The 57,238-nt window shown below is 62.8% G+C and carries 49 protein-coding genes and 1 pseudogene; 15 read left to right on the top strand and 35 right to left on the bottom strand.

The features are described 5' to 3' along the window. Positions 1-15 precede the first annotated feature (15 nt). From ompR to GNZ13_RS27000, 4 genes and pseudogenes are all read left to right on the top strand, one after another. Positions 16-750 (top strand): osmolarity response regulator transcription factor OmpR, encoded by a 735-nt coding sequence (gene ompR / locus GNZ13_RS27015; RefSeq protein ID WP_006048917.1) that lies wholly within the window; start codon positions 16-18, stop codon positions 748-750. Positions 751-794: 44 nt separating this feature from the next. Beyond that, positions 795-2,144 (top strand): ATP-binding protein, encoded by a 1,350-nt coding sequence (locus tag GNZ13_RS27010; protein WP_054039512.1) that lies wholly within the window; start codon positions 795-797, stop codon positions 2,142-2,144. Between the two features lie 186 nt (positions 2,145-2,330). Further along, on the top strand, positions 2,331-2,879 hold the full coding sequence (locus tag GNZ13_RS27005) for a peroxiredoxin (RefSeq protein ID WP_172170278.1): 549 nt from the start codon (positions 2,331-2,333) through the stop codon (positions 2,877-2,879). An 83-nt stretch (positions 2,880-2,962) separates the two neighbouring features. Then, positions 2,963-3,049: pseudogene (locus GNZ13_RS27000) on the top strand (carboxymuconolactone decarboxylase family protein); the annotation flags it as partial. A gap of 927 nt (positions 3,050-3,976) precedes the next feature. On the opposite strand, the gene ispF reads toward GNZ13_RS27000, so the two are convergent. Together ispF and ispD are read right to left on the bottom strand one after the other, a co-directional pair. After that, on the bottom strand, positions 3,977-4,456 hold the full coding sequence (ispF, locus tag GNZ13_RS26995) for a 2-C-methyl-D-erythritol 2,4-cyclodiphosphate synthase (RefSeq protein ID WP_172170276.1): 480 nt from the start codon (positions 4,454-4,456) through the stop codon (positions 3,977-3,979). A 38-nt stretch (positions 4,457-4,494) separates the two neighbouring features. Continuing rightward, the gene (gene ispD / locus GNZ13_RS26990) at positions 4,495-5,211 is read right to left on the bottom strand and encodes a 2-C-methyl-D-erythritol 4-phosphate cytidylyltransferase (protein ID WP_172170274.1); all 717 of its coding nucleotides are present in this window, start codon (positions 5,209-5,211) and stop codon (positions 4,495-4,497) included. A gap of 121 nt (positions 5,212-5,332) precedes the next feature. On the opposite strand from ispD, the gene mfd reads away from it, so the two are divergent. From mfd to mscL, 4 genes are all read left to right on the top strand, one after another. Beyond that, positions 5,333-8,815 carry a transcription-repair coupling factor gene (mfd, locus tag GNZ13_RS26985; protein WP_172170272.1) on the top strand — a complete coding sequence of 1,161 codons (3,483 nt, stop codon included), beginning with the start codon at positions 5,333-5,335 and terminating at the stop codon, positions 8,813-8,815. Between the two features lie 91 nt (positions 8,816-8,906). After that, positions 8,907-10,169: an acetylornithine deacetylase gene (gene argE / locus GNZ13_RS26980; protein WP_172170270.1), complete on the top strand. Its 1,263-nt coding sequence runs from the start codon at positions 8,907-8,909 to the stop codon at positions 10,167-10,169. Positions 10,170-10,224: 55 nt separating this feature from the next. Beyond that, positions 10,225-11,259, top strand: coding sequence for a threonine/serine dehydratase (locus GNZ13_RS26975; RefSeq protein ID WP_172170268.1), 1,035 nt, complete (start codon positions 10,225-10,227; stop codon positions 11,257-11,259). A gap of 87 nt (positions 11,260-11,346) precedes the next feature. After that, complete coding sequence (mscL, locus tag GNZ13_RS26970) at positions 11,347-11,796, top strand: large conductance mechanosensitive channel protein MscL (protein WP_172170266.1); 450 nt, start codon at positions 11,347-11,349, stop codon at positions 11,794-11,796. A gap of 172 nt (positions 11,797-11,968) precedes the next feature. On the opposite strand, the gene GNZ13_RS26965 is transcribed toward mscL, so the two are convergent. The 3 genes from GNZ13_RS26965 to GNZ13_RS26955 form a co-directional block, all read right to left on the bottom strand. Continuing rightward, complete coding sequence (locus GNZ13_RS26965) at positions 11,969-13,942, bottom strand: hybrid sensor histidine kinase/response regulator (protein ID WP_172170264.1); 1,974 nt, start codon at positions 13,940-13,942, stop codon at positions 11,969-11,971. An 85-nt stretch (positions 13,943-14,027) separates the two neighbouring features. After that, positions 14,028-14,507 carry a response regulator gene (locus GNZ13_RS26960; RefSeq protein WP_172170262.1) on the bottom strand — a complete coding sequence of 160 codons (480 nt, stop codon included), beginning with the start codon at positions 14,505-14,507 and terminating at the stop codon, positions 14,028-14,030. Positions 14,508-14,585: 78 nt separating this feature from the next. Then, on the bottom strand, positions 14,586-16,202 hold the full coding sequence (locus GNZ13_RS26955; protein ID WP_172170260.1) for a sensor histidine kinase: 1,617 nt from the start codon (positions 16,200-16,202) through the stop codon (positions 14,586-14,588). Between the two features lie 406 nt (positions 16,203-16,608). Here GNZ13_RS26955 and GNZ13_RS26950 point away from each other — a divergent pair, with 406 nt between their 5' ends. After that, complete coding sequence (locus GNZ13_RS26950) at positions 16,609-17,103, top strand: hypothetical protein (protein ID WP_172170258.1); 495 nt, start codon at positions 16,609-16,611, stop codon at positions 17,101-17,103. 9 nt (positions 17,104-17,112) lie between these two features. Here the strand turns inward: GNZ13_RS26950 and GNZ13_RS26945 are convergent, their stop codons facing one another. After that, positions 17,113-19,488, bottom strand: a complete 2,376-nt coding sequence (locus GNZ13_RS26945; RefSeq protein ID WP_236002200.1) for an AsmA family protein — start codon at positions 19,486-19,488, stop codon at positions 17,113-17,115. 184 nt (positions 19,489-19,672) lie between these two features. Here GNZ13_RS26945 and GNZ13_RS26940 point away from each other — a divergent pair, with 184 nt between their 5' ends. Together GNZ13_RS26940 and GNZ13_RS26935 are read left to right on the top strand one after the other, a co-directional pair. Then, positions 19,673-20,383, top strand: a complete 711-nt coding sequence (locus GNZ13_RS26940; RefSeq protein WP_172170256.1) for an ABC transporter ATP-binding protein — start codon at positions 19,673-19,675, stop codon at positions 20,381-20,383. Next, the gene (locus GNZ13_RS26935) at positions 20,380-21,186 is read left to right on the top strand and encodes an ABC transporter permease (RefSeq protein ID WP_172170254.1); all 807 of its coding nucleotides are present in this window, start codon (positions 20,380-20,382) and stop codon (positions 21,184-21,186) included. The genes GNZ13_RS26940 and GNZ13_RS26935 overlap by 4 nt, the downstream gene beginning before the upstream one ends. Positions 21,187-21,298: 112 nt before the next feature. Here GNZ13_RS26935 and GNZ13_RS26930 read toward each other — a convergent pair whose 3' ends face one another. Together GNZ13_RS26930 and GNZ13_RS26925 are read right to left on the bottom strand one after the other, a co-directional pair. Further along, positions 21,299-21,862 carry a DUF6013 family protein gene (locus tag GNZ13_RS26930; RefSeq protein ID WP_172170252.1) on the bottom strand — a complete coding sequence of 188 codons (564 nt, stop codon included), beginning with the start codon at positions 21,860-21,862 and terminating at the stop codon, positions 21,299-21,301. A 291-nt stretch (positions 21,863-22,153) separates the two neighbouring features. Beyond that, the gene (locus GNZ13_RS26925; protein WP_172170250.1) at positions 22,154-23,170 is read right to left on the bottom strand and encodes a zinc-binding alcohol dehydrogenase family protein; all 1,017 of its coding nucleotides are present in this window, start codon (positions 23,168-23,170) and stop codon (positions 22,154-22,156) included. Positions 23,171-23,332: 162 nt separating this feature from the next. Here GNZ13_RS26925 and GNZ13_RS26920 point away from each other — a divergent pair, with 162 nt between their 5' ends. Further along, a complete protein-coding gene (locus GNZ13_RS26920; RefSeq protein ID WP_236002199.1) occupies positions 23,333-24,322 on the top strand; it encodes a LysR family transcriptional regulator in 990 nt (329 codons plus the stop codon). Positions 24,323-24,409: 87 nt separating this feature from the next. Here GNZ13_RS26920 and GNZ13_RS26915 read toward each other — a convergent pair whose 3' ends face one another. Further along, a complete protein-coding gene (locus GNZ13_RS26915; RefSeq protein ID WP_172170248.1) occupies positions 24,410-25,657 on the bottom strand; it encodes a cytochrome P450 in 1,248 nt (415 codons plus the stop codon). 334 nt (positions 25,658-25,991) lie between these two features. Here GNZ13_RS26915 and serB point away from each other — a divergent pair, with 334 nt between their 5' ends. Beyond that, positions 25,992-26,831 (top strand): phosphoserine phosphatase SerB, encoded by an 840-nt coding sequence (gene serB / locus GNZ13_RS26910; protein ID WP_172170246.1) that lies wholly within the window; start codon positions 25,992-25,994, stop codon positions 26,829-26,831. Positions 26,832-27,062: 231 nt separating this feature from the next. On the opposite strand, the gene GNZ13_RS26905 is transcribed toward serB, so the two are convergent. From GNZ13_RS26905 to GNZ13_RS26845, 13 genes are all read right to left on the bottom strand, one after another. Next, the gene (locus GNZ13_RS26905; protein ID WP_172170244.1) at positions 27,063-27,512 is read right to left on the bottom strand and encodes a hypothetical protein; all 450 of its coding nucleotides are present in this window, start codon (positions 27,510-27,512) and stop codon (positions 27,063-27,065) included. 178 nt (positions 27,513-27,690) lie between these two features. Continuing rightward, positions 27,691-28,875 carry a cystathionine beta-lyase gene (locus GNZ13_RS26900; RefSeq protein ID WP_172170242.1) on the bottom strand — a complete coding sequence of 395 codons (1,185 nt, stop codon included), beginning with the start codon at positions 28,873-28,875 and terminating at the stop codon, positions 27,691-27,693. Between the two features lie 14 nt (positions 28,876-28,889). Continuing rightward, on the bottom strand, positions 28,890-29,558 hold the full coding sequence (locus GNZ13_RS26895) for a hypothetical protein (RefSeq protein ID WP_172170240.1): 669 nt from the start codon (positions 29,556-29,558) through the stop codon (positions 28,890-28,892). Between the two features lie 124 nt (positions 29,559-29,682). After that, on the bottom strand, positions 29,683-30,867 hold the full coding sequence (bktB, locus tag GNZ13_RS26890) for a beta-ketothiolase BktB (protein ID WP_172170238.1): 1,185 nt from the start codon (positions 30,865-30,867) through the stop codon (positions 29,683-29,685). Between the two features lie 76 nt (positions 30,868-30,943). Then, the gene (locus GNZ13_RS26885; RefSeq protein ID WP_172170236.1) at positions 30,944-31,894 is read right to left on the bottom strand and encodes a sugar kinase; all 951 of its coding nucleotides are present in this window, start codon (positions 31,892-31,894) and stop codon (positions 30,944-30,946) included. Between the two features lie 3 nt (positions 31,895-31,897). Then, on the bottom strand, positions 31,898-33,289 hold the full coding sequence (gene rimO / locus GNZ13_RS26880) for a 30S ribosomal protein S12 methylthiotransferase RimO (protein WP_172170234.1): 1,392 nt from the start codon (positions 33,287-33,289) through the stop codon (positions 31,898-31,900). 117 nt (positions 33,290-33,406) lie between these two features. Beyond that, complete coding sequence (locus GNZ13_RS26875; RefSeq protein WP_172170232.1) at positions 33,407-34,459, bottom strand: tRNA dihydrouridine synthase; 1,053 nt, start codon at positions 34,457-34,459, stop codon at positions 33,407-33,409. Between the two features lie 395 nt (positions 34,460-34,854). Next, positions 34,855-35,496, bottom strand: a complete 642-nt coding sequence (gene phaR / locus GNZ13_RS26870; RefSeq protein WP_172170230.1) for a polyhydroxyalkanoate synthesis repressor PhaR — start codon at positions 35,494-35,496, stop codon at positions 34,855-34,857. A gap of 134 nt (positions 35,497-35,630) precedes the next feature. Continuing rightward, positions 35,631-36,371 (bottom strand): 3-ketoacyl-ACP reductase, encoded by a 741-nt coding sequence (locus GNZ13_RS26865; RefSeq protein ID WP_172170228.1) that lies wholly within the window; start codon positions 36,369-36,371, stop codon positions 35,631-35,633. A gap of 211 nt (positions 36,372-36,582) precedes the next feature. Further along, positions 36,583-37,764 carry an acetyl-CoA C-acetyltransferase gene (locus GNZ13_RS26860; RefSeq protein ID WP_172170226.1) on the bottom strand — a complete coding sequence of 394 codons (1,182 nt, stop codon included), beginning with the start codon at positions 37,762-37,764 and terminating at the stop codon, positions 36,583-36,585. Positions 37,765-37,899: 135 nt separating this feature from the next. Further along, entirely contained in the window at positions 37,900-39,738 is a 1,839-nt protein-coding gene (gene phaC, locus GNZ13_RS26855; RefSeq protein ID WP_172170284.1) for a class I poly(R)-hydroxyalkanoic acid synthase, read from the bottom strand. A gap of 545 nt (positions 39,739-40,283) precedes the next feature. Continuing rightward, positions 40,284-41,141: a peptidoglycan editing factor PgeF gene (gene pgeF, locus GNZ13_RS26850; RefSeq protein WP_172170224.1), complete on the bottom strand. Its 858-nt coding sequence runs from the start codon at positions 41,139-41,141 to the stop codon at positions 40,284-40,286. Beyond that, positions 41,138-42,424 (bottom strand): RluA family pseudouridine synthase, encoded by a 1,287-nt coding sequence (locus GNZ13_RS26845; protein ID WP_172170222.1) that lies wholly within the window; start codon positions 42,422-42,424, stop codon positions 41,138-41,140. Before GNZ13_RS26845 ends, pgeF begins: the two co-directional genes overlap by 4 nt. 77 nt (positions 42,425-42,501) lie before the next feature. On the opposite strand from GNZ13_RS26845, the gene GNZ13_RS26840 reads away from it, so the two are divergent. Continuing rightward, on the top strand, positions 42,502-43,323 hold the full coding sequence (locus tag GNZ13_RS26840) for an outer membrane protein assembly factor BamD (protein ID WP_407945667.1): 822 nt from the start codon (positions 42,502-42,504) through the stop codon (positions 43,321-43,323). Between the two features lie 104 nt (positions 43,324-43,427). Here the strand turns inward: GNZ13_RS26840 and rlmD are convergent, their stop codons facing one another. The 6 genes from rlmD to surE form a co-directional block, all read right to left on the bottom strand. Beyond that, positions 43,428-44,846: a 23S rRNA (uracil(1939)-C(5))-methyltransferase RlmD gene (rlmD, locus tag GNZ13_RS26835; protein ID WP_172170217.1), complete on the bottom strand. Its 1,419-nt coding sequence runs from the start codon at positions 44,844-44,846 to the stop codon at positions 43,428-43,430. Positions 44,847-45,001: 155 nt separating this feature from the next. Next, on the bottom strand, positions 45,002-45,778 hold the full coding sequence (locus GNZ13_RS26830; RefSeq protein ID WP_172170214.1) for a 3'-5' exonuclease: 777 nt from the start codon (positions 45,776-45,778) through the stop codon (positions 45,002-45,004). A 4-nt stretch (positions 45,779-45,782) separates the two neighbouring features. Continuing rightward, positions 45,783-46,862, bottom strand: coding sequence for an RNA polymerase sigma factor RpoS (gene rpoS, locus GNZ13_RS26825; protein ID WP_172170211.1), 1,080 nt, complete (start codon positions 46,860-46,862; stop codon positions 45,783-45,785). An 11-nt stretch (positions 46,863-46,873) separates the two neighbouring features. Continuing rightward, positions 46,874-47,812, bottom strand: a complete 939-nt coding sequence (locus GNZ13_RS26820) for a peptidoglycan DD-metalloendopeptidase family protein (protein ID WP_172170208.1) — start codon at positions 47,810-47,812, stop codon at positions 46,874-46,876. 5 nt (positions 47,813-47,817) lie between these two features. Continuing rightward, positions 47,818-48,933, bottom strand: a complete 1,116-nt coding sequence (locus GNZ13_RS26815; RefSeq protein ID WP_172170205.1) for a protein-L-isoaspartate(D-aspartate) O-methyltransferase — start codon at positions 48,931-48,933, stop codon at positions 47,818-47,820. Further along, positions 48,930-49,688 carry a 5'/3'-nucleotidase SurE gene (gene surE / locus GNZ13_RS26810; protein ID WP_172170202.1) on the bottom strand — a complete coding sequence of 253 codons (759 nt, stop codon included), beginning with the start codon at positions 49,686-49,688 and terminating at the stop codon, positions 48,930-48,932. Before surE ends, GNZ13_RS26815 begins: the two co-directional genes overlap by 4 nt. Before the next feature lie 234 nt (positions 49,689-49,922). Here surE and GNZ13_RS26805 point away from each other — a divergent pair, with 234 nt between their 5' ends. Next, positions 49,923-50,897, top strand: a complete 975-nt coding sequence (locus GNZ13_RS26805) for an NADPH:quinone oxidoreductase family protein (protein ID WP_172170199.1) — start codon at positions 49,923-49,925, stop codon at positions 50,895-50,897. A gap of 105 nt (positions 50,898-51,002) precedes the next feature. Here GNZ13_RS26805 and GNZ13_RS26800 read toward each other — a convergent pair whose 3' ends face one another. The 7 genes from GNZ13_RS26800 to GNZ13_RS26770 all read right to left on the bottom strand — a co-directional run. After that, the gene (locus GNZ13_RS26800) at positions 51,003-51,827 is read right to left on the bottom strand and encodes an ABC transporter permease (protein WP_172170196.1); all 825 of its coding nucleotides are present in this window, start codon (positions 51,825-51,827) and stop codon (positions 51,003-51,005) included. A 112-nt stretch (positions 51,828-51,939) separates the two neighbouring features. Then, positions 51,940-52,752: an ABC transporter ATP-binding protein gene (locus GNZ13_RS26795; protein ID WP_172170193.1), complete on the bottom strand. Its 813-nt coding sequence runs from the start codon at positions 52,750-52,752 to the stop codon at positions 51,940-51,942. Positions 52,753-52,857: 105 nt separating this feature from the next. Continuing rightward, positions 52,858-53,895, bottom strand: coding sequence for an ABC transporter substrate-binding protein (locus GNZ13_RS26790; protein ID WP_172170190.1), 1,038 nt, complete (start codon positions 53,893-53,895; stop codon positions 52,858-52,860). A 62-nt stretch (positions 53,896-53,957) separates the two neighbouring features. Next, positions 53,958-55,184 carry a CaiB/BaiF CoA transferase family protein gene (locus tag GNZ13_RS26785; protein WP_172170187.1) on the bottom strand — a complete coding sequence of 409 codons (1,227 nt, stop codon included), beginning with the start codon at positions 55,182-55,184 and terminating at the stop codon, positions 53,958-53,960. Between the two features lie 122 nt (positions 55,185-55,306). Beyond that, positions 55,307-55,903, bottom strand: coding sequence for a recombination mediator RecR (recR, locus tag GNZ13_RS26780; RefSeq protein WP_172170184.1), 597 nt, complete (start codon positions 55,901-55,903; stop codon positions 55,307-55,309). Positions 55,904-56,172: 269 nt separating this feature from the next. After that, positions 56,173-56,499, bottom strand: a complete 327-nt coding sequence (locus tag GNZ13_RS26775; protein WP_007182071.1) for a YbaB/EbfC family nucleoid-associated protein — start codon at positions 56,497-56,499, stop codon at positions 56,173-56,175. A 62-nt stretch (positions 56,500-56,561) separates the two neighbouring features. Continuing rightward, on the bottom strand, positions 56,562-57,238 hold a 677-nt coding region (locus tag GNZ13_RS26770), incomplete at its 5' end, for a DNA polymerase III subunit gamma/tau C-terminal domain-containing protein (protein WP_328807295.1).

The following is a 57,238-nucleotide window of genomic DNA, read 5'->3' as shown; positions in this document are numbered from 1 at the left end:
TCTAATCGCGCTAAGATGCCGACCATGGAAACCAAAAACCCTTCGAAAATCCTCGTCGTCGACGACGATCCGCGCCTGCGCGATCTGCTGCGCCGCTACCTCGGTGAACAGGGCTTCAATGTCTACGTTGCCGAGAACGCGCCGTCCATGAACAAGCTCTGGGTGCGTGAGCGCTTCGACTTGCTGGTGCTCGATCTGATGCTGCCCGGCGAGGACGGCTTGTCGATCTGCCGCCGCTTGCGCGGCAGCAACGACCGCACGCCAATCATCATGCTGACGGCCAAGGGTGAAGACGTCGATCGTATCGTCGGGCTCGAAATGGGCGCCGACGACTATCTGCCCAAGCCGTTCAACCCGCGCGAGCTGGTAGCACGGATTCACGCGGTGCTGCGCCGCCAGTCGCCGTCGGAGTTGCCGGGCGCACCGTCCGAAACCACCGAAGTGTTCGAGTTCGGCGAATTCGCGCTGAATCTCGCCACCCGCACGCTCACCAAGGCCGGCCAGGAAATTCCGCTGACCACGGGTGAGTTTTCGGTGCTGAAGGTGTTTGCGCGTCACCCGCGTCAGCCGCTGTCGCGTGAAAAGCTGATGGAACTGGCGCGCGGCCGTGAATATGAAGTCTTCGACCGTAGTCTCGACGTGCAGATTTCGCGTCTGCGCAAGCTGATCGAACCTGATCCGGGCAGCCCGCGTTTCATTCAAACCGTCTGGGGTCTCGGCTACGTGTTCATTCCTGACGGTGCAGCCTGAGTTTGTTCTCACCTCCCGTTTTTGATTTCAGATAAGAAGGGCCCATGCGGATCGACCGGCGCCTCCTGACGCTCGCGTTCGGTGGCCTTTTCTGGCGGACCTTTCTGTTGATCGCGCTGTTGATCGCAGTCAGTCTCGCCGCGTGGTTCCAGAGCTTTCGGGTGATCGAACGCGAGCCGCGCGCACAGCGCGTGGCGTTGCAACTGGTTGCCATCGTCAAGCTCACGCGCACCGCACTCCTCTATTCCGATCCCGACCTGCGGCGCGCACTGCTGCAGGATCTGGAGAGCAATGAAGGGGTGCGCGTGTACCCGCGCGAAACCACCGACAAGTACAAACTCCAGCCCGACGAGTCGCTGAACCGGCTGATCGAACACGACATTCGCGGCCGCCTTGGCGACGACACGGTCATTGCGCAGAGCGTCAACGACATCCCCGGCGTCTGGATCAGCTTCAAGATCGACGACGACGATTACTGGGTGGCGCTCGACCGCGATCAATTGGACAACGCGACGGGCTTGCAGTGGGCCGGCTGGGGCGTGTTCGCGCTGGCGCTGTCACTGTTCGGCGCGGCGTTCATCACCAGTCTCGTGAACCGCCCGTTCGCCCGTCTCGCCATGGCCGCGCGCAAGGTCGGCTCCGGCCAGTCACCGGAGCCGCTGCCCGAGCGCGGCATGGGCGTGGCCGCCGAGACCAATCGCAGTTTCAACCAGATGGTGCAGGACCTCGAACAGCTCGAGGCCGACCGCGCGCTCATGCTTGCGGGTATCTCGCACGATCTGCGCACCCCGCTCGCGCGGCTGCGGCTCGAAACCGAAATGAGCCCATCCGACCAGGCCACCAAAGATGCGATGGTCGACGACATCGAGCAGATGGATATGATCATCGGCCGGTTCCTTGATTACGCTCGTCCGGTGCAGCGGGTGCCGGAACCTGTCGATCTGTCGGTGATCGCAGGCGAATTGGCCGCGCGAATGCAGAGCGAGGACAGCATGCGTCTGATCACGCGCCTCGCGCCATCGGCGGTGATCGAGGCGGATGAAACCGATATGCGTCGAGTGGTCGGTAATCTGCTGGAAAACGCGCGCAAGTACGGCTTGAGCGACGGCGACGGCATACCGCATGTGATTCTGGAAACGCGGGTGTCACACTCACGGGTCGAGTTGTCCGTGGTCGACGAAGGGCCCGGCATTCCTGAGGACCAACTGGCTCTTGTCACACGCCCGTTCTATCGTGTGAATTCAGCGCGCACTCAGGCGAACGGCACGGGCCTTGGCATGGCCATTGTGCAGCGACTGGTAGGCCGTTATCGCGGCGCGCTGCGCCTGCGCAATCGCACGCCAGGCCCGGGCCTCGAGGTGACGATCGAGTTTCCGTTGGCAAAAGGCGCTTGACCGGAAGGGGTATTGCGCTACCCGTGCGACCGTCGGCCGCGTTGAATAATAACTACCCTACGTGTTAGATGGAAACTATTGAACGGATAACTTCATAGAGCCATAGTCAAAAACGTGTAACGTGCTCGTTACGACGAACTGATAGCCTCAACATGCTATTTTCCCATCACACGAGGGAGCACTCGCATGAAAACCGTTGGCGATAAAGTCGAAGCGTTCACCGTCACTGCCGCCAAGCCGGGCTTCAATACCCACGAAGAAAACGGCGTGTCGGCGTTCGAAGAGATCACGGAGCAGTCGTTTCCGGGCAAGTGGAAGATCATCTATTTCTACCCGAAGGATTTCATGTTCGTGTGCCCGACGGAAATCGTCGAGTTCGGCAAGCTGGTCAAGGATTTCGAGGAGCGCGACGCGGTGTTGCTCGGCGGCAGCGTGGACAACGAGTTCGTCAAATTGGCATGGCGCCGTGAGCACAAGGACCTGAGCAAGCTGAACCACTATTCGTTCGGTGACGTGAAGGGCGAGTTGATCGACCAGCTCGGCGTGCGCGACAAGGAAGCCGGCGTGGCACTGCGCGCAACGTTCATCGTCGATCCGGACAATACGATTCAACACGTTTCGGTGAACAACCTGAACGTCGGACGTAATCCGGAAGAAGTGCTGCGTATTCTCGACGCTCTGCAAACGGACGAACCGTGTCCTTGCAACCGCGCGGTCGGCGGCGCAACGCTGTAAGCCGCGCTGTCAGAAGCCCGCTAGGCTTGAAAAAGCAGCGGGCTTTTTTATCGACAACTTGATAGAAGATACCAATGGAATGGATGAGTTCTACGCAATTGCGGGATGTTGGCCGCATTGCGGCGGTGGTGAGCGCTGCTGCGCAGTGTATTGCTGCTGAAGGTAAATAGGGGGTTTTGGCGCGCAGCGCAGTTAAGGTTTTTTCGCTGCGCGCTTGTGGCTTTTGTGAATGTTGTGGTTTTGCTCGTTCTGGCTTCTTGGGCTTTTCTTGATTTGTTTGCCGGCTCGGCGCTTTTTTCTGTGCGCTTACGGTGTTGGCCTTTCCTTGTTTTCTTATTGGTTTATTAGCGTTCGCCCCTGTGCGGGGCAGGCACTTACTTTCTTTGCCGCCGCAAAGAAAGTAAGCAAAGAAAGCGGCTCCAACCGCTAATTCTTAAGCGGGTCCCCTGGCTTGGAGGAGGTAGTGGTGCATCTGGAATCCGTGCCCTCGCACATTCAGCGATAGTGACAAAGAAGTCATCAGCTCCCACTCCGCACTACGTGCGTCGCGGATGGGTATGCGTGGCAAACCAAGGGCTCCGTTCTGGTGCAGTGGGGGCTATCGGCTTCGCCTCGGCGAATGGCGTCTGCACTCATGGGCAAACCCACGCTCCGAGCGATATTCCGGCGTGTTGAAGTCGCGGTGGCGGTGCAATGACGAACCACGGCACCGGGTAAAATACAGGCGCCAAACGCGGCGGATGGTTTTATGAAGTATGCTTCGGCGCGCGCAGCGCCGCCGGAAGTATGACGGCCTTGTCACTCACGCCGAATGTGCGAGGGCACAGATTCCAGATGCGCCACTACCCCCTCCAAGCCAGGGGACCCGCTTAAGAATTAGCGGTTGGAGCCGCTTTCTTTGCTTACTTTCTTTGCGGCGGCAAAGAAAGTAAGTGCCTGCCCCGCACAGGGGCGACGCTAATAATCCAATAAGAAAACAAGGAAAGGCCAACGCCGCAGGCATACAGACCGCAAGCACCGCGCAAAAAACCAGATCAAGGAAAAACCACCGCCGTAGGCAAACAAAGAACAAGCGCCGCAACGGCAAAAACCTAACATCACCCCTTGATCAACAAAACCACAGCCTGCGCTTCAATCCCCTCGCCACGCCCGAGATAACCCAACTTCTCATTAGTCTTAGCCTTAACATTAACCCGCTCAACCGGCAGGTTAAGATCCGCAGCGATATTAGCCCGCATCCCCTCGATATGCGGCGCCAGCTTGGGCGCCTGAGCCACCACGCTGCTATCCACATTAGCGATAGAAAACCCCGCCGCCGTCACGCGAGCAAAACACTCCCGCAATAAAACCCGGCTATCCGCGCCAGCGAATCTCGCATCGGTATCGGAGAAATGCCGCCCAATATCACCCATCGCGGCCGCGCCGAAAATAGCATCGGTAATCGCATGCAACAACACATCCGCATCCGAATGCCCGAGCAGCCCGCGCTCATAGGGAATCGTCACGCCGCCAATAATCAACGGACGCCCCGGCACCAGCGCATGCACGTCATAACCCTGCCCAATTCTGAAATCCATATGCATTAAGTCCGTTAATTTAAATTTGATTCATCCAGTCAGGAAGCCGGCGACGGCCGGCTCAGAATCGCCTCGGCCAGATCGAAGTCTTCCGGATAAGTGACCTTGAAGTTCCGCAAACTCCCCTGCACCAACTTGGGCGCGTGCCCCAGCCACTCGATCGCGCTCGCTTCGTCGGTCAGATCGTGACCGTCCGCCTGCGCGCGCAAAATCGCCTCGCGCAACATGCCGATGCGGAACATCTGCGGCGTCTGCGCTTGCCACAGACCATCGCGCGCTTCGGTGCGGGCAATCCGCCCGTCGGACGAACCCGAGTCGATCCGCTTCAAGGTATCCGCCACCGGCAAGGCCATGATGCCGCCCACCGCGTCACCCTTCAGTGCGGCAATCAGCGTGCGGATCAAGCCAGGTGTAATGCCAGGCCGCGCGGCGTCGTGCACCAGCACCCAGTCGTCATCATGCGCGCCGAACTCGGCCAGCGCGTGCAACCCGTTCAGCACCGACGCCTGGCGCGAGGCCCCGCCAGAGCGGCGCACGGCGAAACGCAAGCCGCTGAAGCGGCGGGCGTCGAAGTGCTGGTCGTCGGGGGCAATCACGACAAGGGTTTGCGCAAACTCACTGCAGGCGTCGAAAGCCGCCAGCGAGTAATGCAACATGTCGCGACCGGCGACAGTGCGATATTGTTTGGGCATCGCGGCGCCGGAACGGCTGCCGGTGCCTGCGCACGGAATCAGGGCAAATAGACGGGAAGTCACGAGTGCGGATGCCGCGAAGTCAAAGTAAAGGACGGATTTTATAATACGTCCTTCGCATCTACGCCCCGACACGCGTAAACTTGCCGATCACGTGTGAGCCTGAGGCCGCCTTTTCTCTTCTATGCCAGACATCGCCGCAACATCGCAGTACTCCCCGCCCGTCGCGCTCGTCAAGGCCGGCCAGCGTTTTGCCTTCGACGGCACGCACGGCTCGTCCGACGCGCTGCTGATCGCCCGCTACCATCTGGCCTATCGCGAGAAGGTGCCGCTATTGGCGGTCGTCTGCGAAAACGCCGTCGACGCGCAGCGGCTGTCGCTGGAAATCGGCTTTTTCGCGCCCGAGGCACGCGTGCGTTTGCTGCCCGACTGGGAAACGCTGCCTTACGACACCTTTTCACCCCACCAGGACCTGGTCTCCGAGCGCCTCGCCACGCTGCACGATCTCGGCGAAGGCCGCTGCGACATCCTGCTGGTGCCGGCCACCACCGCTTTGTACCGGATGCCGCCCGCCTCGTTCATGGCGGGTTACACGTTTTCCTTCTCGCAAGGTGAGCGCCTCGACGAGGCCAAGCTCAAAGCGCAATTGACGCTGGCCGGCTACGAGCATGTGAGCCAGGTAGTGCGTCCCGGCGAATACTGCGTGCGCGGCTCGCTGCTCGACCTCTTTCCGATGGGCTCGCCGCTACCGTACCGGATCGACCTGTTCGACGACCAGGTCGACTCGATCCGCGCATTCGATCCGGACACGCAGCGCAGTCTCTATCCGGTGAAGGACGTGCGCCTGCTGCCCGGCCGCGAATTCCCTTTCGACGAGGCCGCCCGCACCGCCTTCCGCAGCCGCTGGCGCGAAACCTTCGAGGGCGATCCGAGCCGTGCGTCGATTTATAAGGATATCGGCAACAGCGTGCCCTCCGCGGGCATCGAATACTATCTGCCGCTCTTTTTCGACGAGACGGCGACGCTCTTCCACTATCTGCCCGAAGGCGCGCAACTGGCATTCGTCGGCGATCTGGACGCGGCGATCAAGCGCTTCACCAACGACACCAAACAGCGGTACAACTTCCTGTCGCACGATCGCGACCGGCCGATTCTGGAGCCGCAGCGTCTGTTCCTGTCGGACGAAGATTTCTTTACGTTCGCCAAGCCGTTCGCGCGACTCGTCTTGCCTGCCAATGCGGGGGGCGGCTGGTCAACCCCGCTGCCGAATCTTGCGATCGACCGTCACGCTGAGGATCCGGTCGCGGCGTTACGCGCCTATCTGGACACCACGCCGAACCGCGTGCTCTTTGCCACTGAATCGGCCGGCCGGCGCGAAACGCTATTGCAGTTGCTGGCCGACAATCATCTGAAGCCGGCATCGAGCGACACGTTCCAAAGCTGGCTCACGAGCGACACGCGTTTCTCGCTTGGCGTCGCACCGTTGGCCAATGGCTTTGCGGTGCCCGTCGACGGCATCGCAATCATCACCGAGACGGAGCTTTACGGCCCGCTCGCGCGCCGCGCAGGACGCCGCCGTCAGGAACAGGCGAGCAACGTCGATTCGATGGTGCGCGATCTGTCCGAGTTGAAGATCGGCGATCCGGTCGTGCATTCGCAGCACGGCATCGGCCGCTATATGGGCCTCGTCACGATGGATCTCGGCGAAGGTGAGACCGAGTTTCTGCACCTCGAATACGCGAGCGACAGCAAGCTCTACGTGCCGGTCGCGCAGTTGCACGTGATCTCGCGCTACAGCGGCGCGGATCCGGAAAGCGCGCCATTGCATTCGCTCGGATCAGGCCAGTGGGAAAAGGCCAAACGCAAAGCCGCGCAGCAGATCCGCGACACCGCAGCAGAACTGCTGAACCTGTACGCCCGTCGTGCCCTGCGCGAAGGCCATGCGTTCGCGCTTGAACCCAAAGATTATGTGAAGTTCGCCGAGAGCTTCGGCTTCGAAGAAACACCGGACCAGGCCGCGGCGATTGCGGCCGTAATCGGCGACATGACGAGCGGCAAACCGATGGATCGCCTCGTATGTGGCGACGTCGGCTTCGGCAAGACCGAAGTGGCATTGCGCGCGGCATTCATTGCGGTGATGGGTGGCAAGCAGGTCGCACTGCTCTCGCCCACCACGCTGCTCGCCGAACAGCACACGCAAACCTTTACTGATCGATTCTCTGATTGGCCGGTGCGCATCGCTGAACTGTCGCGCTTCAAGTCGACCAAGGAAGTCAACGCGGCGATCCAGCAGATCAACGAAGGCACGGTCGATATCGTGATCGGCACGCACAAGCTGCTGTCCTCGGACGTGCAGTTCAAACGGCTGGGGCTCGTGATCATCGACGAGGAGCATCGTTTCGGCGTGCGCCAGAAAGAGGCGTTGAAGGCGTTGCGCGCTGAAGTCGATGTGCTCACGCTCACCGCCACGCCGATCCCACGTACGCTGGGCATGGCGCTCGAGGGCCTGCGCGATTTCTCCGTGATCGCCACCGCGCCGCAAAAACGCCTCGCGATCAAAACCTTCGTGCGTCGCGAAGAAGACAGCGTGATTCGCGAAGCGATGTTGCGCGAGTTGAAACGTGGCGGCCAGGTGTACTTCCTGCACAACGAAGTCGAGACGATCGAGAATCGCCGGCAGATGCTTGAAGCGCTCGTGCCCGAAGCGCGCATCGCCGTCGCGCATGGACAAATGCATGAGCGCGAACTCGAACGCGTGATGCGTGATTTCGTTGCCCAACGCGCGAACGTTCTGCTGTGCACGACGATTATCGAAACCGGCATCGACGTGCCGAGTGCCAATACGATTCTGATTCACCGCTCCGACAAGTTCGGCCTCGCGCAGTTGCACCAGTTGCGTGGCCGCGTGGGCCGTTCGCATCACCAGGCGTACTCGTATCTGTTGGTGCATGACCCGCAAGGGCTGACCAAGCAGGCGCAGCGCCGTCTCGAAGCGATCCAGCAGATGGAGGAACTCGGTTCGGGCTTCTATCTCGCGATGCACGACCTCGAGATTCGCGGCACGGGTGAAGTGCTTGGCGACAAGCAATCGGGCGAGATTCAGGAGATCGGTTTCCAGCTCTATACCGACATGCTGAACGACGCCGTGAAGGCGCTCAAGGAAGGCAAGGAGCCGGACCTCACCGCACCGCTTGCCGCGACCACCGAGATCAATCTGCACGCGCCCGCGATTCTGCCCGCGGACTATTGCGGCGACGTGCAGGAACGTCTGTCGCTCTACAAGCGCCTCGCTAATTGCGAACACAACGATTCGATCGACGGCATTCAGGAAGAGTTGATCGACCGCTTCGGCAAGTTGCCGCCGCAAGCGCATGCGCTCGTCGAGACGCATCGTCTGCGGTTGGCGGCCAAGCCTTTGGGCATTTCGAAAATCGACGCGGGCGAAACCGTGATCGGCTTGCAGTTCATCCCCAACCCGCCCGTCGACGCGATGCGGATCATCGAGATGGTGCAGAAACACAAGCACATCAAGCTCGCGGGCCAGGACAAGCTGCGTATTGAAACGCGCAGCCCGGATCTGGCCGTGCGTGTGGCGACGGTGAAAGAAACCTTGCGCGCACTCGGAACGCCCAGTCGCGGCACTGCGGCCACGGTTGCTGCGCGCTAACGCTCATGCTGCGGTGCGCAAATGCGCACCGCAGCATACGGGTGCGGTTTTTTTGGGTATGATCGAAAGACTCAAATGCTGGAGTCTTGTCATGTCTCACGTCGCTGAAACAGCGCAGTCCACGAAAGCGTCCGCCTCTGAATCGAATTCTTCCTCGCCTGCTTCGGTCCCTGCAACGCTCCCTGCCTCGCTTCCCTGGGTCACCCGTCTCGTGTCGATGGACACGGTGAGCCGCAATCCGAATCTCGGACTGATCGAAACCGTGCGCGACGAATTGCGCGCCGTCGGCATCGAAGCCACGCTCACCCACGACGCAAGCGGCAAATGGGCCAATCTGTTTGCAACCATTCCCGCGCACAACGGCGAGACGAACGGCGGCGTGGTGCTGTCGGGCCACACCGACGTCGTGCCTGTAGACGGTCAGCAATGGGACAGTGATCCGTTCAAGCCGGAAATTCGCGGCGATAAACTGTACGGCCGAGGCACCTGCGACATGAAAGGCTTCATCGGCGCGGCGCTAACGCTCGTACCCGACATGCAACGCACCAAGCTTGCCAAGCCGATTCACTTCGCCTTCTCGTTCGACGAGGAAGTGGGCTGTGCGGGCGCACCGCTCCTGATTGCCGATCTGATGAAGCGCGGCGTGAAGCCGGATGGCTGCATCGTCGGCGAGCCGACCAGCATGCGCCCCATCGTGGCGCACAAAGGCATCAACACGTATCAGTGCTGCGTGCGCGGCCAGGCAGCGCATTCGTCACTCACGCCGAAGGGCTTGAATGCCATCGAATACGCCGCGCGTTTGATCTGCTACATCCGCGACATGGCCGATCAATTCCGCGCGCAAGGCCCGTTCGACGAGCTGTACGACGTGCCCTTCACCACGGCGCAAACCAGCACGATCATCGGCGGCAATGCGATCAATACGGTGCCGGCCGAATGCAAGTTCCAGTTCGAATTCCGCAATCTGCCCACGCTCGATCCTGAACCGATCTTCGCGCGTATCGATCAATACGCGCGCGAAACGCTGCTGCCGAAAATGTTGCGCGAGCATCCATCTGCGGCCATTGAGATTACGAAGATCGCCGCGGCGCCCGGCCTCGATTCGTCTGAACAGGCCGCGATCACACAACTCGTGCGCGCGCTGACCGCCGACCAGGACAAGCGCAAGGTCGCGTACGGCACTGAAGCCGGGCTGTTCTCGCTGGCGGGCATTCCGAGCATTGTGTGCGGCCCCGGCGACATCGAGCAGGCGCACAAAGCCAACGAATTCGTGGCGCTGGATCAGCTCGTGGCGTGCGAACGTTTCCTGCAAAAATTCATTCACAGCATGTCGGTGGAGGCACACGCGCACTGAAACTGACCGCCGCAAAAATAGTCTTAGCCATATCGACGAAAAACACACCCACGCCATGTCAACCGCCACGCCGCAACACACTGACCATACGATCGACGGCGAGCCGATCCCCACACTCGACGACATCGCCACGCAGCACTTTGCGTTGACGCCGTGGGTGACGCGAACGCCGGTGTTCGACCGGCTCGACTTTCCGTCGCTGGAAGGCACGGTTGTGAACTTCAAGTTCGAGTTGTTGCAAGCGGGCGGCAGCTTCAAGGCGCGCGGCGCGTTCACCAACCTGCTCGCGCTCGACGAAGCGCAACGCAGCGCGGGCGTCACCTGTGTTTCGGGCGGCAATCATGCGGTGGCGGTCGCCTATGCGGCGATGCGTCTTGGCATCAGCGCGAAGGTCGTGCTGTTTCGGGCGGCCAATCCGGCGCGTGTGGACTTGTGCAGGCAATATCGCGCCGACATCGTGTTCGCGGAAAACATTGCCGAAGCATTCGAGCTGGTGCGCCGTATCGAGGCGGAGGAAGGCCGCTACTTCGTGCACCCGTTCAACGGTTATCGTACCGTGCTGGGCTCGGCCACGCTCGGCTATGAATGGGCCACGCAAACGCCCGACCTCGAGGCGGTGATCGTGCCGATCGGTGGCGGCGGTCTCGCTGCCGGCGTGGCCACCGCCATGCGGCTCGCGAACCCGCGGGTGCATGTGTACGGCGTCGAACCGGAAGGATCGGATGCGATGGGCAAAAGCTTTGCGGCCAATCACACGGTCAAGATGGGCCACATGCACACCATTGCCGATTCATTGGCGTCGCCGCATACCGAGGAATACAGCTACGAGTTGTGCCGCCGTCATATCGACCAGCTCGTCACCGTGTCCGACGACCAGTTGCGCGCGGCCATGCTGACCTTGTTCGGACAACTTAAGCTAGCCGTGGAACCGGCCTGCGCCGCCGCCACTGCAGCGCTACTCGGACCGCTGCGCGAAACGCTGCAAGGCAAACGCGTAGGCGTGCTGTTGTGCGGCACCAATACTGACCCCGTCAGTTTTGCGGCGCATATCGAACGGGCGCGCCATAGCCAGTCACAGTTTCCAGAATAAAACCGATCCTCTCTTTCCCTGCCAAAAGACTAGCCTATCCGTCTCAGATTGGTATGATTCGGCTATCGACTTCTGGGAGGAATGTATATGAGCATGATTAAGGAATTCAAGGAATTTGCCCTCAAAGGCAACGTGATGGATCTCGCCGTCGGGGTGATTATCGGCGGCGCATTTTCCACCATCGTCAATTCAATTGTTAAAGACCTGATCATGCCGGTTGTCGGCGTTGCCACCGGCGGCCTCGATTTCTCCAACAAGTTCGTTCGCCTCGGCGATATCCCCGCGAGCTTCAAAGGCAGTCCCGAGTCGTATAAAGACTTGCAGACGGCAGGCGTGGCAGTGTTCGGTTATGGCTCGTTCATCACCGTGGCCATCAATTTCGTGATCCTCGCGTTCATCATTTTCCTGATGGTCAAGTTCATTAACAATCTGCGCAAGCCGGCTGAAGCCGCGGCGGCAGAGCCGCCGCCGACGCCCGAAGAAGTCGTGCTGCTGCGTGAAATCCGCGATTCGCTGAAAAACTCAGCGCCGCGCTAAGGTGCCCAAATTAAGCCACCCGCGTTAAACCACCTTCACCGCATTACGCATTACGCATTCGCACCGGCACATTAGCCAGCGCGAATAAAAAAGGCCTGTTGCGAGAAAATCGCCACAGGCCTTTTTCATGCCGCGCGCAAATTACGCCGACCCAGTCGACGGTGCGAACACACTAAGCGTCCTTTTCCGCCTTCAGACTCAACGCGCTTTCGATCATCGTTTCGAGCTGTCCGAAATTGACAGGCTTGGTCAGATGCGAAGTAAAGCCCGCGCTCAGGCAACGGCGCACATCGTCATCAGTACCGAAGCCGGTCAACGCGACCGCCGGCACATCCGAATGCTCGCGGAACGCTTTGACGAAATCAAGGCCGGTGCCATCGGGCAAGCCTACATCGCTGATCACCAGATCGAAGGTCTGCGACTGGGTGGCGGCCAATGCGTCGTCTACACGGCCCACCGTGGTCACGTCGTGCCCCAGGCTGCGAATCAGCTGCGCCATCACCTCGGCGGTATCCACGTGGTCTTCGATCAGCAAGATGGCCAACAGGCCGGGAGCACGCACCTCATCAGGCGCTGCAACGGGCGTTAATTCCGCAGGCGCGGCGGCGGTCGGCAGCGTGATCGTGAAAGTCGCGCCGCAGTGCGCGCCCGGGCTCTGTGCGATCACCGTGCCGCCGTGCACATCGGTCAGTGCCTTGGTGATCGCGAGACCCAGGCCCAAGCCGCCGAATTGCCGCGTCATGTTCTGGTCGCCTTGCTCGAACGCGTTGAACAGTTTGCCGATCTGCTCGGGCTCGATACCGATGCCCGTATCCTCGACCGAGATCTGCACGTGCATGCGTTCATCTTGCGTGCGCACGTAGATATGGCCACCGTCCGGCGTAAACTTGGCGGCGTTGCGAATCAGGTTCCACAGCATCTGTTGCAGCCGTGCGCGGTCGGCGAGCACGTAATGGTGCTGCGCGTTCTTGTAGACATGCACGTCCTGCTGCTTGACCTGGATCTCACTGCGAAAGAGTTCGAGCACGCTGTCCATCACCTCATGCACGTCGACGGTTTCGAGCGACAGGCGCAGCTTGCCGTTCGCCACGCGCGTGAGATCGAGCAGGTCGTCGATCAACCGCGCTTCGAGTTCGACGTTGCGGCGGATCATGCGCACGCTCGCGCGTGCCTGATCGGGCAGATCCGGGATCATCTCCAGCACACTGGCGCCCGCCAGCACAGGCGTGAGCGGCGTGCGCAATTCGTGCGACAGCATGGCGAGGAAGCGGTCTTTCGCACGATTGGCTTCTTCAGCGATCTGGCGGGCGGCCTGCTCCGAGGCGAGCAGCCGTTCGCGCTCCTCGATCGCCTCGCGCTGGGGATGAATATCCGTGCAACTGCCGAACCATTTGCTGACATTGCCTTCGGGATCACGCATGGCGACCGCGCGGATGTCGAACCAGCGATAAGCGCCATCGTGGCGGCAAATCCGCAGTTCGTGCCGATAATCGGCGGCGCCGCTCGTCACCGCCTTGAGCCAGGTGCGGCGAATCTCTTCTCGATCGTCGGGATGCACCGCGTCGAGCCACGCGAGACCGTACGAACTGCTTTCCGCCAACCCCGTGTAGTCGAACCACTGCTTCGACAGGAAATCGCAATCGCCCGCGGCGTTGCAGGTCAGCACGAGGTGCGGCAAGGCCTCTGACAAGGTGCGGTAATGCTGTTCGCGATCGCGCAGCAGCAAGGCTTCGTCCGAGGCCTTCTGCAAACGCACCTGAGACAGCACCCGGTCCACCGCTTCGGGCAGGTAATCAAGGTAGTCGCCGGATTTCGGCACCACATCGGATACGCCCGCGCGCAACGCTTCGATCACGCGGGATTCATCAGTGAAACCGGTCACGAGGATGGCGGGGATCCGCACACCTTCCGCCCGCAAGCGGCGAAAGAAGTCGAGGCCGGTCTCTGGCCCGCTGAGCTGGTAGTCGAGCACGAGCAGGTCGGGTGCCCCCGCGGCAAGCCGATCGCGGGCCGCTTCGACACCGGCGCAGATTGCAACCCGGCAGCCGGCACGTTCGAGCGACTTGCGCGCGAGCCGCAGGATGCCTTCGTCGTCATCGACGACCAGCACATACGCGGCGGGCTGCGTGGACACTTCTTCGGTCATGCGGAATCTTCTCTGGCTAGGTCTGGTTCTGGTGTGGCTATCTTGTCATGGGCCGCTTTCGGAGCGCCTTCACATGAACTTTCCGTCACGGCGCGGCCAGCCGGTGGCCCGGCGGCAGCTTGACAACCTGCAGGAAGAAACCGAGACGGCGCACGGCTTCGATGAACGCGTCGTATTCGACCGGCTTGGTGATATAGACGTTACAGCCCAGTTCGTAACAGCGCGAGATTTCGCGCGGATCGTCGGTCGTGGTCAGCACGATCACGGGCACCGCGGCGGTCTGTGGCGAATCCTTCAGACGCCGCAATACCTCGAAGCCATCCACGCGTGGCATTTTCAGATCGAGCAGCACGACGAAATTCGTCAGATCTTCGCGAGGCGGGTAAGGGCTGGCCGCAGGGTCCGCCGGCGCTGGGCCGAAGAAGTAATCGAGTGCCTGCTGGCCATCGCGAAAGCGCACGAAACCGTTTGAAATACCGGCACGCCGCAGATTGCGCTCGACCAGCGTGGCGTGGCCGTCGTCATCTTCGATCAGCACGATACTCACTGTTTCCCCCTGACTCATATGCCCTCCGTGCTGACGATCCGTTTTTGCATAGTGCTTTTAACTGTCCCCACAGTGCCTCCTCACGCCTGTCCCAACTCAATTGCGCGCAGGCTGTTCCGGCAACACGACGAAAAAGGTCGATCCCGCGCCTTCCGCCGACTCAACCCAAACGCGCCCCCCGTGCCGTTCCACCATACGCCGCACCACCGCGAGGCCAACGCCGTCTCCGTTCGCGACGTCGCCGTGCAAACGCTGAAACGCCCGGAACACCTTCGACATATATGCCGCTGGAATCCCGAGGCCGTTGTCGCGCACATAATAAGTGCGCGTGCGCAACGCGCGCGGCTCCGTCTCGTCGACCGGTTCCGGCTCCGGTTCCAGCGCACCGATCTCGATGCGCCCATTGCGCGCCGGGTCGAGATAATTGAGCGCGTTACCGACCAGGTTGCTGAAAATCTGTTCGACCGCGCCCGGGTCGCCCCATGCGGGCGGTAACTCGCGCACCGTGACCACCGCCGCACGCTGCCTGATCGCATCCTGCAGCGCGTCGACCACGCGCCCCACCACCCGTCCGACGCTCACCCGCTGCCACTGGTATTCGAGCCGGCCGGCACGCGAAATCCGCAATAGCGCGTCGATGATCGCTGCCGCCTGCGTCACCGCGGCGCGTAGATATTGCAGAGACTCACGCACGTCGCCGTCGAGAATATGCACCATCCGCCGATGCTCGGCCTCCGGCAGTCTCGCTGTCTCGACAATGCTGCCCAGTTCGTCGCACGACACCTGCAATTCTTTCGAAAAGCCTTGCAGATTCACCAGCGGCGAGCGCAGATCGTGCGACACGCTGTAGATGAACATTTCGTTGTCTTGCGTCTCCTGGCGCAGTTCTTCGTTGACGCCCGCCAGTTCCCGCGCGCGCGCCTCGAGCCGCGCTTTCAGCGTGGCCTGCTCGCCGTCGGCCTCGCGCAGGCGCGCGCCCGTCTGATGCAGCACCGTGTCGAGCGCGGCAATTTCGTCGTTGCCGGACAGCGGCGGCGCGAGCTCCCGCCCGCGGCCCAGACGTTCGGCGTTGCCCGTCAACACTTCCAAGCGCCGACCGATGCTGCGCGCAAACACCACGGCGGTGACCGCCCAGATCAGCATCGACCCCAACACGGCGGCGATCAGCGCATATTGCTGACGTTCGTGGCGCCGCGCCAGCGCCGCGCTGCGCTCGGCGTCGAGCCGCGAGGCCTCGCTACTAAACTCAGCGAGCTGATTGCGAAACAGCCCGATCTGCTGGGGGAGCGCGCCCTTGTCCAGCGCGACAAACGAATTCAGGTTGTGTCCGGCGTGCAGAGTCTGCGAGATCGTGGCGGCCTGCGCGCGATACGCCTCGATCGCCTGCTGCATCTTGTGCACGCGCTCGACCTGCTGCGGCGTATCGGCCACCAGCGTTTCAAGGTTCGAAAGCCGGTCGCCGAGATCGACCCATACGGTATGGCGGTCGATAAACGACGGATCGCCGACGACCATGCCCGTGCGGACCCGCGCGGCCTGACGCAGCAGCGGATCGACGATGGCCGACGACTGATAAAGGATCTGCTTGCTGTTGCTGACCCACTGCGCGGCCTGCGCTGTTTGCTCCTGGGTATCGAAGACGACGCCCAGAAGCGCCAGCTCGACCACGCTCGGCACTGCAATCAGCAGCAGACCCTTGGTGAATAGTTTCATATTCGCCCGAAGGGTCGTTCAAGCTGCCGCGTGCTTGCCAGTCCTGCACCGCAACGGGCCGCCCGCGTGGTGAGGCGAGGCGCTTGGTCCATGCAGGACTGGCAAGCAAGCCGCGGTGCAGCCGGACGGGCCATTATCGACGTGAATGTGAGATATTTCAACGTAGCGGCAAGATGCGCTCGCCCACACAAAAATGACTTTTTTATTGGTACGAGATGTTTTTTCGGCGGCGCGTGCGTCTATGATGGAAACAGATGTGCTGGGAAGCGAAAGCGCGCGGCGAGGCGGTTCGGCATGATTCGTGCGGGAGGTGGTGGAACGGCGTAGACGCCGAATCACCGTGAATCCGGCCTTGTCGTATGCTATAAAAGATCGACGTGCGGCGCGCGAAGCCGGGAGTTGTCGCATGAGGACGCTGCGTTTCTTGCAATTCTTTTTCAGGCGAATTTTTATGTCCTTCCCGAAAAAGCGTAGACGCGCGAAGGTGGACGGCGATGAGTCGTTCCTCGCGGTACTACGGCATTTCAAGCCGTTCAGTCAGCTCGACACCAAAATTGCGCGTGCTCGCGCGCAGGACGAGCCGGTGCTCTATGCACATGTGCTGCCCGGGCTCGACGTTCTCCTGTGCAGCGTACGAGGCGCACAGCCCCCCTATCCCGCGCCCGCCGAATTGCGGCGGCGTTGTATCGAATCCATTACCAATGCGTTGGAGCAGCCGCTCGATGGGCTCGAGAACGGCGGGTATTGGTATGAAGCCGATGGCTTTGGGTTCCTGGTCTTTGCCAGCCGGGCTAGAGGCAAGATCCTGGCGGAGTTTGGCGCCACCCGCGTTGGCGGCGCCCGGCGAGGCGTTCGCAGACAGGATGCTGCGGGGGACGCCGCGCCGCGCTCGTTAAGGTAGTTCTTTTCTTTACTTGTTCGCCGGTGCACCGTCGAGGGAAATAGCCGGTTTAGGCTGCTGCTTCACGCCCGGCGGCGGTGCGGTCGGCACCTGGCGAACCTGCGACAGCAACTGCCCGCACGGCAGCGGTTTGTTATTGCTAGGCGCAAGCAGCGGAACCAGCGCTGCAAACGGATTGATCAACCCGAGCCCGATCACGGCGCCGCCTCGCAGCGCCAGCGCGGTGGCGTTCACCCCCACGTGCGGATCCTTGAACGTCCCCTTTACATACAGCGGCGAGCGCAGCGAAAACACCCGGAAGCCCTTGGTATGCGGATGCACGCCAAGATCCATCGATTCGTCGCGCAGGTTCACATTGCCGTCGATGTTGATCACCGCGTCGTCCGTATCGAGCGCGAAGACGCGCGAATCCAGCACGCCGTTCGTCGCGACAAAATCCGCCGCCGCGCAGTTGATCTTTACGTCGCGATTGTCAAACAGCTTTTCATAGACCACGTTCGCCACGTTCAGTCCCGCGGCTTCCATCAGCAGGCGGCTCACCGTCCCGTCCGTGATCAGGGCCTTCACCTCGCCGTTTGAAGTCGCCGCCAATGCCGCCGGCGAATTACCGGTCGCGGTCAGCGCGGCGTCGCCGTTGATTTCGCCGAGCGCGTTCTGCATCGTCTTGAAGTTCGGGAACAACTGCTTGAGCTTCAGATGCCGCGCCGACGTCGCGAAGCGGCCCTTCAGCGGCGTCGTGCTGCCGTCCAGATGAATATCCGACGACAGCGAGCCGCCCGCCACGCCGAACTTCAGCGGCTCGAGCGACAGCACGCCGTCGGTCATCACGACGTGTGTGTACAAGTCTGTGATTGGCAGGTTGGTGTCCTTGACGATGCGGCGCCCCGTGAACTTCACGTCGGCGTCGATCGCCTTCCAGCGGTCGGTGCGGAACTCTTCCACGGGCAGCGCTTTGTTGCTCGGCTGCGCCGTCGCGTCGCCGCGCTTCGCCTTACTGGCTTTCGAGTCCGCGCCGATTATCGGCGCCAGATCGGCGAATTGCAGCAGATGCGACACCAGTTCGCCCTGCAACAGCGGACGCGGCTCTCGTGCCGTGTAGGTCAGCGAGCCATTCAGATCGCTGCCGCCCACCCGGCCCGTAAAATTTTCATACTTGAAGACGTTGCCGCCAGACTTGAACTGGCCGACGAGGCGCCCATCGGTCGCATACGGCGGCGTGTCGGGCAAGGTCACGCCCGTTAGCGAATACAACCGCCCGAGGCTATTGCCTTGCAGCCAGAGGCGCAAATCGATCGCGGCAAGATGCGCCGGATCGGTGATCGTGCCCACGAGGCCGACGTGCAGATCGCCTGCCTTCACATCGGCCTGCACCGGGAACGGCCGGTTCGCGTCCTGCAACGCCAGCACGCCGCCGACCTTGCCGCTACCGGACACCGCCGTCTTGTTGTAGATACCCTTGACGGTCCAACCGATCGCGTAAGGCGGGATGGCCGGCTTCGCGCCGTTCTCCGTGCCCGCCTCGCTGGCGCTCGACGCCGAGGCCACCGCCGCGCCGCTTGCACCCTCGCTTGCACCGTTCACTCCGCCGGCAACCGGCGCCCCCGACGCGCCATTCGCCACTGCCGTGCCCGAAGCGGCGATCTCCGTCGACGAAGCGCCGGAAGCCGCCGCCGCAGCTTCCGATGCGGCCTGCGCGTTAGCCTGTGCGGCGAGCTTGTTCGCGCCCGCCTTGCCGACCGCCTCCGCCGACGCGCTGCGCGACGCCGCCTCCTGCTGCTTCATCGCCTCGCCAATCGGAATCGGCTGGCCAAGCGTATCGATGGCCACCTGCATCTCGATCTTCTTCTGCTGATCGGACAGCGCGATATTGCCCTTGGCAAATGCGATGTCGTGAAGATCGAGCTTCCATTCTGAAGGCCCGCTGGGAGACGCCAGTTTGAAGGTCCAGTTGTTGCGCCCATCGAGCAGTCGTTCGAGGTCGACCGACGGATTCACGAGATTGATCGCGGGAATCACGATGTCGTGCGCGAGCAGCGGCAGCACCTTGACCTCGAAGTCGATTTCATCGAGCGTCGCGAAGTGCGGCTGTTTGGTCCAGTCGGGATTGCCGAGCGCGATATTCGCCGCCGAAAAACGCGGCCAGGGCACCCAGCCGCGCCAACCGGTCTCGCCGACCGGATGCTGCCACCCCACTTTCAGATCGCCGTTGATCGCGAACGGCCGGCCGATCGCCTGCGTGACCTTGTCGTTGATATAAGGCCGGGCCCGGTTCCAGTCAAAGGTCAGAATGAAAACTGTCAGCGCGACAATCAGAATGACGATGATCGCCACCAGCCATGCGATGATTTTTCCCATCCGCCTTCCAATCGTGCTCGGTACTGCCATCGAGAAGCTCCGCCTTTGTTCTTCGTTGTGCATTAGGACAGCACGTATCGTGCCTGGTGGTATTGTCTAATAGATGTCGTTTTATCATGCCGCACAGTTCGGGCACAGCTTGCCTGCCATGGAAAACGTCAATGAATGTCATGGCGGCTTCCGAATCCATGCAAAAACCACCACGATCCCACTCATGACCGATGTTCCCTTCGTCCTCGCCGACGGCATCGCCCGGCGCGACGCCTTGCGCGGGCAGACACTGCTGCAACCGACGACCTTCGCTCTGCGCGCCGGCGACCGCGTCGCGGTCACCGGGCCGTCGGGCTCGGGCAAGAGCGTGTTTCTGCGCGCCCTCGCCCTGCTCGATCCGCTCGATGCGGGACGCATCATGTGGCATGGCGCGCCGGTCGAGCGCGCCGCCATTCCGCGTTACCGGCGCAACGTCGCGTATATCCGGCAGCGGCCGGCGCTGCTCGACGGCAGTGTCGAAGACAATCTGCGTTACCCGTTCGAATTGCGCACCTATCGCGACGTGCGCTTCGATCGCGCACGCGCGGCGAGCCTCGCCGCTCAAGCCGGCCGCGGCGACGATTTTCTCGACAAACGTGCGAGCGAATTGTCTGGCGGAGAAGCGCAGATCACCGCGCTGATTCGCGTGCTGCAACTCGCACCCGAAGTGCTGCTGCTGGATGAACCCACTGCGTCGCTCGACCCGGAATCGTCGCGCGCGATCGAGGCTTTGGTGCACGCGTGGTTCGCAGCCGACCCCGGCCGGCATGCATCGATGTGGGTGTCGCACGATCCGGCGCAAGCGGCGCGCATGAGTGCGCGGCACCTCACGATGCGCGCCGGTGTGCTCGACGAATCCGCGATGACGCCCGCGCATCAGGATCTCGACCAATGACATTGCAAAACCTGAGTCTCTGGGACGTTGCGATCGCTGCGTTGCTGATCGTGGTGAACGGCGTGGTGTCGGTGGCGCTCAAGCTCGATCTCGAACGCAAGCTCGCGTGGGCGGCGGTGCGCACCGTCGTGCAGTTGCTGGCAATCGGCTATGTGCTCGGCTGGGTGTTCCGTTACGACCACTGGTTCGTGGTGCTGCCCCTGATGGTCGTCATGACGCTGATCGCCGGCTTCGCGGGCGCGCAGCGTGGCAGCCGCACGTATGCCGGCCAGCGTGCCGACAGCGTGCTGTCGATCTGGGTCAGTTCGTGGCTGGTGGCCGCGGTTGGACTCTTCGTCGTGATCCGCATTCACCCGTGGTACGAGCCGCAGTACGCGATTCCGATTCTCGGCATGATCCTCGGCAATACGCTGACCGGCGTGTCGCTCGGCATCGAACGGATGACCGAGGAACTGACCGCGCGGCGTGACCGTGTGGACATGGCGCTCGCGCTCGGCGCGACCCGTTGGGAAGCGGCGCAGGCACCGGCGCGCCAGGCGGTGCGCGCGGGCATGATGCCCACGCTGAATCAGATGGCCGTGGTCGGCGTGGTGAGTTTGCCCGGCATGATGACCGGGCAGGTGCTGGCTGGTCAGTCGCCGTTGCAGGCGGTGCGCTATCAGATCGTGATCATGTTCCTGATCGCGGCGGCGTCGGCTTTGGGGACGGTGGGCGCGGTGCTGCTCACGTACCGGCGGCTGTTCTCGGCGGAGCACCGGTTTCTGTCGGCGCGGCTGGTGGAGCGGGCGACGGCGCAGCGTTGACGGGAGCAAACAGATGCGCAGTGCAAGCGTCGGCTTGCGTATCGGCAGTGGCGGCACCGGCCGGCGAGCACCACCACCGCCCTCTTATCACGCACCTCTCACCGCGCAACCCTCAACGTTTCGCGGTGACCGCCACCTCGGTGCCGTCATTGAGCGTCAGCGTTTTCGTGCTGCCATTGGTCGGCATCGTAAAACGCACAATCTGGCTGACGGCCACGTTGTTCGGACACTTGAGCGTTTTGCCGCCGCTCGTTACCGTCTTCACGCCGTGCGGCGTCTGCGCCTGAAAGCTCAATTGCACGGACGCGGTGCCGTCACTCGCGACGACCGGCGCAAAGCGGATCTGCGTCTGACGAATCATTGCCCCGTTGGCATCGGTCGGGAGCGACGAATAATTCGGGCAGCTATCCGTCGCGGGCACGGGGCCGCCCGGCGGCACGGTTTTCCACGTGAAGTCGTCCGATTCGCCGGAGCGGATCGTGCGCGTTTCCTGTGAATTGCCGAACTGTTTCGACGTGACGCGGACCGTGTAGCGGATCGGACCGTCGAGGGCGGACTGCGACGTCACCGTGATCGGCGTGGCCGCGTGAGCCGCCGTCACGAGCATGCCGGGCGCGAGAGCGCATGCGAGAGAAGCGACAACTGAAACGGCGGAGAGTTTGAAGCTGGAGCTCATACTGTCACCTCGTTGTTGTGCCGCTGCGCGCTCGCTTAAGCGCTACCCGCCGATGCACCGCCTGACCGAAGCCTGATTGATGCCTGGTTAAAACCTGGTCAATGCCTGGTTGAAGCCCGGCCAGACGAGCCGCGAGACACGCAACTGTTTGAGCGTGATGCTCCACCAGTCTACCGCCAAGCGGCGCCGCGCGCGCTTCATACGAATCGGGTGTTAACCCGCTTGCAATGAGGCGCTTTCTGCGCGTGCGATCTGACAGAACCGCCAACCTCTGTGCAAACCCTGCGCGGTTTAGAACCCCGTCAGGACCAGTTTGCCGATCGCGCGGCCCTCTTCGAGCAGTCGATGCGCCCGGCGCAGATTCTCGGCGTTGATCTTGCCGAGCTCCTGGCCGACCGTCGTGCGCAACGTGCCCGCATCGACGAGACGCGCCACTTCGGTGAGCAGCTTGTGCTGCTCGATCATGTCCGACGTGCCGAACATCGAACGCGTGAACATGAACTCCCAGTGGAACGCGGCGCTTTTCGCCTTCAGCAATTCGACCGGCACCGGCTGGCTGTTTTCGACGATTGTGCAAATGCCGCCCTGCGGCTTGATCACTTCAGCGGCTGCCGGAAAATTCCTGTCGGTATCGTTGAAGATCAGCACGTAATCGACCTGGTCGATGCCGAGCTTTTTCAACTGCGCGGGCATATCGCCGAAGTGATCGACGATATGATCCGCGCCCAACTCCGTCGCCCACTTCGCCGATTCAGGACGCGAGGCGGTCGCGACCACTTTCAGCTTCGCAAGTTGTTTGGCCAGCTGGATGCCGATCGAACCGACCCCGCCCGCCCCGCCGACGATCAGCACAGTGCGGCCTTCGTCCGCGCCTTGCGGCGACACGCCGAGGCGGTCGAACAGCGCCTCCCAAGCCGTGATCGCGGTCAACGGCAATGCGGCTGCGTGCGTGAAATCAAGCAACGCCGGCTTGCGCCCGACAATGCGCTCGTCGACCAGATGGAACTCGCTATTCGCACCCGGCCGCGTGATGCTGCCCGCGTAGAAAACGGGGTCGCCGACCTTGAACAGCGTGACGTCCGGACCGACCGCCACTACCGTGCCGGCGGCGTCCCAGCCGAGTACACGCGGCGCTTTCTCGACGGTGTCTTTCGGGGCGCGCACCTTGGTGTCGACCGGATTGACGGAGATGGCTTCGACCTTCACCAGCAGGTCGCGGCCGGTGGCTTCAGGTTGGGGAATGTCGACGTCGACCAGGGACTCGGCTTGATCGATCGGCAAATAGCGATGGAGACCTACGGCTTTCATCAAAGCTCCTGTTCTTTCAGATGAGGTTGAGAGACCGGCGATCGTTGCCGACGGCGCCTCGCGCCATGCGGCGCAATCGATCGCATTGACGTCATCCTAAGGCGGTTCTTATTCTCATAAAACCATCATAATGGCTGAAACATCTTTTTGAATTTCAGAAGAATGGACCATCCCGACGATCTCGCAAAACGCGCTGCAAAACCCGCCATACAACCGGCAGTAAAGCCCGCGTCCGGCGAGCGGGAACGACTCGATCTGCTCGACATCGCCCTGTTCGTGCGAGCCGCCCTGCTCGCCAATGTGTCGGCGGCCGGCCGCGAATTCGGGCTGTCGGCGGCGGTGGCGAGCTCGCGCATCGCACAGTTGGAAAAGCGCCTTGGCGCGCGACTGCTGCACCGGACCACCCGCCGCATCAGTCTCACGCAGGACGGCGAAGTGTTCATGACACGCGCCGAGGCGCTGCTCGACGCGGCCGATGCCGCACGCGCCTCGGTGGGCCGCGCGCAGGCCGAGCCGCAGGGGCGCTTGCGGGTGTCGATGCCGTCGTCGTTCGGGCGGCAGCACATATCGCCGGTGATCAGCGAATTTCTGCGCCGCTATCCCGGCGTGAGCGTCGATCTGCGACTGACGGATCAGGTGGTCGATCTGGTCGATGCGGGTATCGACGTGGCGATCCGCGTCGGCGTGCTCAAGGATTCGTCGTTAGTGGCGCGGCGCCTGGCCGTGAACCGCCGCGTGCTGTGCGCCGCGCCCGCTTACCTTGCCGCGCGCGGGACACCACACCATCCTTCGGACCTCGAACAGCACGAATGCATGATCCTGTCAGACCAGCGCGACTGGGCATTCGTGACGCCGGCCGGTCCGCTCTCGGTACGCGTGAGCGGACGCCTCGTCGTCGACAACGGTGAAGTCATTCGCGATGCCTTGCTGGCTGGTTTCGGCATCGCGCTCAAATCGACCTGGGACGTGGCGCCGTATCTGCGTAGCGGCGAACTGGTGAGCGTGCTCGACGCCTACCCGCTGGCGGAAAATGTGGCGATCTGGGCGGTCTACCCCAGCCGTGCGTTCGTGCCACCGAGGACGCTCGCTTTCATCGAATTCCTTGCTGCGCATTTCGGCGATCCGCCTTATTGGGATGCGGAGCCGGAATGAGTGCGGCGCGGCGCCACGCCGGCTGCCACGGGCATCGGCTGTAAGTCTCGCTTCATGTCAGCAAAAGATACGGCGTGTGCGTGCTTGTCAAGCGCCGCTCGCCGGCTCAAGTTCGACCGGTACCGCTGCGAAGCCGCGAAACCGCACGCGTCCGCCGCGCGTCGGTTCGCCGTCGAGCCGATACGCCGGAAAGCGCTGCACGAAGCGTCCGATGGCGATGCGCGCCTCGAGTCGCGCAAGCGACAACCCCGCACACTGGTGAATGCCGAAGCCGAACGCCAGATGCCGGTTCGGACCGCGGCGGATGTCGAAGCGGTCTGGTTCCGCGAACTGCTCGGGGTCGCGATTGGCCGCGCCGATGCACAGCGTGACGGGCGTACCGCGTGCCACCGCGACGCCGCCGACCTCCGTGTCGACAGTTGTCATCCGGTTGCCCAATTGATTCGAGCTCTCGAACCGCAAACACTCTTCGATCGCCGACTCGATCAGCGACGGGTCGCTCAGTAGCGCGGCACGCTGCTCCGGCCAATCGGTGAGCGTAACGAGACCGTTGCCGATCAGATTCGTGGTGGTCTCATGACCGGCGTTCAGGATGAAGATACAGTTTTGCAGCAGCTCCGCTTCCGACAACTGCTCGCCGCCCTGCTCTCCCTGGATCAGGCGCGTCAGCACGTCGTGCTGCGGATCGCCGGGTTCGCGCCGGCGCCGCGTCACCAGATCGCGCAAATAGTCGACAAATTCGCTGACCGAGCGGTTTCCCCGTTCGAGTTGCGCCTCGTTCAGCGACGGCTCAAGCGCGCCGAGTATCGCCAGCGACCAGTTGCGCAACGGTTCGCGCTCAGCGTGCGGCACATCCAGCAGATTGCCGATGATCTCGACCGGGATCGCCGACGCGAACTCGCCGATCAGATCGATCCGGCCACGCGCCGCGGCAGCATCGAGCAAGCCATCGACGAGGCGGATCAGCCCCGGCTCCATGGCCGCGATCGCGCGCGCCGTCAGCGCGCCGGCGATCAGTTTGCGCACCCGCGTATGACGCGGCGGATCGTTGAAGACAAGACTGGTGGTGTGATGGGTGTAGAGCGGCGAGTCGCCGTACTTGGGCCTGAATTCGACAGTCTTGTCGGAACTGAACGTTTTCGGGTCGCGGTAGACCGTCTGCACGTCGCGAAAACGCGTCAGAAAGAGCGAGCCGTCCGGCATGCGTTTGACTGGTTCATAGGCACGCAGCGCGTGATAGACAGGATATGGATCGGCATAGAACGCGGGGCTCAGATGGCGCAGATCGAATTCGCGCGCAAGGGTGGACGCGTCGCTGCCGGTCGCGGGGGTCATGACTTGTCTCCGTGGTGGTGCGCCTCGTCGCTGGTGCCAATGCGTGCCGTGTGCGGTGTGCAGCGCGCCTCATAGGCGCGGCGGGCTCGACAGGCTCGATGGACTGCGGGGCATCGTTCGAAGCGCCAGTATGACGCGGGCGCTTGATGATTGCACGGTGGATTGCCTCGCGGGCTACACGGCGGGCTGCGTGGCGAACAGGTTGTCGTCGGGCCGGTAGCCTGCCATCCGGTTGTCGGCCGCCCCGGCGGGCCGCATGCCGCCGAACCGTTACAATGACGGGATTTTCCGCGCGAGCCGCGCGCCCGTCCTTTTCTGCGTCAATGCGTCGTCCATGAACCTCGTCATCCAAAGCACTGCGCCCCTTTCCGTCGACCACCACAAAACGCTCGTCGCGCTCGCGCGTAGCTCGCACGCCGCCGTCATCGACGCGAACGCGATTCGCATCGCCGACGCGAAGATTGCGCAGCGCGCCGACCTCGAGGTTTATTGCAGCACGCATCAACTGGACTACGCGTTTGTCGAACCTAGCCGAAAGCTGCGTGACTTCGGCCTTGTCGCGATGGACATGGACTCGACGCTGATCACGATCGAATGCATCGACGAGATCGCCGACTTCTGCGGGTTGAAAGCAGAAGTTGCCGCGATCACAGAAGCGTCGATGCGCGGCGAAATCAAGGACTTCAACGAGAGCCTGACGCGCCGCGTGGCACTGCTCAAGGGACTCGACGCCGGCGCGCTCGAACGCGTTTATGAAGAACGGCTGCAACTCTCACCGGGCGCCGAACAGATGCTGGCCGGCGCGAAAGCGGCCGGCTTGAAAACGCTGCTGGTGTCCGGCGGATTCACGTTCTTCACCGAAAAGCTGAAGGTCCGGCTCGGTCTCGATTTCACGCGTGCAAATACGCTTGAAATCGTTGATGGCAAGTTGACCGGCAACGTACTCGGCGAGATCGTCAACGCCGACGTGAAGGCACGCACGTTGCGCGAGACGTGCGCCCAACTGGGCATCGAGCCGACCCGCGCGATTGCGATGGGCGACGGTTCGAACGATCTAAAAATGATGGCCGCTGCGGGACTTTCCGTAGCATTCCGCGCGAAGCCGGTGGTGCGCGACGCAGCCAGCGTGGCGTTCAACCACGTTGGGCTGGATGGGTTGCTGCGACTGTTCTGAAGCTTGAGTGCGCTGGCCGGTGCAATGGCGGCCAGCGCCTGTACGAGAATTATTTGTTGAGATGGGCAATTAGGAACATGCCCAACATGGAGATTCCAACGGCTCCGATCACGACGTTAGTCCACTTCAGAACACGGGCGTAATTTTCGTCAGATTCCAGAAACGTGAATAGTTTATGCATGAGGGCCTCCCAAAAGGAGATCAGTATAAGAGCTGCGTTATCTAAAAAATCTAAATCAGGTGCACGTGTAGGATTGCAGACAGAGTAGCTGCAAGAGATGTTGCAAGAATCGAAGTCGCTATTGCCACACGCGACAACGCCCGCGTAGCAAACCGTTTCTGCCTGTCACGAATGCATGTGGCCGTCTGATCATGACGTGCATTGACCAAAGACGACATCACGATATTCGAACAGGCGAATGCCAGGATGCAGAATCCAGCAATGGCGCCCTCCAGCACAGGCACCGCGCCACGCCCCAACTCCAGCGCAGTCACCGCCTCATAAACCGCGGCCGCGCACGGCCCGATCGCACACCAGAACAGTTGGCCGTCTTTCACCGATGCGGCGATCAACGTCTTCGCGACGCGCCAGCCGTGCGTGGGTGCAACGAGCGCTAGCGTAAAGATCGGGCCGACAATCGGCACGCCAAGATTCAGCAACATCCAGAAAAATAGATTCATCGAAGCTCACCATTGTGCAGTCACCGTTAGTCAGGATGTGCACCATCGTAGCGTCGAGATCCGGCCTCGACCATTCGGCCGAATGGTTAGGCTTACTGGCTATCTTGACAAAAGAAAAAACCCATCAGGAACACGTCCCGATGGGCTTTCTCAATCTTCAGCAATCCAGCTCAGGCGCTTAACCCAGCGCCACCAGACACTGTTCGATATCCGCGCGCAAATCCGCCTCTTCTTCCAGACCGATATAGAACCGCACTAACGTACCGCGATACGGCCATTGACCTTCCGTGCGCATCGAGGCGACGTCGTAGGGCATCGCGAGACTGTGCGCACCGCCCCAACTCCAGCCGAGCGAAAACAGCTCGAGCGACTCGCAGAACGTGTCGATTTGCGCCGCACTGTAACGTGCGTCGAACACCACTGAAAACAGTCCGCCCGCCCCCGTAAAGTCGCGCTTGAAAAATTCGTGCCCCGGGCAGTCAGGCAACGTCGGGTGCAAGACCGCGGCAATTTCCGGGCGCGTCTTCAGCCAGGTGGCGAGGCCGAGTGCTGCACGGTCATGCTGTTCGAAGCGCAGTTGCATGGTCGGTAGACTGCGAAGAATCAGCGAACAGTCATCCGCCGACACGCCGATACCCATGCGCATGCGCGCAGCCTTCAGCTTCAGATGCAGTTCGCGATCGACGGTGATCGTCGCGCCCATCAGCACGTCGCCGCCACCCGATTGGTACTTGGTCAACGCCTGCACCGAGACATCGACGCCGTGGTCGAACGGCCGGAAACCGAGCCCTGCCGACCAGGTATTGTCGATCGCCGTGACGACCTTGCGCGCGCGCGCCACCGCGGTGATGGCGGGTACATCGGGCACTTCCATCGTGACCGAACCGGGTGCTTCGAGCCAGATCAAACGCGTATTCGGCTGGATCAGATCGGCGATCCCCGCGCCGATCATCGGATCGTAATAGCGCGCCGTAATTTCGAAATCGCGCGCCAGCCAGTCGCCGTGGTCGCGGTTCGGCGAGTAGACATTATCGGGAATCAGCACGTCGTCGCCGGCCTTCACGAGGCCGAAGTACACGTTCGAAATCGACGACAACCCCGACGGCTGCAACAATGCGTGATTGCCGCCTTCGATAGTGGCAAGCCGCTGCGCCAGCGCGAGCGAAGTCGGCGTGGCGTGCAGGCCATAGCGCCATTGCGCGTCGTTTTTCCAGTCGAGCGCGCGCATGGTCGCGAGATCGGGGAACACGACCGTCGATGCGCGTGTGACCGGCATCGAGAAAGATTCGAAGCCCGGCGTGAGTTGGTCTTCGGCACGCACGATGCGAGTCTGCAGGCCGCGTTTGAGTTTGGATTGGGTCATGGTGTAGGTAGGCTTCAATCGCCGATTTGCAGGTTGCTAACCCCACCGACGGCGTGACCATTGCTCGTCGCCGAGGCGGGCGCTGCTGCGCTGCCGGCGGACGGCTGCGGCGCGGCGGCAGCCTTGACAGCGGCCGAGCCGGCACCCGCTGACGCAGCCGGCACGGCCTGCCCCGCTGCCAGTGGTTTCAGATCGAACGGCTGCGGGTCGGAATCGTCGACGTTCATCCGGTCGCCCGCCACCGAACCGTCGGCGGCAAACTTGCCCACCCAGTTGCCGGTGATATGCGTGCCGTCGTTCGATTCTTCGACTTCGAGCGTATCGCCATCGCGGTCGCCCGCGATCAGGATCACCTCGCCGGAATCGGTGTACTGATACTCGCCGTGCACGCCGGCGGGGTCGTCGGTTTTCGCGCCGAGCCGCAGCACGATCTGACGCGAGCCCAGCATGCCGGCGTAGCGCGGAAACTTCGCGAATTCGGGGCTCGGCTTGAGCGGCAACTGAATCGGCGGGGGCGCCGCCAACTCCTTTACCGCGTCGCTTTCCGCCCATGCCTGCGCGGGCAGCACAGCGCCGGCACACAGCAATGCGGCCACGCTCACTACGCCTCGAAGGAAGTTCCCCTGGGGGACTGCCCAACCGCGCCGACGCATCGCGCCCTTCATCGCTTTCGATTCCTGCATCCGTTCTTTCCTTATCGCCCGATACCGCTCAATACTGGTTTGCTACCCGCTTACTGCCGGGCTTCGTTCGGCGGGGAGAGTCGACGCGTTGCGTTGCGTCGCGACGAGTTTCCCCACCTCGGCCTCAAATCCGTTCGAAGATCGCCGCGATGCCCTGGCCGCCGCCGATACACATCGTCACCAGCGCATAGCGGCCGCCGACCCGCTGCAATTCATACAGCGCCTTGACGGTAATCAGTGCGCCGGTCGCGCCGATCGGGTGGCCGAGCGAAATGCCCGAACCGTTCGGATTGACCTTGGCCGGATCGAAACCGAGTTCCTTGCTCACCGCGCACGCCTGAGCGGCAAACGCTTCGTTCGCTTCGATCACATCCAGATCGGCGACCGTCAAGCCGGCTCGCTCGAGCGCCTTGCGCGTCGCCGGCACCGGGCCGATGCCCATGTATGCCGGATCGACACCTGCATGCGCGTACGAAACCAGCCGTGCCAGCGGCTTGATGCCGCGCTTTTCAGCGACGCTGCGTTCCATCAGCACGACCGCCGCAGCGGCGTCGTTGATGCCCGACGCGTTGCCGGCCGTCACCGTGCCGTTCTCCTTCGCGAACACCGGCTTCAACTTGGAGAAGTCTTCTGCCGTTGCGTTCATGCGCGCGTGCTCATCCGTATCGAACACGACGTCGCCCTTCTTCGACGGGATCGTGATCGGCAGGATCTGGTCCTTGAAGTAGCCGCTCGTAATCGCGTTGGCCGCGCGGCGATGCGATTCTAGCGCGAGCGCATCCTGCGTTTCGCGCGAGATCTCGTACTTGCGTGCGACGTTCTCGGCAGTCACGCCCATATGGATCGACTGGAACGGGTCGTTCAGCGCACCGACCATCATGTCGACGAGGCGCGCATCGCCCATGCGCTGACCGAAGCGCGCAGCCGGCATGGAATACGGCGCGCGGCTCATGTTTTCGGCGCCGCCGCCGATCGCGATGTCGGCGTCGCCGAGCAGCACGCTTTGCGCGGCCGAGACGATGGCCTGCAAGCCCGAGCCGCACAGTCGGTTGACAGTCAACGCGGGCGCATGTTGCGCGACGCCGCCGTTGATCGCCGCCACGCGGGCCAGATACATGTCTTTCGGTTCGGTATGCACGACGTTGCCGAACACCACGTGGCCGACTTCGTCGCCCGACACGTTCGCGCGCGCCAGCGCTTCACGCACGACGCGTGCGCCGAGATCCGTCGGCGGAAAATCCTTCAGACTGCCGCCGAAACCGCCGATTGCCGTACGCACACCGCTTACCACCACTACGTCCCGTTCCATCGCTCGCTCCTCTCTTTAGTCATCAAGATGATCTTGCCTTGCCGGGCTGCGGGGCACGCCTCGCAGCGCGTTGCTATCAGCCGGCCAGGATATGTTCGACCGTCGCGCGCGAAGGGATCGGCGCGACTGCGCCGTAACCTTGCGTGGACAGTGCCGCGGCGACGTTCGCATAACGCGCCGCTTGAAAAGGATCGTCACCCGCGACGATGCGCGCGATGAACGCGCCGCCGAAGCAGTCGCCCGCGCCGGTCGCATCGACCGCGTTGACGACGTGGCCCGGAACGACCCGCCGCTCGTCGGGCGTGGCGATGTATGAGCCCTCCTTGCCGAGCTTGAGCGCCACGACACGCGGACCGTGCGACAGCAGAAAGTCGACGATCTCGTCGCGGCCGGTCAAGCCGGTGAGTTCGGTAACGTCGTCCCAGCTCGGCAGGCAAATGTCGGTTTGACGAATGGCTTCGAGCATCACCGCGCGTGCTCTTGCGAGCGGCCAAAGCTTCAGGCGCAGGTTGGTGTCGAAGCTCACGCGCACGCCGTTCGCTCGCGCATGCTCGATCGCCGCCAACGCTGCGTCGCAGGCGCTCAGGCTAATCGCGAGACTGATACCGGACAAATGGATGACTTTGGCCGCGGCGATCGCATCGAGCGGCAAATCCTGCGGCGCGTAGCGGCTCGCGGCCGACCCCGCGCGCAGATAGTCGAACGCGTGACCCGCGGGACCGTGCGAGACGAAATAAACCCCGGTGGACGCGTGCGGATCGACGCGCACGAGCGACGTCTCAACCTGCTCGCGTTCCCACAGATCGATCAGCAGATGCCCGAAATGGTCGCTGCCCACGGCTGACACGAAACCCGTCTTCGCGCCCTGCCGTGCTGCCGCGATGCAGAAGTTCGACGTATCGCCGCCGAAGCCTTGCAGATAGTTCGGCTGATCTTTAGCCGACTGGTTGAACTCGATCATCGCCTCGCCGAGCGCGAGGATTTCTGGGCGCCGGCCGTCCGGCGTGAGGGTCATGCTCACCGTCATCGCTTAGACCTCGCCCCACAGGTCGTGACCGTCGGCGCCGGTGATCTTCACCGAGACGAAATCGCCGACCTTGTAACGCTTCGACGCCTTGGTGGCCGGCGCGATATATACGACGCCGTCGATCTCGGGCGCATCCGCCGCCGTGCGGCCGATGCCGCCGTCGGCATTGATCTCGTCGACCAGCACTTTCAGCGTCTTGCCGACCTTCTTCGCGATCCGTTTGGCCGACACTTCTTCGGCTACTTCCATGAAACGCGCGCGGCGTTCTTCACGCACTTCGTCGGGCAATGCGCCGTCGAGTTCGTTGGCAGTCGCGCCTTCGACCGGCGAGTAAGCAAAGCAGCCGACCCGATCCAGTTCCGCCTCGCGGATGAAATCGAGCAGCGTCTGGAATTGCTCTTCGGTCTCACCCGGGAAACCGGCGATAAACGTGCTGCGGATCGTCAGATCGGGGCATATTTCGCGCCACGCCTTCACGCGCTCCATCACCTTTTCGGCGTTGGCCGGACGCTTCATGCGCTTCAACACTTCCGGATGCGCGTGCTGGAACGGCACGTCGAGATACGGCAGCACGTGGCCCTTGTACGGACCTTCGGCCATCATCGGAATGACTTCGTCGACGCTCGGATACGGATACACGTAATGCAAACGCACCCATGCTCCGTATTGCGCCGCGAGTTCGCCGAGCGCGCCGACCAGATCGGTCATGCGCGTCTTGATCGGCTTGCCGTTCCAGAAACCGGTACGGTACTTGACGTCGACGCCGTATGCGCTCGTGTCCTGCGAAATCACCAGCAATTCCTTCACGCCGGACTTGAACAGATTCTCCGCTTCGAGCATCACTTCGGCGACCGGGCGCGACACGAGGTCGCCGCGCATCGACGGGATGATGCAGAACGTGCAGCGGTGGTTGCAGCCTTCGGAAATTTTCAGGTACGCGTAATGGCGCGGCGTGAGTTTCACGCCGGCAGCCGGCACCAGATCGATGAACGGATCGTGCGGCTTCGGCAGATGATTGTGCACCGCCTGCATCACTTCGCCGAGCGCGTGCGGACCAGTCACGGCCAGCACCTTCGGATGCACTTCTTCGATCAGGTTCGAGCCACTCGCGCTCTGCTTGGCACCGAGGCAGCCCGTAACGATCACCTTGCCGTTTTCGCTGAGCGCTTCACCGATCGCGTCGAGGCTTTCCTGCACCGCTTCGTCGATGAAGCCGCAGGTGTTGACGACAACGAGGTCCGCGCCGTCGTACGTGCCGGAGATCTCGTAGCCCTCGGCGCGCAACTGCGTGATGATCTGTTCGGAATCGACAAGCGCTTTAGGACAGCCGAGGCTGACGAAACCGACCTTCGGAGTCGAAGGGGCCGGCACGGCGGGGGAAATGGTCTGCGACATAGGTGGGTCCGGCGAATAGCGGTGACGATGGCGACAAATGGGGACGGTGCGGCAAGGCTAAAGGGCCCGATGGTCATAGAGACCACAGCCCGGACAGCGTCCCGCGCACGCAACCCTTTATTGTACCGCGCCGGCGACCGTGCAGCCGGTCAAGTGGCAAGGCGTTGCCGGATCAGGCAGGCCGAGGGCTGCGCCTTGATGTGCCGGTATCAAGTCGTCGGATTCGAGGGCGCGCTCGATCACCTCAAGAATTTCGCGCGAATCATGCAGGCGCCGGATGGCAGCGTGCAGTTCGGCAGCCTGTGGCCACGTCCGCTTCAGATAGCTGAGCCACATTTTGACGCGTCCGTGCTCATGGCGGGCCGCGACACGGGCTTGCAGTTTTCTCAGGTAGTCGGCGAGCAGACCCAGCACGGCCGGCCATTCCTCGCCGGAAGGCGTCCGGTCCATCAGTCCGCGTATGCGCAAGGCCAGGAAAGGATCCGACACGGCGCCCCGCCCGATCATCACGTCCGCGCAACCGCTGACCGCCCGGCACCGCTCCCGGTCGGCCACCGTCCAGACTTCTCCGTTGGCAATGACCGGCACGTCCACGGCAGCGTCGATACGCGCGATCCACTCCCAGTGGGCCGGCGGCCGGTAGCCATGGTCACGCGTTCTGGCATGCACGACGAGGGAGGCCGCGCCGCCTTCCGCCAGCGCCGTGGCGCAGTCGATCGCGAGCGACGTATCGGACACGCCGAGCCGCATTTTTGCTGTCACGGCGATACTGGCAGGCACCGCGGCGCGAACGGATGAAACGATCCGGTTCAGCTGATCAGGGTGCGCAAGCAGCATCGCGCCGCCACCGTGCCGGTTGACGACTTTGGCGGGACAACCGAAGTTCAGATCGAGTCCATACGGCGACAAATTGGCCGCCTGGACCGCATTCAGCGCCATCCATTCAGGATCGCTACCGAGCAGTTGGATCGCCATCGGCGTGCCGCTGGGTGTGCGACCTCCGTGGAGGACTTCGGGCGTATCCCTCTCGTAGACACGCTCGGGAAGCACCGAGCCCGTCACCCTCACGAATTCGGACACGCACCCGTCGAATCCGCCCGTGCTGGTCAGCACATCGCGCAACACGTAGTCCGCAAGCCCTTCCATGGGCGCAAGAAACAGCCGGCTCATGCGAGAACGGCGCCTAAGCTGCTTGTGCGAATTTTACGGTCAGCCAAGGCTGACAAATCCGGCCATCGGAATCGAAGGCGTGGGCGAGGTAGGGAAACGGGTCTGCGACATAGACGGGGCGGGCATACAGCGGTGGCGACGGCGGCAAATGGGGATGGTGCATGGGGACGCTGCGATAAGGACTGCGGGGGGACAGGATCACAAGGATCCATAGCCCGCGACTGCGCACGCAACCAATTATTGTACCGCGCCCGCGGCCGTCCACTTGCGCTCGGCGCGCGGGCCACCGGGGTCGCACCTGGCGCCCCTTGGCGCGACACGTGCACACCCGGCCGCCGCGGCCGTGGCGCGGACGCGCCAAGACGCGCTTGTCGCGTCGGCGTCGCGCCGTGCGGTTACTTCTTCTCCGGCTCCGGATTGCTTTGCGGATTGCTTTGCGGATTGCTTTGCGGATTAGCCGGCGCGACCGGCGCTCCGGCCGCATTCACCGGTCCACCTGGTGTGAACGGGAAGGTGGCGAACATCGATTTCGCCTGGTTCTGCATCTGCTCCTGCATCTGCACGAACATGTTCTTCGACTGCTCGATATAGCTGGTCATCATGCCCTGCATCATCGGGGCCTGCATGTTCATGAACTGCGACCAGACTTCGGGATTCATCGCCTTGCCTTCGTACAGGTTCTTCGACTGGTCCGCGAGCTTCGCCTGAATGTCGATGAAGGCCTGGATGTTCTTCTCCAGATACGTGCCCATCATGCCCTGCATCGCATGACCGTAGAAACGGATGATCTGCGACAGCATCGACGACGAGAACATCGGCAAGCCGCCGCTCTCCTCTTCGAGAATGATCTGCAACAGGATGGCGCGCGTCAGGTCCTCGTTGCTCTTCGCATCGATGACCTTGAAATCCTCCTGATCCAGCACGAGCTGCTTAACGTCCGTCAGCGTGATGTACGTGCTCGTCTCGGTATCGTAGAGTCGACGATTCGGATACTTCTTGATCAATCGTTCGGCTGTTTTCTTTGTAGTAGTAGTCATGTAACGCCTTTGAGCGCAAGTTGAGCGCGGAAACGGCGTCATGCCGACTGCGCAATCGGGTAATCGCACAATCGAGACGCCGCCGGAACCATCTGAGCAGAAGCGCGCCACCTTGTGAGCGGCGCGCCGATGACTCAGCCCATATGCAAACCGCCATTCAGCGAAAAATCAGCGCCCGTGGAGAAACCCGATTCGTCCGAGGCAAGCCATGCCACGATCGAACCGATTTCGTCCGGCTGGCCGAGACGGCGCACCGGAATCGTCGCGACGATCTTTTCCAGCACGTCCGGGCGGATCGACTTGACCATATCCGTGCCGATGTAGCCCGGCGACACGGTGTTCACCGTCACGCCTTTGGTGGCCACTTCCTGCGCCAGCGACATCGTGAAGCCGTGAATGCCGGCCTTCGCGGTCGAATAGTTGGTCTGGCCGAACTGCCCCTTCTGGCCGTTCACCGACGAAATGTTGATGACGCGCCCGAAGCCGCGCTCGACCATGCCGTCGATCACCTGCTTGGTGACGTTGAACAGGCTGGTCAGGTTGGTGTCGATCACCGCCGTCCAGTCTTCATGCGTCATCTTGCGGAATACGACGTCGCGCGTAATACCGGCGTTGTTCACCAGGATGTCGATCTCGCCGACTTCGGCCTTGACCTTGTCGAACGCCGCCTTGGTCGATTCCCAATCGCCGACGTTGCCTTCGGACGCAATGAAATCGTAGCCGAGCGCCTTCTGCTCTTCGAGCCATTTCACGCGGCGCGGCGAGTTCGGGCCGCAACCTGCAACGACCTTGAAACCCTCTTTGTGCAGCCGCTGGCAAATGCTCGTGCCGATGCCGCCCATCCCGCCCGTTACGTACGCAATTCGCTGTGTCATAAACTACACTCCGTTTTTCGTTTTCGAGGCGCCGACCGGCTGCCTCTTCCCTCGCCTGGTGCTTCATCTCCACTGCCGCCGGGCGACCGGCCGACGAGGCCATTGCTCGCCGCGCGCCACCTGCTGAGAGGCGCCGCGCGGCAACCCTGCTTACTCCTGCAAAACCTGCCTGAGCCTACTTGAGCCTGCCTGAGCCCAGACTCCAGGCCAATTAAGCGCGCTCGAGCGCCAGCGCCACGCCCATGCCGCCGCCGATACACAGCGACGCCAAACCCTTCTTCGCATCGCGCTTCTGCATTTCGTGCAGCAGCGTGACGAGAACCCGGCAACCGGACGCGCCGATCGGATGGCCGATCGCAATTGCGCCGCCGTTCACGTTGATCTTCGACGCGTCCCAGCCCATCTGCTGATTCACCGCCAGCGCCTGCGCGGCAAACGCCTCGTTGATTTCCATCAGGTCGAGATCGGCCGGCGTCCAGCCCGCGCGCTCGAGACAGCGACGCGACGCGGGCACCGGGCCCATGCCCATCACCTTCGGATCCAGACCCGAGGTGGCGTAAGCCTTGATGCGCGCGAGCGGCTTGAGGCCGAGCGCTTCGGCCTTCTTCGCCGACATCACCAGCACCGCCGCCGCGCCGTCGTTCAGGCCCGACGCGTTGGCCGCCGTGACCGTGCCTTCCTTCGAGAAAGCCGGCTTCAGACCCGCCAGCGATTCAGCCGTCACGCCGTGACGCACGAACTCGTCCGTTGCGAAACGCAGCGGCTCGCCCTTGCGTTGCGGAATTTCGACCGGCACGATTTCGTCGTTGAAACGGCCCGACTTCTGCGCGGCTTCCGCCTTGTTCTGCGACAGCGCCGCGAACGCGTCCTGCTGCTCTCGCGTGATGCCGTATTCCTTGGCGACGTTTTCCGCCGTCACGCCCATGTGATACTGGTTGTAGACGTCCCACAGGCCGTCGACAATCATCGAGTCGATCAGCTTCGCGTCGCCCATGCGGAAACCGTCGCGCGAGCCCGGCAGCACGTGCGGCGCGGCGCTCATGTTTTCCTGACCGCCGGCGATCACGATGTCGGCGTCGCCCGCGATGATCGCATTGGCCGCCAGCATCACGGCCTTCAGACCCGAACCACACACCACGTTGATCGTCATGCCGGGCACAGCCGCGGGCAGCCCCGCCTTGATCAGCGACTGACGCGCCGGGTTCTGGCCCGAGCCTGCAGTCAGCACCTGCCCCAGGATGACTTCGCTGACCTGCTCAGGCTTCATGCCAGCCCGTTCGAGCACGGCGCGAATCACCGTCGCGCCGAGTTCGGGCGCGGCGATCTTCGCCAGCGACCCACCGAATTTGCCTACTGCCGTACGGGCGGCCGATACGATCACAACATCAGTCATTTCCATATCCTCCGGGCACTTCGGCCAATTACGCCGTAGCCCGTCAAGTTAAAAATCTTGTTGCTCATGCGCCCTTGCTTATCCGGACGCGCATTCATACCGCCAAACAAACCGCGCCTTCAGGCGCGCTACAGCCTACTCCCGTTGCCGCACGTACCGCCCCGGCGCCGGCTCGATCACCGGGAATTCATCGGAGCCGGCCGCGGCGCGCGGCTTCACTTTCTTGCCGCCATACTGGTCGAGCCACGTGGTCCATTCGGGCCACCAGCTGCCAGGCACTTCGGCCGCCTGATCGAGCCATTCGTCCGGGCTTTCCGGCAATGTCTTGACGTCGCCTTCCAGCGTCCAATAGTTGCGCTTTTTCTTCGCCGGCGGATTGATCACCCCCGCGATATGACCCGACGCGCCGAGCACGAACTTCAGCGGCCCGGTGAGCAGCGGCACCGACGCATAGGCGGTTTGCCACGGCACGATATGGTCTTCGCGTGAACCGTAGATGAAGGTGGGCACATCGATCTTCGAGAGGTCGATCGGCTCGCCGCAGGTGGTCAACGCACCCGGCTCGCGCAGACGATTCTCGAGATACGTATTGCGCAGATACCAGACATACATCGGGCCCGGCAGACTGGTCGAATCGCTGTTCCAGTACAGCAGATCGAACGGCACCGGCGTGCGCCCTTTGAGGTAATTGTCGACGACGTAGTTCCACACCAGATCGTTCGGCCGCAGGAACGAGAAGGTGTTGGCGAATTCGATGCCGCGCATCAATCCGGGCGCGCTGCCGTTCTTGCCGCCAATGGTCTGCTCGCGCATCTGCACGTGCGCCTCGTCGACGAACACGTCGAGCACGCCCGTGTCCGAGAAGTCGAGCATCGCGGTGAGCAAGGTCATCGACGCTACGGGATGCTGGCCGCGCGCTGCCGCCACCGCCAGCGCCGTGGCAAGCATGGTGCCGCCCACGCAGAAACCCAGTGTGTTGATCTGCTCGCGGCCGCTGATCTTGCTGACCGTCTCGATCGCCCTGAGGACGCCCTCGCCGATGTAGTCGTCCCACGTCTTGCTCGCGATCGACGCATCCGCGTTGCGCCACGAAATCAGGAACACCTGATGACCCGAATCGAGTCCGTGCGCGACCAGCGAGTTCTCCGGTTGCAGATCGAGAATGTAGAACTTGTTGATGCAAGGCGGCACGATCAGCAGCGGCCGCTCACGTACGGTGGCCGTGCGCGGCTTGTACTGGATCAACTGCATCAGGTCGTTCTCGAACACCACCGAGCCCTCGGTGTTCGCGAGATTTTCGCCGACCACGAAACGCGATTCGTCCGTCTGCGAGATCTTGCCGCGCTGCAAATCGCCCAGCAGATTCATCACGCCCTGCCGCAAGCTCTCACCCTTGCTATCCAGCAAGGTCTTTTGTGCTTCCGGATTCAATGCGAAGAAGTTGCTCGGCGATGCCGCCGCGGTCCATTGCTGAACGGCGAAACGGACGCGCTCGCGCATCTTCGGTTCCGTTTCAAGCGCGTCGACCATTTCCTGCAGATAGCGCGCGTTCAACAGATACCACGCAGCGGTAAATGCGTAGGCCGGCGCCGCGCTCCACGCGTCGGAACTGAAGCGGCGGTCCTTGAGTTCGGGGGCTTTCGTCGTGGAGGTGGCCGCCTGCTGGATCAACTCCATCGCCTCGCGCGAATAATCGGCTTGCAGCTTTTGCAGACGCTCCGATGGAATCGCGGCGCTCGGAACATTGAGTCCGGCAAATGAAGGCATGGACGGCAGAGATCCCGCAGCCAGTTTGCTGAAGTCAGGCATGCCGGGGAATGACGGCATCTGCGGCAAGCCCATTTGCGGCATTGGGAGGACGCCCATTTGGGGCATCTGAGGCATTTGCGGCATCGGGAAAGGCGCGCCATTGCCGCCGGGCGGCGTGCCGAGCGAACGCCATGCGTTCATCCAGGCGTCGAATAACTGCTGCATGCCTGCGGCCGGCGCTGCGCCGCTCGTACCGGCCTGCTGCGTGTGCTCCGTCGAGGAGTCCGTGCTTGGGGAAGCTGAGGAATGTGAAGCTGCCATACCTGCTTTTGACCGGTAAGTCCTTGCGGACGGGTTGAGAGGCAGGTTCATGCGCACGTGGGCGATTGCTCGCGCCTCGTCACGCCCTGTCCCATGTACGAGGAGCTGTGAGGAACATTCTTGCTCCCCATCGCAAGGCATGTCAATGCTTGTTCCCGATTTTGCCGCAGTGCGATAGTTTTTTAATTATCGTTTTCCCTGTGTAGCAGATCGCGCTTTTGGGGTATGGGTTCACTAGCGCCGACGCAAACGAAAAAAGCTCCCATATTGCATGGGCTTATCTCAATTTATCCGTTCGCACGCGAACATTTTTGGCGGCAGATTTACGCCTGCGCGGCGAATTCCGGCAGCGCAGCATAAAAGCGTGCCGCGCCTCCGAATAAACCCTCATACGCGTGCTGGCAGGAAGGCGTCGCGCCCCCACTGTAGCGGGCGCCATGGCGGCTACCTTATTCCGCGATCGTCTGCGCCTGATCGTCCAGCCAGATCAACGCGGCCATGCGGCCGGTCTCGCGATCGCGGCGATAGGAATAGAAACGCTCACGTTGCGTGACCGTACACAGATCGCCGCCGACAATGCGCGTCACGCCGAGCCGCTGCAAGCGCAAGCGCGCCAGCGCCGCGAGATCGGCGAGATATTTGCCGGGGTTTTGCGGATGCGTGACGAATGCATTCGCGGTGGCCTCGCGTTGCGCGCCGTCCACGCCATTCATGAAGGCGTCACGCACATCTGCACCCACCTCGAAGGCGCCCGGACCGATCGCCGGGCCGAGATAGGCGTGCAACGACGCGGCCTCCACGCCGGCGAGATCGGCAACGCGCTGCGCGGTCTGTTCGACGATGCCCGCTGCCAGGCCACGCCAGCCGGCATGGGCCGCACCGACCGCGCGCCCCGCTTCGTCGCACAACAGCACCGGCATGCAATCGGCGACCATCACGACACACACCGTGCCGGGCCGATTGGTGACGCTGGCGTCCGCTCGTGTCGGCGTGCCGCTTGCGCGGGTCTGCGCGAGCGCATCTTCAGCACGCACGATGCCGGCGCCGTGAATCTGTTCGAGCCACGCGGCCTCGCCTACGCCAGCCAGACGCAGCAGCCGCGCTCGATTGGTTGCGACCGCGGCGGGATCGTCACCGGCTTTCATCCCCAGATTCAGGCCGCCGGGCTGGTCCACGCCATCCTGCCAGCGGCCGAACGGCGGCTCGCTCACGCCGCCGTTGCGCGTGGTGACGAGCGCACGCACCCGCGGCGACACGTTCCATGCCGGTTGCACAACATCGGCAAAGCTCAGCTCGGGCAAGCTCATGCGTGATCTTCCTCGTCGTGATCGTCGCCTTCGTCGTGATCGCCGCCGTGTGCTTCGTCTTCGTCGGCATAGTCGTCCGGCGAGGCGTCGCCCGGCGAGGCGTCGTAGTCGTCTTCCTCATAGTACGTCTCGTCGAACTCGCCTGCATCGTCACGCCCGAGACCGAGCGCCGCCGACAGCACCTGCATGTCTTCCGGTGCATCGGCGCGCCATTGCATGGTCCGGCCGGTTTGCGGATGGATCAGGCCGAGGCGCCATGCATGCAGCGCCTGACGCGCGAAACCGTCTGGCAGCGGCGTGACTGAGCGCTTGCCGCGCGCGCGCCCATAAATCGGGTCGCCGAGCAGCGGATGGCCGATGTGCGCGCAATGCACGCGAATCTGATGGGTGCGGCCGGTTTCCAGATCGCAATGAATCGCGGTGACCGGCTGACGCTGCCAGATCGCGGTGTCCACGCGCCGGAAATGCGTGCGCGCCGCCTTGCCCGATGCGCTCGTCACCACCGCCATGCGCGTGCGTTCGCGCGGATCTCGGCCGATCGGCGCGTCGATGGTGCCTTCTTCGGGCATGTTGCCCCACACCAGCGCGAGATAACGGCGCTTCACCGTGCGTGCCTGGAGCTGGCGCACCAGATCGGTCTGCGCCTCGAGCGTGCGCGCCACCACCATCAGGCCGGACGTTTCCTTGTCGAGCCGATGGACGATACCGGCACGCGGCAGGCCAGCCGCGGCGTCGCCATAACGGTACAGCAGACCGTTCAGAACCGTGCCGCTCCAGTTGCCGGCCGCCGGGTGCACGACCATGCCGGCCGGCTTGTTGATGACCACCAGCGTGTCGTCTTCGTAGACGATGTCGAGCGGCACCGGCTCGGGCGTGAACGCGAGTTGCTCCGGGAGCAGATCGGGCACGAGCTCGATGGTCGCGCCAAGCGGCACCGGCTGACGGATTTTGGCCGGCTTGCCGTCGATGCGCACCCGCTCCGACTCGATCCAGCTTTGCAGCCGGTTACGGGAAAACTCCGGAAAGACTCGGGCGAGCACCTTGTCGAGGCGTTCGCCGGCCAGTTCGTCGGGCACGACGACGCTGCGTGGCGTCTCGTCCGCCACGCGGCTCGCCACCGTCGGCACCATGCTTTGCGGGCCGGCGGAGGCGAGCGCGTCGCTGCCGAGATCGTCGTCGAGCGAATCGACGCCCAACGCGTCGGAGGGGTCAGCGCTTACGCTATAATCTTTGTTGCTATTCCCGGCACCGGTTACGGCGCCTGGAGTATTTGAGCGGGTCATTGAGTCTGGGTCACCTGGACGTAAAGCTAGACTGGAAAATGCGAGCCTTGAACACCATCACTAAAGCGGCGATCAATATGGCGGCCATCAAGAAGGCGGCCCGGAAAGTGGCCGGATACATTGCGTGCGCCGCAGCCGTCGCCGTTGTTGCGGCTTGTCACGGCCTGCCGGAAAAGACCGACGAGACGGCTACGTGGAACAACAACAAATTATATACGGAGGCGAACGACGCTCTGACCGGTGGTGATTTCGGCAAGTGCGCCAAGTATTTCGAGATGCTCGAAGGCCGCGATCCGTTCGGCCACTTTGCCCAGCAAGCGCAGATCAACGTCGCGTATTGCAACTGGAAAGATAACGAAAACGCCGCCGCCGACCTGGCGATCGACCGCTTCATCCAGTTGCACCCGGATCACCCGGACATTGCGTACGCGTACTACCTGAAGGGCATGATCCACTTCAACGACGACCTCGGTCTGTTCGGCCGCTTCTCCGGCCAGGACATGAGCGAGCGCGATCCGAAGTCGCTGCGCGAGTCGTATGACGCGTTCAAGATCGTGGTCGACCGCTACCCGAACAGCAAGTATGCGCCGGACGCCGCGCAACGCATGCGCTATATCGTGAACGCACTGGCATCGCACGAAGTCCACGCGGCGGATTACTACTATCGCCGTGGCGCCTACGTCGCGGCGATCAACCGGGCGCAACTGGCGTTGAAGGAATACAAGAACGCACCGGCTATCGAAGACGCGCTGCACATCATGATGCTGTCGTACGAGAAGCTGAATCAGCCGCAACTGGCCGACGACACGAAGCGCATTCTGGCCGGCACCTTCCCCGACAGCCCGTACATCACGGGCCATGCAAGGCCGGGTAAGGAAAAGTCGTGGTGGCAGTTCTAAGCCTCGAGTCCACGCTTTAAACAGAAACGCCACGACTTCGGTCGTGGCGTTTTCGTTTGTGGAGCTCCGCCAGCCTCTTCACCACAAGCTGGCAACAGGCGCCCTCAGTCCCGCTCGAACAACGCAATCGACTCCACATGCGACGTATGCGGGAACATGTTCACCACACCCGCACCCACCAGCCGGTACCCGGCCTCATGCACCAGCAGGCCTGAATCGCGTGCGAGCGTCGCCGGGTTGCACGACACGTAGACGATACGCTTGGGCAGCGGGCCATTGCCGCTCTGCGCGATCTCCGCGAGTGCCTTGGCGACAGCCAGCGCGCCTTCGCGCGGCGGGTCGATGAGGAATTTGTCGAAATGGCCGAGCGCGCGCATGTCGTCGGCGGTGACTTCGAACAGGTTGCGGCAGGCAAACGACGTATGGCCCGCCACACCGTTCAACTCGGCGTTGGCAAGCGCGCGCAAAGTCAGCACCTCACTGCCTTCGATACCCACCACTTCCTTCGAAATCCGGGCGAGCGGCAGCGTGAAGTTGCCGATTCCGCAGAACAGATCGAGCACGCGGTCGGTGCTGGCCGGGGCCAGCAGACGCAGCGCGCGGCTCACCAGCACGCGATTGATCGCGTGATTCACCTGGGTGAAATCGGTCGGCTTGAACGGCATCCGGATGTTGTATTCCGGCAGCGTGTAGTCGAGTTGCACGTCGAGTGGATAGAACGGCGTGACCGTGTCAGGGCCGCCCGGCTGCAACCACCACTGGATCTTGTGTTCGTCGGCGAAATCGCGCAGCACCTGCTCGTCGGCGGCGGTGATCGGCGCGAGGTTGCGCAGCACCAGCGCGGTGACCGACGAGCCGACCGCGACCTCGATCTGCGGCATACGATCGTAAATCGACAGCTTGCGGACCATGAAACGCAGCGGCATCAGCATCGCCGAAATGTGCGGCGGCAGCACCTCGCAGGTCTTCATGTCGGCGATGTAGCTGCTCTTCTTCTCGTAGAAGCCGATGCGCATGCCACCCTTTTCAGGCAGATAGCGCACAGCCAGACGTGCGCGGTAGCGATATCCCCACGCCGGCCCTTGAATCGGCCGGTACACCGTCTCCGGGCGCAGCTTCGCCAGATGCTGGAAATTGTCTTCGAGCACGCGCTGCTTGACGGCAATCTGGGCGCGGATGTCGAGGTGCTGCATCGAACAACCGCCGCAGATATCGAAGTAGGTGCATTTCGGTTTGGTGCGAAGCACGCTTTCGCGGAACACCTGGACGACCTCAGCCTGCTCGAATTTCGGCTTGCTGCGATGCGTCGAGTAGCTGACACGCTCGCCGGGCAACGCGCCTTCGACAAAAATCACCTTGCCGGGCGTGCCGTCTTCGCTCTCGACGCGGCCTACGCCGCGCGCTTCCATATCGAGCGAAACGATTTCGATGATCGGCTCATTGCCGGTGATGACGTGCGCTTTGACCGGAGCGGGCGCCTTCTGGCGCTTGGGCGAGCGACGTTGGGGGGCAGTTCGGGACACCTGCGACTTCCTGACAAACTTGGGGAAAGGCGAGATTGTAGACGAAGCGCCGCCGTTGCCAACGATTTGGCGCGGCTGCGGCGGCTAGCGCCTGCCTACCCGCGCCATGACCGATTCGCGTGCGGCGAAACGCTTCGCCATCAGAATATTGCGGTCTATTGATCGAATGCGGCCAGGTACTCAGCCCATTGTGGCGCCGTTTCCAGTGCTAACGCATTCTTGACCAAGTTGATCTCGTCAGCATACTCCTCGGCCGAAAACGCGCCGCGGATCAGCTGGAAGCGGCAATACAGCAGGTACGTATTGACGACGTCGGTCTCGCAATAATTGCGGATTTCCTCGATACGCCCTTCCTGGTACGCGTGCCACACTTGGCTGCCGTCCATGCCCATCTTGCCGGGGAAGCCGCACATCTTCGCAAGCGCATCGAGCGGCGCGTTGGCGCGCGCCTGATACATCGCCAGCACGTCCATCAGATCGGTGTGACGCGCGTGATAGCGGCTGATGTAGTTGTTCCACTTGAACTCGCGGTCGTCCTCGCCGAGGTCCCAGAAACGGGACGCCGGAATGCCGTTGATCAGCGCGCGGTAGTTCAGCACCGGCAGGTCGAACCCGCCGCCGTTCCACGACACGAGCTGCGGCGTGTACTTTTCGATCACGCGATAAAACGACTGCACGAGCGCCGCCTCGCCGTCTTCCAGCGTGCCGAGCGAGCGCACACGGAAACCGTTGTTGTCGCGGAACACGCAGGAAATCGCCGCAATCCGTTGCAGGTGGTGCGGCAGGAAATCGCTGCCGGTCTTTTCGCGGCGCGCCGCAAAAGCGTGCTCGGCGACTTCGGCGTCGCTCAGCGTGGCGGGTAAATCTTCGAGGCGGCGAATGCCGGCGACATCGGGAATCGTCTCGATGTCGAAAACAAGAATCGGTGTCATCAGCTTATAGAACGGCGTCCTTCCGAACACCATTAGAGGCAAAGAAGCGCTTCAACCGCACCAGCGCTTCCTGTTGGATCTGGCGTACACGCTCGCGCGTGAGGCCCATTTCGTCGGCCAGCTCTTCGAGCGTGGCGGGCTCGATGTGGTTCAGCCCGAAGCGGCGCTCGATCACATGACGATGCTTGTCCGATAGACGGGCGAGCCATGCGCGTGTAAGCGTTTCCAGCTCGCGATGCTGCACTTCGGCATCCGGCGACTGGCTTTGGTCGTCGGACAGCAAATCGAGCAGGCTGCTCGCCGGGTCGAGATCGAGTGGCGCGTCGAGCGATGCAGTGTGTTCGTTCAGCGCGAGAATGTCGGTGACTTCGTCGGAGGTCTTGCCGGTCAGATAGGCAATGTCGTCGATGCTCGCGTCGCGGCGCTCGGCTGCTTCGCCGGAATTCATCGAATTTTTTTCCAGATGACGCTTCGCGCGCAGCACCTGATTGAGCTCACGGATCACGTGCACCGGCAAACGCACCGTGCGCGCCTGGTTCATGATCGCGCGTTCGATGCTCTGGCGAATCCACCAGGTGGCATACGTCGAGAAACGGAAGCCGCGCGTGGGATCGAACTTCTCGATGGCGTGCATCAGGCCGAGGTTGCCCTCTTCGATCAGATCGAGCAGCGGCACGCCGCGGTTCAGGTAACCCTTCGCGATGCTGACGACGAGCCGCAAATTACGCTCGATCATCACTTGCCGCGCTTCGAACTCGCCCGCCTTCGCCAGACGCGAATACTTCTGCTCTTCCTCGACGGTGAGAAGCGGCTTGACGCTGATGCGGTTCAGGTAGTGCTGAATCGTGTCGGCCGTCAGCTCGGCTTGCAGCAGCGCGCGGAAATCGTCCACGTCGGGCGGAGCTTCGCTCGCACCTTCGCGGGCCTCGCCTGCTTCTTCCGCGCCCTGGCGTTCGTCGAGATCGCGCTCCTCGACGATCTCTTCTTCCACTTCCGAAGCGCCGCCGTCCTCCACCGAAGCGGACGTGACGCGGCTAATCGTCTCAGACTCGGCTTTCGGCAGGCGGCGCTTCGATTTCGGCATGGTCGTATCGCTTATTGCGGCGGCAAATACTTCAGTGGGTCAACAGGTTTACCCTGCCGGCGAACTTCGAAATGCAACATCACGCGGTCGGAATCGCTATTGCCCATCTCGGCGATCTTCTGCCCTTTGGTCACCGCATCCCCTTCTTTTACCATCAAAGCGCGGTTGTGTGCATACGCCGTGAGATAAGTTGCATCATGCTTGATGATAATGAGATTGCCGTAACCACGCAGCCCATTTCCTGCATAAACCACGCGTCCATCCGCCGACGCCTTGACCGGATCGCCAGCCGCGCCGCCGATATTAATACCCTTGTTGGTCGAATCGTTGAACGTGCCGAGCATCGGCCCCCGCACCGGCCATCCGAACGCGACATTGCCGGATGCGCCGGTATTCGAGTCGCTCGTAGCACCCGGGTTGACCGGCGGCGTCAGCGAAGCGTTGTTCGCACCCGATCCATAGATCGGCGGCGCCGCGACGCCTGCTGCTGCACCAGCCGACGGCGGCGTGCTGCCAAGCGGCGCGCTCTGCACCGCGCCACCGCTGCCGATCGGCGCCGTCGACACGCCCGGCGTCAGCGCGGCGGTGTTCGCGCCCGGCGGCACGACGCGCAGCAACTGATCGACTTCGATCTGATTCGGGTTAGTGAGATTGTTCCACGCCGAAATATCGCGGTAGTTCTGGCCGTTCTCCAATGCGATCCGGTATAGCGTGTCGCCTGGCTTCACGCGATAGTAGCCCGGCGGCGGCGGTCCGAGCGGCACGGCCGGCTGCTGCGCGGCTTGCGTGCCGAGCGCGCCGCTACCGGAGCGGTCGACAACCGGCGCCTGATCGAGGCGGGTCGCACACGCCGACATCAACAGGGACAAGGCGAGCACGCACACGCTACGCTGGGTTACGGTCATGGGAATATTCAGTCTGGTTCTTTGCATCGCGCGCAACATACTCATCGGTGTCAAATCACTCCGGATTTTAAGGGTACAAAGAAAACGCGATCAAGCCGCGACTCGCGCCACTGCGCGGGTCCGAGGCGCTCGACCAGGGTCAGCACCTGGTTCTGGCCTTCCTGCGAGCCGACCGGCGCGACCAGACGGCCGCCGATCGCGAGTTGTTCAAGTAATGCTTGCGGTACGTCAAGTCCGGCCGCGGCGATCACGATCGCATCGAACGGCGCTGCCGACGGCAACCCGAGGCGGCCATCGCCGTAATGCAGCCGGATGTTCGGAATGCGCAGCGGACGCAAGTTTGTCTTCGCGCGTTCGGACAGCGGCTTGATGCGTTCGATCGAATAAACATCCCGCGCGACCTGGCTCAGTACCGCTGCCTGATAGCCGCAACCTGTGCCGATTTCGAGCACGTTGTTCAACGCGCGGCCGGCGGCAGCCAGTTCGATCATCCGCGCGACCACAGAGGGCTTGGAAATCGTCTGGTGATGACCGATCGGCAGCGCGGCATCTTCATAGGCCTGGGCCGCGAGGCCCGGGTCGACGAACATGTGGCGCGGCACCACCGACATCGCGTTCAACACGCGCTGATCGGTCACGCCGTTCGCACGCAGGCGTTCGACCATCCGTTCACGAACCCGTTCCGAAGTCAACGCCAAAGCGCCGTTCAATGCGACATTCGGCACGGCGGTGCGCTCGTTGAGTTTGGCGGCGGGCTTGCTCACCGGCGCCGGTTTTGGCGCGGCGCGCGCAGCCGCACCTTGCGCGACGGCTGTTGCGTGTGGTTTGGCTTGCGACTTGGCCTGCGCATTGACCGGCGAGCTCACCGGCGCCGTCATGGGTCCCTTCGCTTGCGGCGTTGCTTGCGGCTTCAACTGCGGCTTCACTTGCGGCTTTGCTTGCGACGTCGCCTGCGGTTGGGTCTGTACCTTCGCCGGTGGCTTCGCCTGGGTCTTCTTCGCGGAACCAGGCGGCGAGTTCTTCGCCGGCTGCTGGCGTGCGTTCAGCGCCGCGCTCGCGGCGAGTGCCGCCGCGCGCACTTCGCCCGGACGCCCTTCAATCCGGCGCGGTTCGCGCACCAGGTCTTCGAGGCCAAGCGGAAAGCGCTTTGCGCGCTCGCTGGTCATGAAGCGCCGCTGCCGGCGCGCGCCCAGTCGCGCACTGTGGGCAGCATTTGCGTGTGGGTCAGGTCGAGCTGCAACGGCGTGATCGACACCTGGCCGTTGGCGACAGCATGGAAATCGGTGCCTTCGCTGGCATCGCGCGCGCTGCCCGACGGGCCGATCCAATAGATCGGTTCGCCGCGCGGGTTGGTCTGGCGGATCACCGGCTGCGACGGATGCCGCTTGCCGAGACGCGTGATATACCAGCCGCCGAGTTGCTCGTACGGCAGGTTCGGAATATTGACGTTCAGGAGCGGATGCCCCGGCAACGGTTGTTCGAGGTAGTGCGCGACGATCTCGGCGGCAACACGCACAGCGTCTTCGAGATGCACCCAGTCTTTGTCGACCAGCGAGAAGGCGATGGCCGGCACACCGAACATAATGCCTTCGGTGGCGGCGGCGACGGTGCCTGAATAGAGCGTGTCCTCGCCCATGTTCTGGCCGTTGTTGATGCCCGAGACGACGAGGTCCGGCGTGTGGTCCAGCATACCGGTCAGCGCGATGTGCACCGAATCGGTTGGCGTGCCGTTGACGTAGTAGAAACCGTTCGGCGAGCGCAGCACCGAAAGCGGACGCGACAGCGTCAAGGAATTGGACGCGCCGCTGCAGTTCTGCTCGGGGGCCATCACGGTGACGTCCGCGATCGGCTTGAGCGCTTCGTAAAGCGCGGCAAGGCCGGGCGCCAGATAACCGTCGTCATTGCTGAGTAGGATTCGCATGCGGCGATTGTAACCGAGGAAAGAAGGCACGCGAACGACACGGCAGGTGGCGCGCGCATCACATGCAAAGCGCACGCGCCGGGCTCCGCGCTAACGGGTATCGACCGCGCAGGCCGCCGGCTTCGAGCAATAAAAACGCACGGTCGTGCGGATTGTTTTACACTCAGAATAGTTGCGACGCCCCCGAAGGAAGTCCCCTCGGGGGACCCTGATCGATATGGAGATGGAGACACGATGCGCGCGATTCGCTGTAATCAATACGGGCCGCCAGAGAGCCTGGTTGTCGAAAATCTGCCGGACCTCGAGCCGCCGCCCGGCCACGTCGTGATCGACGTCAAAGCGGCGGCCGTCAACTTTCCCGATGTGTTGATCATCGAGAACAAATACCAGTTCAAACCGCCCCTGCCCTTTACGCCCGGCTCGGAAGTCGCGGGCATCGTGCGCGCGGTCGGCGACGGTGTGACGCAGTTCAAACCGGGCTCGCGGGTGGTCGCGTTCACCGGCTCGGGCGGGTTTGCCGAGCAGGCGCTGGCGCCGGTCGCCGCGTGCGTGCCGCTGGCGGACGGCGTCGAATTCGAGCTGGCCGCCGCGTTCACACTCGCCTACGGCACTTCGCATCATGCGGTGGTCGACCGCGGTCAGTTGAAGGCCGGTGAAACGATGCTCGTGTTGGGCGCGGCAGGCGGCGTCGGGCTCGCCGCGGTCGAGATCGGCAAGGCGCTCGGCGCGCGCGTGATCGCGGCGGCGTCGAGCGACGAGAAGCTCGCCACTTGCGTGAAGCACGGCGCGGACGCCACCATCAACTACAGCACCGAAGATCTGCGCGAGCGCATCAAGGCGCTGACGGACGGCAAGGGTCCGGACGTGATCTACGATCCGGTCGGCGGCGTGTATGCCGAACCGGCGTTTCGCAGCATCGGCTGGCGCGGGCGTTATCTGGTGGTCGGCTTTGCAAACGGAGAGATTCCGAAGTTGCCGCTCAACTTGACGCTGCTCAAAGGCGCAAGTCTGGTCGGCGTGTTCTGGGGTGACTTTGCAAAACGCGAGCCACAGCACAATCACGCCGCGTTCGAGCAGATGACCGGCTGGATCGGCGAAGGCAAGCTCAAGCCCTATGTGTCGGAACGTTATTCGCTCGAGGACACCGGCCGCGCGCTGCGCGATATGGCGGAGCGCCGGGTAATCGGGAAGGTGGTGATTACGCCTTAACCGCTAGCCGTCGCGCGCTCAACATACGCTTCATCGAGCGACGAATAAAAGCGGCGCGCGGTTTTAAAACCGCGCGCCGTTTCTGATGGACCTTCGCTCGCGTGACTAAAGCTTTTCCGTATCACCCGATTTTGGCTGCCACTTCATCAGCCGCCGCTCGCCAAGCCCGACGATGGCATCGAGAATCAGCGCGAACGCCGTCAACACCAGAATCCCGGCGAACACAGTGTTGATATCGAAGGTGCCCTCGGCTTGCAGAATCAGATAGCCGACGCCGCGCGCCGAGCCGAGATATTCCCCCACCACCGAGCCGACGAACGCGAGACCCACCGATGTATGCAGACTCGAAAACACCCAACTCATCGCGCTTGGCAGATAGACGAAACGCAGCAACTGCTTGCGGTTCGCGCCGAGCATGCGCGCGTTGGCGAGCACAACCGGGCTCACTTCCTTCACACCCTGGTAGACGTTGAAGAACACGATAAAGAACACCAGCGTGACGCCTAGCGCCACCTTCGACCAGATGCCGAGACCGAACCACACGCCGAAGATCGGCGCGAGAATCACGCGCGGCATCGAGTTGGCAGCCTTGATATAGGGATCGAATAGCGCGCTTGCGAGCGGCGACAGCGCAAGCCACAGACCGACGCCGAGTCCGAGCGCGGTGCCGAGCGCGAACGCGAGCACCGTTTCGACCAGGGTGATCCACAGGTGCAGATAGATTTCGCCGCCCGTGAACCACTCCCAGATGCGCTGCAGCACCTTCTGCGGCTCGCCGAAGAAGAACGCGGCCTTGTTCGGGTCGTCGAAATAGAACGCTGGCAGCAGTGTCGGACTGGTCAGCACGTACCAGAGCACAAAGCACAGCACGAGCAGCAGCCACTGCCAGATCACCAGGTTCGCCCGGTTCGGGCGCAACGTCTTCCACATGATTCGGTTTGCCTTGGACGATTGATCGACGCAACCACTGAACGCAACTAGCGAGCGCAACAACGAGACGCAAATGTCTCGCTCACCGACGGGACCCGACCGTGAACTGCGATTAAACGGCCGTGAGTTGCTGCTGGTAGCCCTTGAGCACCTCATCGCGCAGCACGCTCCAGATCTGCGCATGCAACTCGACGAAACGCGGATGCGCGCGAATCTCGGCGACGTCGCGCGGACGCGGCAGATCGATCGTGAATTCGCCGATCGGATGCGTGCCCGGCCCCGCCGACAGCACCACCACGCGGTCGGACATCGAGATTGCTTCGTCGAGATCGTGCGTGATGAACAGCACCGCCTTGCGCTTGGCCGCCCACAGGTCGAGCAGCTCGTTTTCCATCAGCTGACGCGTCTGGATATCGAGCGCGGAAAACGGCTCGTCCATCAGGATGATGTCCGGATCGAGGATCAACGTCTGCGCCATCGCGACGCGCTTGCGCATGCCGCCCGACAGTTGATGCGGATAGCGGTCGCCGAAACCACCGAGGCCGACGCGCTTCAACCACTCGTCGGCTTTGCTGCGCGCTTCGGCCGGCGGCACGCCGCGGAATGAGAGGCCGGCCATCACGTTGTCGATGGCCGAGCGCCACGGCATCAGCGCGTCGGCCTGGAACATGTAGCCAGCGCGCTGGTTAATCCCCTTGAGCGGCTCGCCGAACACACTGACCGTGCCGGACGACGGCCCCAGCAAACCCGCGCCGACGTTCAGCAAAGTGGATTTGCCGCAGCCGGTCGGGCCGACCACCGAGACGAATTCGCCCGGCGCGATGCGCAAGGTCGTATCCTTGACCGCCGTATAGCGCTGCGCGCGGTTGTCCCGCGCAGCAAACGTGCAGGTGATGTTGTCGAGCGCCAGGGCGGCAACGGTCATCGTTCGGCTCGCTTCGAAGATCGGTTTCGGTTTGTCATGTCGTCATGACGGCGGTAGTCGAGGCGAACGCAGCACGTGCCGCCCTCAGCTCCACGCTCACGGTGCTCAGGCCTTGACCGTCGCCAATGCTTTCTTGACGAAGTCGTTGGTCCACGTTTTCGACAAATCGATCGGCTTGCCCTGCACAGCCGGGTCGAATGCCTGCAAAGTCTTCAGCGACGTGGCCGGGCCATCGGCGGGCATCAGGCCATCCGGCGACATCGCCTCCTTCACGTGTTGCCACGCGTCCAGATACACGGCGCGGTCGCCGAGCAGATAGCCTTCCGGCACCGTGTTGATCAGCTCGCTGCCGGTCGCGGTTTGCAGCCACTTGAGTGCGCGCACCATCGCATTGGTCAGCGCCTGGGTGGTGTTCGGATTCTTCGTGATGAAGCTCTGCGACGCGTACAGGCAGCCCGCCGGCATGTCGCCGCCAAACACGCTGCGCGTATCGGCCAACGTGCGCGTGTCCGAAACGACGCGAATCTCGCCAGTGCGCTCGAGCTTGGTCATCACCGGGTCGAGATTGGCGATGGCGTCGATCTGGCCCGACTGCAGCGCCGCGATCGCACCCGCCCCTGCGCCCACACCGATGAACGCGACGTCTTTCGCGGTCAGCCCGGCTTTCGCCAGCACGAAACTCGCCATGATCGAGGTCGACGAACCCGGCGCGGTCACGCCGATTTTCTTGCCCTTCAGATCGGCGATCGACTTGTAGTTCGGCATCGCCTTCTTCGACACCGCGAGCACGATCTGCGGCGCGCGCCCTTGCAGCACGAATTCGCGGAACGACTGCTTTTGCGCCTGCAGCAGCAAGGTGTGCTCGAACGCGCCGGAGACCACATCCGCGCTGCCGCCCACTGCCGCCTTCAGCGCTTGCGAGCCGCCGGCGAAATCCGAGATTTCGACGTCGAGCCCTTCGTCCTTGAAGTAATTGCGGCGCTCGGCAATCGTGAGCGGCAAGTAATAGAACAGATTCTTGCCGCCGACGGCGATCGCCACCTTGGTGGTTTCAGGTTTGCCCTGCGCGAAAGCGAGCGGCGCGGCAGCGAACGTGGCGCCCGCGAGTGCGGCGGTACCGGCGAGGAAGGTTCTGCGTTGCATGGTCTGTCGTCTCCATTTTGTTGTCTTAGCAGGTCCTTAGCAGATCCCACCGGCGCGCTCACTCACACAATCTGTTGCGCATGCAACCTTGCAATGTCGTCAGAATCATAACCTAGCGATTGCAGGACTTCATCGGTATGTTCACCCAGTTCCGGGCCTAACCAGCGCGTTTCGCCGGGGGTTTCCGAGAGCTTCGGTGTCACCGACGGGAGCGTGATTTCCTGACCGTCCTGCCACTTGAAGCGCTGGATCATCTGGCGCGCCATGAACTGCGGATCGGTGAACATGTCCGCGACGCTGTAAATGCGGCCAACCGGCACGTCGGCGGCGTTCAGCACGGCGAGCGCTTCGTCGATGGTGCGCGTAGCGAGCCACTCGGCGATCGCGCCATCGATTTCCTGAGTGCGCGGCACGCGGCCGTCGTTGTGCGCCAAGGCGGGATCGTTCGCCAGGTCTTCGCGTTCGATAGCGATCATCAAGCGCTTGAAGATCGGATCGCTATTGCCGCCAATGACAATGCTGCCGTCGCGGCACGGATACGTGTTCGACGGCACGATCCCCGGCAGCGACGCGCCGGTGCGCTCGCGCACCATACCGTACACGCCATACTCCGGCACCACGCTCTCCATCATGTTGAAGACCGCTTCGTACAGCGCGACGTCGACGACCTGCCCTTTGCCGCCGTTCGCCTGCTTGTGATGCAGCGCCATCAATGCGCCGATCACGCCGTGTAGCGCGGCAATCGAATCGCCGATCGAAATGCCGATGCGCGGCGGCGGCAAATCCGGATAGCCGGTGATGTGACGCAAGCCGCCCATCGATTCGGCGATCGCTCCAAATCCAGGCCGGTCGCGGTACGGCCCGGTCTGGCCGTAGCCGGACAGGCGCACCATCACGAGCCCAGGGTTCTCCGCCGACAAGACGTCATAACCGAGGCCGAGCTTTTCCAACAAACCCGGCCGAAAATTTTCGACGACGATATCGGCTTCTTTCGCCAGACGCCGCACGATCTCCTTGCCCTCTTCGGCTTTCAGATTGATCGTGACGGATTTCTTGTTGCGCGCCTGAACGGCCCACCATAGCGACGTACCGCCGACTTCCGGATAGAGCTTGCGCCATTTGCGCAGCGGATCGCCGCCTTTGGGATCTTCGATCTTGATGACATCGGCGCCGAACTCGCCGAGAAAGCGCGCGGCGAACGGGCCGGCGATCAGCGTGCCGAGTTCGAGCACCTTGACGCCGGCAAGCGGGCCTTTAGGTGTGGCGCTGGGGTCGGGGTTGACGCTCATGTGTCTCCTCTGTGTTCTGTTCTTGCCCAGGCGGCGCGCGGCGCGAGGCATTGCGGATCGGTCTCGCGCGGCTCGCTCAGGCATTGCAGGCGCCGCGACGTGGCGCTATCAGTTACGTCGCGCTACATCGAGCGCCGGTCGAGCATCGCACGGGCGATCGTGCCGGCGTCGACATACTCGAGTTCGCCGCCCACCGGCACGCCGCGCGCGAGGCGCGTCACGGCGAGACCGCGTGCCTTGAGCGTCTGCCCGAGGTAATGCGCGGTGGCCTCGCCTTCATTGGTGAAATTGGTTGCGAGCACGACTTCCTTGACGATGCCATCCGACGCGCGCTTGACCAGCCGGTCGAAATGGATTTCCTTCGGGCCGATGCCGTCGAGCGGACTGAGCCGCCCCATCAGCACGAAATAGAGGCCGCGATAGGTCATCGTCTGTTCGAGCATGATCTGGTCGGCGGGCGTCTCGACGACGCACAACAACGTCGGATCCCGCTCCTCATCAAGGCAGACCTCGCAGATCTGCGCTTCGGTAAAGGTGTTGCACTTCTCGCAGTGCTGCAGATGTTCAGTCGCGAACAGCAACGAGCGGCCGAGTTTTTCGGCGCCGTCGCGGTCGTGCTGCATCAGGTGGTACGCCATGCGTTGCGCGGATTTAGGCCCGACACCGGGCAGCACGCGCAGCGCTTCGACGAGCGCCGACAAGGCGGAAGGTTGTTTCATGCGGATCGGCGGTGTCGAAGTGGATGTGGCCTGCTATGGTCCGGTACGCGGGTGGCGACGCGGTTGCTTCTGCTTGTTGCTGGTTTCTTCTATCAGCTCGACTACGAATCGGGCAAGCACGCTCGACGACCGAACTGAACTGCATCGATGCAAACTTGCACGCACCGGGAACTGGGAACTGCGCGCGCATTGGAACGAGCGCGGCTCGTGTATTCAACTCACGCCGCGGTCGAAGCAGCGGCGCGAGTCCGTTCCTGCAGCGACGTCGCTTAGAACGGCAGCTTGAAGCCCGGCGGCAGCGGCAGACCCGAGGTCATACCGCCCATCTTTTCCTGGGCGGTGGCTTCGGCCTTGCGCACGGCGTCGTTGAACGCAGCGGCGACCAGGTCTTCCAGCATGTCCTTGTCGTCGGCGAGCAGGCTCGGATCGATCGACACGCGGCGGACGTCGTTCTTGCAGGTCATCGTCACCTTGACGAGACCGGCGCCCGACTGCCCTTCGACTTCGATCAATGCAAGCTGCTCCTGCATCTTCTTCATGTTTTCCTGCATCTGCTGGGCCTGCTTCATCAGCCCGGCGAGTTGGCCTTTCATCATGGACATGCTCCTTCTTGATAGCGTGAAATCCGGAAATCGGGTGCGCCACAGGGCGCGGCGAATCAGTGGACGGACGGCGCGCCGTTCGGGCCGGCGTCCTGCGTAATCGGGCGAATCGAGCCGGGCACGATGCTCGCGCCGAACTCGCGGATCAGCGACTGCACGAACGGATCGGCGCCGATTTCGCGCTCCGCTTCCTGCTGGCGCTGGGCGCGCATGGCGGCGTCGTGCGCGGCTGCCGTGCGGCGCGCCGGGCCGACTTCGACCAATACGTCGACGTTCTGGCCGAGCTTGTCAGCGAGCGCGGCTTTCAGTTTAGCGACCTGCGAGACTTCCGCGTACTGCGGCACCGGCACGTTCAGTTTGAGCGTGCTGCCTTCGAGTGCCATCAGTTCGCTATTGAACGCGAGTTGATACGAAATGCCCTTGAGCGGAAGGTCGACGGCGAGCGCGGGCCAGTCGCCCTGAAAACCCAGCGGATCGAGCGGCACGGCCGGCGGCAGCGGCCGCTTGTCGACCACCGGCGCGGGTGTCGACGCAGGGGCGGCGTTCACGCGGACGTCGTCGGGCCCGCTGTCGAACACCGGCATATAGTTGTCGTCCGGCAGGCCGTAATAGCCTTCGTCCGCTGCCGTGAGCGGCATGTATTCATCGGGCGGCATGTCGTCCCACGGCGCGCTCGACGAGCCGCTCTGCTCCTTGGCCTGCGGCGACGGCGCACGCGCGGCCGGTGCGGCGT

The organism is Paraburkholderia elongata, from assembly GCF_013177735.1.
Taxonomy (GTDB): domain Bacteria; phylum Pseudomonadota; class Gammaproteobacteria; order Burkholderiales; family Burkholderiaceae; genus Paraburkholderia; species Paraburkholderia elongata.
The sequence above is the reverse complement of the archived record's forward strand: the minus strand, read 5'-3'. Positions and strand labels throughout refer to the sequence as shown.

What these genes read in the sequence shown, in the direction of transcription:
- rpoS (WP_172170211.1), bottom strand. Translation starts at nt 46,862, where the DNA reads ATGCCGAAATCGAAGCGCCGCCTGCCGAAAGCCGAGTCTGAGACGATT.
- recR (WP_172170184.1), bottom strand. Translation starts at nt 55,903, where the DNA reads ATGAAACAACCTTCCGCCTTGTCGGCGCTCGTCGAAGCGCTGCGCGTG.
- GNZ13_RS26900 (WP_172170242.1), bottom strand. Translation starts at nt 28,875, where the DNA reads ATGACCCAATCCAAACTCAAACGCGGCCTGCAGACTCGCATCGTGCGT.
- GNZ13_RS26915 (WP_172170248.1), bottom strand. Translation starts at nt 25,657, where the DNA reads ATGACCCCCGCGACCGGCAGCGACGCGTCCACCCTTGCGCGCGAATTC.
- GNZ13_RS26840 (WP_407945667.1), top strand. Translation starts at nt 42,502, where the DNA reads ATGGCGGCCATCAAGAAGGCGGCCCGGAAAGTGGCCGGATACATTGCG.
- bktB (WP_172170238.1), bottom strand. Translation starts at nt 30,867, where the DNA reads ATGGAACGGGACGTAGTGGTGGTAAGCGGTGTGCGTACGGCAATCGGC.
- GNZ13_RS26965 (WP_172170264.1), bottom strand. Translation starts at nt 13,942, where the DNA reads ATGACCGAAGAAGTGTCCACGCAGCCCGCCGCGTATGTGCTGGTCGTC.
- GNZ13_RS26975 (WP_172170268.1), top strand. Translation starts at nt 10,225, where the DNA reads ATGTCAACCGCCACGCCGCAACACACTGACCATACGATCGACGGCGAG.
- GNZ13_RS26865 (WP_172170228.1), bottom strand. Translation starts at nt 36,371, where the DNA reads ATGACACAGCGAATTGCGTACGTAACGGGCGGGATGGGCGGCATCGGC.
- GNZ13_RS26875 (WP_172170232.1), bottom strand. Translation starts at nt 34,459, where the DNA reads ATGAGCCGGCTGTTTCTTGCGCCCATGGAAGGGCTTGCGGACTACGTG.
- GNZ13_RS26805 (WP_172170199.1), top strand. Translation starts at nt 49,923, where the DNA reads ATGCGCGCGATTCGCTGTAATCAATACGGGCCGCCAGAGAGCCTGGTT.
- GNZ13_RS26860 (WP_172170226.1), bottom strand. Translation starts at nt 37,764, where the DNA reads ATGACTGATGTTGTGATCGTATCGGCCGCCCGTACGGCAGTAGGCAAA.
- GNZ13_RS26905 (WP_172170244.1), bottom strand. Translation starts at nt 27,512, where the DNA reads ATGAATCTATTTTTCTGGATGTTGCTGAATCTTGGCGTGCCGATTGTC.
- GNZ13_RS26955 (WP_172170260.1), bottom strand. Translation starts at nt 16,202, where the DNA reads ATGAAACTATTCACCAAGGGTCTGCTGCTGATTGCAGTGCCGAGCGTG.
- GNZ13_RS26820 (WP_172170208.1), bottom strand. Translation starts at nt 47,812, where the DNA reads ATGAGTATGTTGCGCGCGATGCAAAGAACCAGACTGAATATTCCCATG.
- surE (WP_172170202.1), bottom strand. Translation starts at nt 49,688, where the DNA reads ATGCGAATCCTACTCAGCAATGACGACGGTTATCTGGCGCCCGGCCTT.
- ompR (WP_006048917.1), top strand. Translation starts at nt 16, where the DNA reads ATGCCGACCATGGAAACCAAAAACCCTTCGAAAATCCTCGTCGTCGAC.
- GNZ13_RS26795 (WP_172170193.1), bottom strand. Translation starts at nt 52,752, where the DNA reads ATGACCGTTGCCGCCCTGGCGCTCGACAACATCACCTGCACGTTTGCT.
- GNZ13_RS26930 (WP_172170252.1), bottom strand. Translation starts at nt 21,862, where the DNA reads ATGAGCTCCAGCTTCAAACTCTCCGCCGTTTCAGTTGTCGCTTCTCTC.
- pgeF (WP_172170224.1), bottom strand. Translation starts at nt 41,141, where the DNA reads ATGAGCTTGCCCGAGCTGAGCTTTGCCGATGTTGTGCAACCGGCATGG.
- GNZ13_RS26815 (WP_172170205.1), bottom strand. Translation starts at nt 48,933, where the DNA reads ATGACCAGCGAGCGCGCAAAGCGCTTTCCGCTTGGCCTCGAAGACCTG.
- GNZ13_RS26920 (WP_236002199.1), top strand. Translation starts at nt 23,333, where the DNA reads ATGGACCATCCCGACGATCTCGCAAAACGCGCTGCAAAACCCGCCATA.
- GNZ13_RS26830 (WP_172170214.1), bottom strand. Translation starts at nt 45,778, where the DNA reads ATGACACCGATTCTTGTTTTCGACATCGAGACGATTCCCGATGTCGCC.
- phaR (WP_172170230.1), bottom strand. Translation starts at nt 35,496, where the DNA reads ATGACTACTACTACAAAGAAAACAGCCGAACGATTGATCAAGAAGTAT.
- phaC (WP_172170284.1), bottom strand. Translation starts at nt 39,738, where the DNA reads ATGCAGCAGTTATTCGACGCCTGGATGAACGCATGGCGTTCGCTCGGC.
- GNZ13_RS26945 (WP_236002200.1), bottom strand. Translation starts at nt 19,488, where the DNA reads ATGGCAGTACCGAGCACGATTGGAAGGCGGATGGGAAAAATCATCGCA.
- argE (WP_172170270.1), top strand. Translation starts at nt 8,907, where the DNA reads ATGTCTCACGTCGCTGAAACAGCGCAGTCCACGAAAGCGTCCGCCTCT.
- GNZ13_RS26790 (WP_172170190.1), bottom strand. Translation starts at nt 53,895, where the DNA reads ATGCAACGCAGAACCTTCCTCGCCGGTACCGCCGCACTCGCGGGCGCC.
- GNZ13_RS26895 (WP_172170240.1), bottom strand. Translation starts at nt 29,558, where the DNA reads ATGCAGGAATCGAAAGCGATGAAGGGCGCGATGCGTCGGCGCGGTTGG.
- mfd (WP_172170272.1), top strand. Translation starts at nt 5,333, where the DNA reads ATGCCAGACATCGCCGCAACATCGCAGTACTCCCCGCCCGTCGCGCTC.
- GNZ13_RS26960 (WP_172170262.1), bottom strand. Translation starts at nt 14,507, where the DNA reads ATGAGTCAGGGGGAAACAGTGAGTATCGTGCTGATCGAAGATGACGAC.
- GNZ13_RS27010 (WP_054039512.1), top strand. Translation starts at nt 795, where the DNA reads ATGCGGATCGACCGGCGCCTCCTGACGCTCGCGTTCGGTGGCCTTTTC.
- GNZ13_RS26885 (WP_172170236.1), bottom strand. Translation starts at nt 31,894, where the DNA reads ATGACGGTGAGCATGACCCTCACGCCGGACGGCCGGCGCCCAGAAATC.
- GNZ13_RS26785 (WP_172170187.1), bottom strand. Translation starts at nt 55,184, where the DNA reads ATGAGCGTCAACCCCGACCCCAGCGCCACACCTAAAGGCCCGCTTGCC.
- ispF (WP_172170276.1), bottom strand. Translation starts at nt 4,456, where the DNA reads ATGGATTTCAGAATTGGGCAGGGTTATGACGTGCATGCGCTGGTGCCG.
- GNZ13_RS27005 (WP_172170278.1), top strand. Translation starts at nt 2,331, where the DNA reads ATGAAAACCGTTGGCGATAAAGTCGAAGCGTTCACCGTCACTGCCGCC.
- GNZ13_RS26845 (WP_172170222.1), bottom strand. Translation starts at nt 42,424, where the DNA reads ATGACCCGCTCAAATACTCCAGGCGCCGTAACCGGTGCCGGGAATAGC.
- GNZ13_RS26775 (WP_007182071.1), bottom strand. Translation starts at nt 56,499, where the DNA reads ATGATGAAAGGCCAACTCGCCGGGCTGATGAAGCAGGCCCAGCAGATG.
- GNZ13_RS26800 (WP_172170196.1), bottom strand. Translation starts at nt 51,827, where the DNA reads ATGTGGAAGACGTTGCGCCCGAACCGGGCGAACCTGGTGATCTGGCAG.
- GNZ13_RS26940 (WP_172170256.1), top strand. Translation starts at nt 19,673, where the DNA reads ATGACCGATGTTCCCTTCGTCCTCGCCGACGGCATCGCCCGGCGCGAC.
- mscL (WP_172170266.1), top strand. Translation starts at nt 11,347, where the DNA reads ATGAGCATGATTAAGGAATTCAAGGAATTTGCCCTCAAAGGCAACGTG.
- GNZ13_RS26950 (WP_172170258.1), top strand. Translation starts at nt 16,609, where the DNA reads ATGAGGACGCTGCGTTTCTTGCAATTCTTTTTCAGGCGAATTTTTATG.
- rimO (WP_172170234.1), bottom strand. Translation starts at nt 33,289, where the DNA reads ATGTCGCAGACCATTTCCCCCGCCGTGCCGGCCCCTTCGACTCCGAAG.
- serB (WP_172170246.1), top strand. Translation starts at nt 25,992, where the DNA reads ATGAACCTCGTCATCCAAAGCACTGCGCCCCTTTCCGTCGACCACCAC.
- GNZ13_RS26935 (WP_172170254.1), top strand. Translation starts at nt 20,380, where the DNA reads ATGACATTGCAAAACCTGAGTCTCTGGGACGTTGCGATCGCTGCGTTG.
- GNZ13_RS26925 (WP_172170250.1), bottom strand. Translation starts at nt 23,170, where the DNA reads ATGAAAGCCGTAGGTCTCCATCGCTATTTGCCGATCGATCAAGCCGAG.